The organism is Paenibacillus sinensis, from assembly GCF_019904155.1.
Lineage (GTDB): Bacteria > Bacillota > Bacilli > Paenibacillales > Paenibacillaceae > Paenibacillus_AQ > Paenibacillus_AQ sinensis.
Map to the genome: position 1 here is coordinate 115,344 of NZ_JAHCMB010000061.1, position 50,498 is coordinate 165,841.

The following is a 50,498-nucleotide window of genomic DNA, read 5'->3' on the forward strand; positions in this document are numbered from 1 at the left end:
CGTCTACCCCCATACCAAGCCACAGCTGGATGGCATCCTTAAAGTAAGCGTCAATTGTGTTGTTGTTCTGATTGATGTCCGCAAGGTCATACAGATTTTTGTAGATACCACTTTCAATTGTGGAGAAATCGGTGCCGCCGTTGTGATGGAACAGGCCGTTCGGGTCGCTGCCATATTTGGCAAGCAGTGTACCGTTATCGTAGAGAGCGCCGTTCTCCGCGAAGCTGGCGTCCGTCGATGAAGCCGGGCTGGTGTGATTCGGGGCGAAGTCGATGATCACCTTCAAATTATGCGAATGCGCTGTATCGATCAGGGTTTGAAAATCGCTGAAGCTGCCGAAGGCCGTATTGGTCTTCTTGAAATCGCGGGCCCAATAACCGTGGTATGCGGTGTTGTTAACGCCGGAATAGTTGATGACGGAGGTGATGTTCTCGACCGGCTGGGAAATCCAGATGGCCGTAACCCCCATGTCGGTCAGATAACCGTCATTGATCTTGTTGGTGATTCCTTTCCAGTCCCCTCCGAAGTAGAGCTTCAAATTGGAATGATCGCTGCTAAATGCCGATCCTGTCGGGTTGTTAGAAGAATCTCCATCTGAGAAACGGTCGGTTACGATTTGATAAATAACATCCGTGCTGTAGTCCAGCTTGTTGCTTACGCTGGTATCCGGAGACGCCCATGCAGGCAGTGCGGCAACCAGAGCCATACTAATGGATAATGTTACAGCTGACAAGACTTTTGAATACGATTTCATTCATGACTCTCCTCTCAAAATGAACTTCTCGAGCGAAGCAAACGATTGCATGAATCTGCGAACTTCGCCGTCCTGTGAATACCGGCACATCATTGCCAATTACCGATCATCCGGGATCCTCCAAGCCGCCATGTTGTTGCTGCATTCCATGAAAAAGTTAACTTACAGCTTTCTTACACCATTCGAAAGAAACCGGTTTCCTTCTACAAAATACCATCTATTCTTTATACAAGTCAATACCTAATTTTGGGAGAATAAAGAAAAACACGCCGCCTTTACGGCAGCGCGTCCTTCAGCTTTTCTCCGGCTTCGCGCAGAGAATCGAATGTCCCCGCATCACTCCACCATTCCTTGAGCACATCATAGCTTAGCTTGCGGTCTGCGGCATACAGGTTGTTGACATCGGTAATCTCCAGCTCGCCCCGTTTGGAGGGTGTGATTCGCCGGATGATATCGAATACAGCTTCGTCATACATGTAAATGCCGGTCACGCAGTATTCGCTCTTCGGCTGCTTCGGTTTCTCTTCGATTCGGGAAATCCAGCCGGCATCCGTAGTGTCAAAGACCGGAACGCCATACCTGCGGGCGTCATCCACCGGCTTGAGCAGCACTTTGGCGGTGCCCTCGGGCTGGCGCAAATAGCCCTCCACATATGGTGCGAGATCTTCGGTGAACAGATTATCACCGAGCAGAACGATGAACCGTTCCCCGGATGAGATAAAGCCTTTCGCCAGCTCAAGAGCCTCGGCGATTCCGCCGGCCGCTTCCTGAATTTTATATGTTAGGGACACGCCGAAAGCGGTGCCGCTCCCCAGAAAATCCGTGTACATCCCGGCGGACTGCTTGCTGATGACCAGCAGAATGTCGGTGATCCCCGCCTTGCGCAGCCGGTCAATCCCGTAGCATATCATCGGATATCTGCCGACCGGAAGCAAATGCTTGTTCATGAGCCGGGTCAGCGGATAAAGCCGCGTTCCGGTTCCGCCTGCCAAGATGACTCCTTTCATAAGCCATTCCTCCCTATCTATGATGTGATGCCGGGAACGACCGGCGCGCCGTTAGATGAACAGCGCAGGGTCCACTCCCCACTTGTCGATATACCGTCTGCGGCCCTGCTCGATCAGTTCCTGCCAGCCGCCGCTGTAGACCTCCCGGAAGCTTGCGCTTCCTTCGTGATGCACGAGACAATCCCCGGCAATCAGGAGCCGGTAGCTCTGAAGCCGTACGCGCAGGCAGAAATCATCATCTTCAAAATGTCCCGGGGAAAACCTCTCATCCAGAAGTCCCACCCGGTCCAGCACTTCTCTCTTGAACAGCAGGCACAATCCGACCAGCCGGCGTGTCTCCCGCCATTTGGACGGGTCGGGCCGATTCGCCTCCTCCGCCGCGGCAAAGAATCCGGCTCTGTCGCTATAGCAGACATCCACCCGCTGCCTTCCGCTTGCGTAATTCGTTACCGGTCCGACCATGCCGACGTCTGCTGCGCTGTACAGTGCAGTTTTTAAATTGGACAGCCAGCCCTTCGCGACCATGACATCATTATTCAGCAGCAGCAGCTCGTCGCCGGAAGCGATAAGCAGCCCCCGGTTGCACGCCGCCGGAAATCCGGCGTTGAACGGCAGGGACAAAAAGGGAATCCGCTCCTCCCGGCAGTATTCCGCCGTCCCGTCTACCGAGGCGTTATCCACAACAATCAGTTCATAAGGCTCCGCCGTATAGAAGCGGATTGATTCCACACAGGCTTTCAAGAGGCCCAGTCCGTTATAGGTCGGGATAATTATGCTGGTGGTCATGGCTGATTCCTCCATGCGGCCAGCCGGCTTCGGAAGCCAGGGCCTCCCGCCTCGCGGAATTTTCGTACCCCGCCCCGGGCGAGAACTTCGGCCAGCGCCTCGGCGTGATCGCCGAGAATCATCTGCTCCACGGCATTTCCCGCTCCCGTATTGCTTCTTCGCACCCGGTTGCGTCCGATTACGTTGACAGAGGCGGCATTCTTCACGATCAATTCGTTCAGCACGGCCGCTGCCTGCGCCTTGGGCGGAACTGTCAATGTCTTTGGTCCGATGACGGTCAGCGCCCGGCGGGATAGCGCATGCGGAACGGCCGTCATGGAGGAAGCCCCCAAATCCTGCCGCCCGATCGCAAGATTGAGGAACAGCTTGCAGCGGGTGACCGGATCAGTATGTCCGAATGAGGGAAGCAGCGGATTCAAATCGTTGAGCGCCACGTCGGCTCCTTCATCGACGGCGGTAACGAAAGGAGCCAACGCCGGAGCAGGAATCGCCATATCCCCATCCAGGAATAACAGAATGTCACCCCGGCTGAGTCTGGCGCCAATCGCGCGCCCTACATCATGCCCAGCCGAATCGGGATAATGGACCACTATCGCACCGGTCGATTGGCGGGCCCGCCGATAACTCTCGTCGGTGCACCCGTTCAGTACGACGATCAATTCCTCCGGCAGCAGTCTTTCGGCTTCACGAAGCACAGCCGGGAGAGTCGCTTCCTCATTCTGTGCCGAGACGATGACCGACAGCGTTCCCCGGCGAGCGGGGGGACGCCAGCGTGCGCCGGGGGCGGGGCGCGCTGCTGTCATGGTCCCGGACTTCAACCTGGTTCTCTCATGCGCTGCGCGAGAGAGAACCGGCGCATGTATAACCGCCGCTTTTGGAGCCTTACGTTTTCTTCCGGTCCTGGGCGTTCCAGCGCTGCCGCTCCTGTGATCTCTTAGGCGGCGTTCCGCCGCATGCGATCTTCGCATCGTATTCATCTTCTGTCACCTCACCATCTCCCGCCGACGTCTGCCATCCGGATAGCCGGCTCGCTCTCCAAGCCGCTCGAGCAAAATCGCAGCCGCCTGTAAATGATCCGAGACAATGATGTCTGCCAGCGGATCGCGGCCGCCTTTTCTGCGGCGTATGGCATTCATCCGCCCAACCGGGACCAGGTGCACCGCCTCTACCCGAAGTCCTTCCAGCACCGCCCGGGCCTGAGCTGCCGGCGGACAGGACAGCATGCCCGTGCCAAGCGTCTCAAGCGCTCTTCGGCTCAACGCATGCGGTACAGTCGTCATGGAGCAGCCGTGGAGATCGGGACGTCCGAGCAGAAGATTGAGCGCATGCTTGGAAAGAACAACAGGATGAGGACGCCGCTTCTTTAGCGCTCCTGAATAGCGGTTCAACGCAATATCAATGCCGTGGCCGACCGCTTTGACGAACGGAGACAGCCGTTTGGCGGATATGACGATATCTCCGTCCGTGAAGAGCAGAATGTCGCCTTTCGCTGCTTCCGCTCCTACACTGCGTCCGACATCATGTCCCAGCGGCTCCAGGTATACAAGCACTCGCGCGCCGGAAGCTGCTGCGATATCCGCCGTATGGTCAGAGGAGCCGTTGACGACGACAATCACCTCGCAGCGCGGGGCGACTCTTTGCGCCTCAGTGACGACCTTGGCGATTGTGCTCTCCTCGTTCATAGCCGGGATAATGACCGATACCAGGGACTCCTTGCCGTCCGGCGCATCCGGCAGGTGTCCGGCAGGAACGGGAATATGCGGGGACTTGCTCTTGACTGCGCGTCTAGCTCCGGATTGTCCGGGTCTGCGGCTCAAGGTGCGGAGAGCGGGCGATTTTGCCGGCGTACGACGGATCGGTGCAGCTTTGTGTCTCGGACTTCGCGTTCGCTTGGCTGATTTCATGCTCATCACTTCCTCCCCTGCAGAGCATTCCCCGGGCGGGGTTCATCACAGTGTATGCCACCGGACGGACGGGGCAACGGCTGATGTCTACCTGTACACCTAACTCCGCCGAATGCTTCGGCGTGCGCCCGCTTCCACATCGTGAGCCGTAACCGGGCCGCAAGCACAGCAAAGCGCAGCCTCGCGGCTGCGCTTGAGTTGAATTGCATTATCGTGAATCGGGTGAACATCTTCCGATCCGCAAGTTTAATCATACAGCCGATCGATCGGGGCCGGCTTCGCTGCGGGAGAACCGATGGCGATCCAGGAGAGGACGCCGAAGAAATGCGACGTATCCTTGAGCCGGGTGACATGGATAATGGCGTCGGCGTCCCCCCTGCTTTTTAATGAAGCATGGAAGAACGGCTGATTGGTCATAGCAACCAGGACATATCCCGAATGGCCGAACGGCTCATCGAAGGTTACCGACACATCCACTTCGTCGGAACCGGCTGCGAACATAAAGGCCGACATACCGAACTGCTGAAGGGTAGTGCGGTCTCCGGCGCCCCGTACCGGATTAAAGGACAAGTGCTGGGGAGTTACCGCTCCCCGCATGAGATGCTCCTGGCCGACCGAAGCGGTCGCCAGATGGCAGCTCTGCACGATCTCTTCATCCAGATGGCGGGACTGGATCGCGGAGGGCGCGATCTTCGTGCCGTCTACCGCTTCTTCCCGCAGCTCCGATGAGCCAACCGAGCCGTCCGCCAGCCGGTCGCCGCCGATGCTCTTCGGCACCAGCTTGCTGCCGGAAATCGATTCATCCGGCAGCAGCTCCGGCGACCGGACCTCGGCGGACAGATGCTCCAGCCGGATGCCTCCTGCCGCCAGATGACGGCTGTCGACAGCGCCATCTGCCAGATGACTTCCCAAGACCGAATCCGGAGCCAGATGCTCGCTGCCGACCGCCCCCTCTGCCAAATGATAATTCTGGACGCTGCCTTCTTCCAGATGGCGGGACTGGATGGCGCGGGTAGCGATTTTCGTGCCGTCTACCGCTTCTTCCTGGAGCTGATCTCCGCCTACCGAATCCGGGGCCAGATGCGAATGCTCCACGCTGCCCTCTTCCAGATGGCGGGACTGGATCGCGAAGGACGCGATTTTCGTGCCGTCTACCGCTTCTTCCTGAAGCTGTGTTCCGCCTACCGAATCCGCCGCCAGATGCGCATGCTCTACGCTGCCTTCTTCCAGATGGCGGGACTGGATCGCATGGACGGTGATCTTCGTACCGTCCACTGCTTCCACCTGAAGCTGGTCACTGCCTACCGAATTCGCAGCCAGATGCGCATGCTCTACGCTGCCTTCTTCCAGATGGCGGGACTGGATCGCGAAGGACGCGATTTTCGTGCCATCTACCGCTTCTTCCTGAAGCTGTTCGCTCCCTACCGAATCTGCCGCCAAATGCACTTGCTGCACAGTGCTTTCTTCCAGATGGCGGGACTGGATCGCGAAGGACGCGATTTTCGTGCCGTCTACCGCTTCCTCCTGAAGCTGTGTTCCGCCTACCGAGCTGTCAGCCAACTGCTCCCAACCAATGCTCTTGGGAGCGAGCTTGCTGCCCGGAATGGAGTAATCGGGAAGGAGATCGGACGAACGGACCTCGGCGGACAGATGCTGAAGCTTCACGCCGCCTGCCGTGAGGTGTCGGCTCTCCACCGAGCTGTCAGTCAAATGTTCCGCGTACACGGAGCCTGCGGCCAATTGTTCGCTGCCTACTGAGCTTTGAGCCAGATGCGCATGCTCCACGCTGCCTTCTTCCAGGTGACGGGACTGGATCGCTTGGGCGGTAATCTTCGTACCGTCCACCGCATTCTCTTGCAGCTGGTCGCTGCCTACTGAGCCGTGAGCCAGGTGTGCATTCTGCACACTGCCTTCGTCCAGATGGTGGGACTGGATCGCTTGGGCGGTGATCTTCGCACCGTCCACCGCATTCTCTTGCAGTTGGTCGCTGCCTACTGAGCCGTGAGCCAGATGCGCATGCTCCACGCTGCCTTCTTCCAGGTGGCGAGACTGGATCGCAAAGGAAGCAATCTTCGTGCCGTCTACTGCTTCCTCCTGAAGCTGGTCGCTGCCTACTGAGCCGTGAGCCAGGTGCGCATGCTCTACACTGCCTTCTTCCAGATGGTGGGACTGGATGGCACTGGAAGCGATTTTCGTACCGTCCACCGCTTCCTCCTGAAGCTGTTCGCTGCCTACTGAGCCGTGAGCCAGGTGCGCATGCTGCACACTGCCCTCATCCAGGTGGCGAGACTGGATCGCAAAGGAGGCAATCTTCGTGCCATCCACCGCATCTTCCTGGAGCTGTTCAGTGCCCACAGAGTCCGCTGCCAGATGCGCATGCTGCACACTGCCTTCGTCCAGATGGTGGGACTGGATCGCTTGGGTGGTAATCTTCGTACCGTCCACCGCATTCTCTTGCAGTTGGTCGCTGCCTACTGAGCTTTGAGCCAGATGCGCATGCTCTACGCTGCCCTCATCCAGGTGGCGGGACTGGATCGCTTGGGTGGTGATCTTCGTACCGTCCACCGCATTCTCTTGCAGTTGGTCGCTGCCTACTGAGCTTTGAGCCAGATGCGCATGCAGCACACTGCCTTCTTCCAGGTGGCGAGACTGGATTGCAAAGGAGGCAATCTTCGTGCCATCCACCGCATCTTCCTGGAGCTGTTCAGTGCCCACAGAGTCCGCTGCCAGATGCGCATGCTGCACACTGCCTTCGTCCAGATGGTGGGACTGGATCGCTTGGGTGGTAATCTTCGTACCGTCCACCGCATTCTCTTGCAGTTGGTCGCTGCCTACTGAGCTTTGAGCCAGGTGCGCATGCTCTACACTGCCTTCTCCCAGATGGTGGGACTGGATGGCACTGGAAGCGATCTTCGTGCCGTCCACCGCTTCCTCCTGAAGCTGTTCGCTGCCCACCGAATCCGCTGACAGATGCGCATGTTCCACGCTGCCTTCTTCCAGGTGGCGGGACTGGATGGAACTGGAAGCGATCTTCGTGCCGTCCACCGCTTCCTCCTGGATCTGCTCGCATCCTACCGAACCCGCCGACAAATGCACTTGCTGCACGATGCCTTCTTCCAGGTGGCGGGACTCGATTGCGAAGGAGGCGATCTTCATGCCGTCTACCGCATTTTCTTGAAGCTGTTCGCCCCCTACCGACCCTGCTGACAGGTGCACAGTCTCCACGCTGCCCTCATCCAGATGGCGGGATTGGATGGCGAAGGACGCAATTTTTGCTCCATCCACCGACTCTTCCTGCAGCTGTTCACTGCCCACCGATTCCGCGGCCAGATGCGCATGCTGCACACTTCCTTCTTCCAGATGGCGGGATTGGATGGCGAAGGACGCAATTTTTGCTCCATCCACCGATTCTTCCTGCAGCTGTTCACTGCCCACCGAGTCCGCGGCCAGATGCGCATGCTGCACACTGCCTTCTTCCAGATGGCGGGACTGAATCGCGAAGGATGCGATTTTTGCTCCATCCACCGCCTCCTCCTGAAGCTGCTCGCTGCCCACCGAATCCGCAGTCAGATGCGCATGCTGCACACTGCCTTCTTCCAGATGGCGGGACTGGATGGCACGGGAAGTTATCTTCGTGCCGTCTACCGCCCCCTCTTGAAGCTGTGCACCGCCGACCGACTTCGGTGCCAAATGCGGGTATTCTACGCTGCCCGCTGCCAGATGGCGGGATTGGACGGCATATGGGGAGATTTTCGTGCCGTCCACCGCTTCTTTCCGCAGCTGGTCGCCCCCCACCGAATTCGATGCCAGCTGCGCATTTCCTACGCTGTCCGCGACCAGATGGCGGGATTCGATCGCGTTGGGGGAAATCTTCGTCCCGTCCACCGCTTCCTCCTGAAGCTGAACGCCCCCCACCGAGTCAGGCGCCAAATGTGCATTTCTAACGCTATCCGCCGCCAGATGGCGGGATTGGACCGCATGGGCAGCGATCTTCGCTCCGCCAACCGCTTCTTCCTGAAGCTGGGCGCCGCCCACTGAATTCGGCGCCAAATGCGTGTTCACCACGCTGCCGGCTGCCAGATGACGGGACTGAATCGCATTGACGGCGATCTTCGTGCCGTCTGCCGCTCCTTGCTGAAGCTGCTGCCGACCGACTGCGCCTTCCGCCAGCCGGTCACCCTCGATGCTTCCGGGAGCCAGCTTGCTGCCAGGGAGCGAGTCATCCGGCAGCAGCTCGGAAGAACGGACTTCCTCCGCCAGATGCTCCAGCCGGATACCCTCAGCCGCAAGCTGGCGGCTGCCGACCGATCCGTCGGCCAAGTGTTCGGCCGAAACGGCGCCCTCCGCCAGATGCGGCGAGCCGACTGCGGAAGGACGGATATGCTCACCGCCGACAGCGCAAGCGCTGAGATGACCGCCCTGCACAGCCTCGGGAGCAAGTGCCTCAGCTCCGACAGCCCCTTCGCTCAGATGCTCTGGCAGGATGGAGCCGACCGCCAGCTTGCCGGATTCAATGCTGCCGGATTGCAGATGAACAGCAGCGACGGAGCCCGGCTGGAGATGGGCGCTGCCCACAGCCAGTGGACGAATATGCTCGCTTCCAATAGCGCCCGGACCGAAATGTTCGGGCCGCAGCGCCCCCGCGGCTATGGCGTTGCCTCCGACCGCGCCCGCCGCCAGATGTCCGCCCTGCACCGAGCCTGCCGCCAGCTTGCCGGAATCCACGCTGCCATCGGCCAGCTTGGTGGTAGTAACGGCGAAGTCTCCCAGTTTGTCGCTCGTCACGCTTTCAGGAGACAGCTTCAGTGAGGTGACGACATGGTCGGCCAAATGATGGGGCTGAATCGCTCCGGGAGCCACATGAACGTCCTTGACTGCTCCCGCCGCCAGCTTCTCCTCCGTAACGGAACCGGGCTGCAGCGCAAGCGGGGCGACGCTGTTCTTCCGCAGATGCCTTGTATCAACCGCACCGTCGGCCAGACGTGCGGCATCGACCGCCGATTCCCTGATTGTCCGCGCGCTTACGCTGGAGTCGGCCAGATGCTTCTCCTCCACAGCGCAGAACGCGATATGCTCACCTCTCACCGCTCCCGGAGCAATAGCGGAGCTGTCAACTGCCTTCTCGCCCAGCTTGGCGGCCGTAACGCTGCCGTCGGCCAACTTGCCGGCCGTAATGCTCCTCGGCCGCAAATGGGCGGTCTCCAGCGTTTCGGCAGCGATTTCCGCGCCGGTAATCGTGCCGGAAGCCAGGTGGCGGGACTGCACTGATCCTTCCTTCAACTGCTCCGATCCTACCGATCCATGACGAAGCTGTTCCTCGCCTACTGCATCCGCCTGAAGATGGATGGCCCCTACCGACTGCGGCGACAGGTGCGAAGCCCGCACAGCCGATTTGGCGAGATGGCGGGTGGCGACGGCTTCATCCGCCAATTTGTGGCCAAGCACGCTTTGATCGGCGATTTTGGACGAGGTTACCGACTGCTCAACCAGTTGAGCTGTTCCGACAGCGCCTTCGGCCAGCTTGGCGTAGGTGATGCTGTGATCGGCAAGATGACGGCCGATAACCGTACCGCCGGCGATATGAGAGCCGCTCACCGCATCCTGCGCCAAATGGCGGCCCTCCACCGCCTCGTCGGCAAGCTCGCGTGAGCCGACCGCTCCTGCCTCCAAATGCCGGCTGCTCACGCTTCCGAACTGAAGGTGACTGGCTTCGATCAGCCGTCCGGCCAGCTGTTCCGGCCCAATGGCTCCGATTGCCAGATGCTTCGCCTCAACGACGCCTGATCCCAGATGGGTGCTGTTCACGGCGCCTTCCGCCAGCTTCTCGCCCGTAACGGAGCCATTCTCCAGGATGTCGCCGCCGACCGCCGCATCGGACAGCTTGGAGCGGTCGATCAGGCCGTTCTCCAGATGGCGGGCCGATATGGCGCCGCTGCCGATTTTGTCGCCGGTGACCGCTCCGTCTTCCAGCAGTTCGGATGTAATTACGCAATCGGCAAGATGGCGGCCTTCGATCGACCGGTCCGCGAGATGGGCAGCTCCGATTATCCGGTCCGCCAGCTTCTCAGGTCCGATGCTGCCTTCCTTCAGCTTCTCGCCTCCGATCGAGTGATCCAGCAGTTTGGAGCCGGATACGCTGCCGTCGGCCAAATGTTCGCCCGTTACCGAGCCTGCGGAAAGTTTGGCCGAAGTAATCGCCTTGTCCGCGAGATGAATGCCTTGTACGGCATAATCCTGGAGCCAGAGCGAGCCGATGCTGCCGTGCTTCAGCTTCGAACCGTCGATGCTCCGGGGAGCGATCTTCGGTGCGGTTACCGCACCATCCGACAGGTCGTCGGTATAGACTCTCCGTTTGATCCGTTCCGTTGGACTGAAGTAAGAGCTATCCGCCTGCAGATCGTGCATGACAGCCTCGGCAGGTTCTCTATCCGGCATAGCGTCTGCCGGTATTCCGGGGAGGACGCCGTCCGGAGCATTTCTGTCCGCCGGGTCGGCCTCCGTCTCCGCCGCTGCCGCAGCATGAAGCAGGAGTTCTTCTATCCCCTCTTCCTCTTCCAGAACCGGCTTGGCTTCCACCGCCGATTCGGCGGCGGTTAATGCGCTTTTGAGCATCGGCTTCGGTTCCAGAATACTAAGTTCCGTAATGTCCGGGTTATCCACAAAATAATGAATTTTTCTCGCCTTGACCGGCGGTTTTTTCCTGGATCTGCTCACAAGCAGTCCCTCCCTCCGCTGTGTTATCGCCTATGCATCATATGCGGACGCCCGTGCAGGTGACACCGGACATTCCCGGAAGATGGGAACCGATATAGACTTATTCAGTGCAGACGCATCCAACATCCAAATATTCCGGCAGCAACCCCTAACGCTCTCAGGGTCCGCATGCTTTGATGAATGCTTGTTATCGCCAAAAATAAAATCCTTGAGTCTTCAGGATCACAGGCCGACGGCATTAATGAACGAAATAATGAACGAACACAATTATTCGCAAAACAGGCAGCCGCCCCCCTCATTCGTCCATGCCTGCGGGCGGATTCGGCATATGCTGGGAAGTATAACGGTGACAGACCTCCGGGAGGGTTAGACGTATGGAGCATAGACTCGTCGGTATTCTGCTGAATGCGGCTGCACACGATGGAATTCCCCGGGGCCGAACCGGCTGGGAGTCCCTGGATCTCTATGAGAAAGGCGCAGCGGCTTATGGGCTGAAGGCATGCTTTTTGAAGCTGTCCGAGCTGGACCCCGCTTCCGGGCGCTGCCTTGCTTATATCCGTACTGCCCGCAGGTTCGTCAAGACCGCCGTCCCGATCCCCGGGGTCATTCATAATCGGGCCATTTACCCGCCGGGAAGCACGGCGACCGAAAGATTGTCCGCACGGGGCGTACGGGTCTTTAACCTTCACACACGCTATCCCAAGGACGAAATCCACCGCCTGCTGATAAACGACCCCGGTCTGGTTCCCCATCTCCCCGATACGGAATCCGGAATCGAAGGACTGCGGAGCATGCTGGAGCGGCATTCGGATTTGATTCTCAAGCCGCGGAGGGGAAGCGTCGGCAGAGGAATCATGCGGCTGAGAAGGGATGACGGCGGCTGGATCTGGGAATTCCTTTCGAAAGGCCGCGTGGAATATGTGCGGCTTCCCTCACTGGAAGTGCCGCAAGCCCTGCTGCTTCGTATCCATGAAGGCTCCTATCTCGTTCAGGAGCGGCTGCCTCTGGCCGAAGCGGAGAAACGACCGTTCGATCTGCGCGTAACCGTCCAGCGCGGCTTTGGCGGAGAATGGGCGGTTACGGGCCTCTTCGCCAAGCTGGCTCCGCCCGGCAGCTTCGTCTCCAACATCGCCCGGGGCGGGGAAGCGGAGGAAGCGGTGTCCGTGCTGGAGCGGGTCTTCTCGCCCCGCGAAGCCGCCCATTACCGCATGGGAGCCGCCAATCTGGCGCTGAGGGTGGTGCGCACCCTGGAGCGGAGCCTGCCGGGTCTTGCCGATGTCGGCCTCGATATCGGGATTACCCGGGACGGCAGACTGTACTTCATCGAATGCAACGGGCGCGACCAGCGGTACGGCTTCTACAAGGCCGGATTAAGCGGCGCCTGGAAGGACAGTTACCGTCGGCCAATGGCGTATGCGCGTTATTTGCTGGATCAGGGAAGCAAGGAATAACGTTATTGATTTGTCTCCTATTCTATGTCAATATAATGCAGAGCGGCCCGGCTTCGCTTATGAGAAGCACGGGCCGCTGCATGATGGAAGGGAGACAAGGCATGCTTAAACGACTCCTGCGCCTGATGACCGAGCTGTCCTCGCACCGGTGGCTGTCCCGCATGATGGGCGCTTTTTCCCACAGCAGATTCAGCCGCCTTCTGATCCCGGTCTTTATTCGCACTTATCAGATCCCTGCTGCCCAGGCGGAGAAGAACCCCTCTGAATATGCCTCGCTTAACGAATTCTTCAGCCGGAGGCTGAAGCCGGGCATGCGGCCTGTAACCGAAGAGCCGGATGCCGTAGCCAGTCCCGTCGACGCGCTGATCACGGCCATGGGGCCAATTGAATTGGGAACCCTGCTTAACGTTAAGGGACAGGACTACAAGCTGGAGGAGCTGCTGAATCACTCGCCGCATCAGGAACTGTACAAGAAGGGCTATTTTTTCGTGCTGTATCTTAGTCCGACAGACTATCACCGCATTCATTCCCCTGTAACCGGAAAGCTGACGGAGAGCGATTATATCCGCGGCAGATGCTACCCTGTCAATGAATTCGGCATGAGGAACATGAAGAGCGTATTGTGCCGCAACGAGCGGCTGATCAGCTATATGGCCCACAACGCCGGAGAAATCGCCGTCGCCAAGGTGGGCGCAATGAATGTCAGCAGCATCAAATATACGGACGAGAACCGGCGTTCCTTTGAGATCGGCGACGATCTCGCTTACTTCGAATTCGGATCAACTGTCGTGCTGCTGACAGAGAGCGGGATTTTCACCCCCCGTCCCGGGCTCGAAAATGGCGCCAAGGTCAAGATGGGAGAACTGCTGGGTTTCCTGCGGCGTCCCGAATAATCTTATTGTGAGGGCATACGACGAAGCCCCTTCGCTTTCCTGCGGGAGAGCGGAGGGGCTTTTTTAGCATGGGGATCGTCAGTAATCCTGTATTCCTTGGTTAGCATTTGACATCATTCGAATGTATACGCTTGAAAGTGCAATCTCGCCTCATTATGAAAAATGCCGTGCAGCCTCACGCTCCAGCAGCTCTCTGCCGAGTCCGGGGTATGCCAGCTCTTGCGAGGTCACGCACAGGCCGGCGGAGACGGCAGCGATCCTCATGCACTCCAGCGGAGAGCGCCCCTGCAGAAACCCATACAGAAATCCGGCGAAAAAGCTGTCACCCGCTCCGTTCGCATCCACCAGCTTATATTCATCGATGATCGGCATCTCGATCCATTCTTCCTCGGAGGTCAGGCAGGTCGCTCCCCGTTTGCCGTGCGTGCAGACAACTAACCGCTTGCCCGCCGCAACAAGCGAGGACATCACCGTCCGGTAGTCGCTCAGGTTATCCGAGCTCATAAAGACATAATCCGCCGCCTCGATATAATCCTTGTGGTACGGATTCTCGCCATCATAATCGTGAAGATCCGTCCAGATCGGCTTGCCCGATTGCAGGCACATTTCAATGAGAGTCTTCGTATAGGCGATAATGTTCAGCACGATCAGATCGCTGCCCTCAATCAGCTTCTCCAGGCGGGGCAGATCAAGCGGAGGCCGGGAAGAGGACTGTGTAATGAAGATCGAAATTCTGCCGCCGTTCTTGTCCATCAGATTGATATGCCTTTCAGTTCCCGCCGGATCAGGGTCCCACACAAAATCGACGTCCGCCGCGCCCAGCGTCTCGACAATGCGTCTGCCGCATTCGTCCTCGCCGATGATGGAATGGAGCGTAACGGGAACCTCAAGCCGGGTCAGCGGAAGCGCCTTTCCCGCGCCGGTCGAGCCGATCGTCTCATGAAACGGGGCATAATGAATCGTCTGGGGCTTGGGCTCCGGCAGCGCATCCAGCTTCACGATGGAATCATAAGTGGTTCCGCCCAGAATTAAAACCTTAGGCATCTTTATTCCTCCAGTCTATCTGATAATATGTTCGTTGAAATCATTATAGTTCATTATTCGTCTAATTCAATATGTATTTTATATTTATCTAATGTAATGATTGTTTGACTGATGCTCTCCTTTTGTCTTACTATAGGTTAGAGGAATATCAAATCTATACATATGCCTGATCAAAACAGGAGTTACGGGAGGGTTATGAAAGTGGAGTCAACCTTGCAGCTTACCGTTAACCGGCCGATGGAGTTTCTGTACGCGCTGTTCGCCGCGGGTACGGGCAAGCATTTTACAGATATGATCCGTTCCTATGATCTGGAGCCAGGCGATGACATCAAGAACGCGCTCCGGAATATGGATGCGGCGCTTTCCCGCTATCTAAGGCAGGAGCTGGAATATTTCTACGATTTGAGCGGAGTCGGCTATATTCTGTACAAGACGATCGCGGCGCGTCCGGAGCTGGAAGACATCCCCGAACTGTTGGAAACCTTCCGCGCGAAGTCCGCACGGGAATTTCTCTTTGAAATCCTGCAGAGCGTCTGCAAAAATACACTTCCGCCCAAGGAAGATCCAGCTTACCGGGAGCTGCCGGAGAACCGAGAAGGGCAGCTGGCTCTGCTGAAGCGGACGCCCTTTCAGGATGCGGAACGGAAGCGGCGGGTAACGGAAGCGGCGGAGAACCCGGAGGAGATCAAGATGCGGTTCGAACTCCTGCTCTCCCGGTTCTATGCAGCGGCATACGCACCTCTGGAAGACGGCATCATCCGGCTGATCGAGCACGGGCGGGAGAATTATGAGCGTTCCCTTAGCGAGAATCCCGCCGTTTTCAAGCAAAAATATATCTCACTGGAGAATGTGAAAAATACCGATAATATAGAGAACGTGGAAACGGCGGGAGACGTACAGAAACAGACAGAACGCTGTTATGTGCACCTCAGCTTCTTCAAATACGCCGGCTGTCACGCCTATTCCTCATATGGCAGCGGGGAGGACGACTGGTTCGTGCTTGGCTTGTATTCCGACCGGCTGTTCCAGGAATCCCGGCTGCTGGAGAAGCAGGCCGCCTTCTTCAAGGTGCTGGCCGATCCGAAGCGGATCGCCATTCTCCGGCTGCTGAAGGAGCGTCCCTGGTTCGGACAGGAGCTTGCGGAGAAGCTGGATATTTCGCCGCCGACCGTCTCCTACCATATGGGCTTTCTTCAGCAGATTGGCGCAGTCAGCTTCGTCCGGACTGACAACCGGTTCTACTACTCGCTGAACACTTCCCGTCTGATTGCGCCGGTTCGGCAGTTCATTGACGGGTTTGAGGAAGAGTAAGGCGGGGGCGGTCGCCATGCAAGGCGCGGATTCTTTTTCACGAAAAAGAGCCTCTTCCATCGTTCCAGCAGCCGCCGTTTACTCGCTGATCTTGCCCTGGTTGGCGACTTCGGCGGCCTTCGCCTGAATCTTCTCCTGTTCGCCGAGATAGAAGCGCCGGATCGGATTCACTTCCTCATCAAGCTCATACACGAGGGGAACGCCGGTAGGAATATTCAGCGACAGCAGCGCCGTTTCATCGATATCCTCCATGTATTTGATCAGCGCGCGCAGCGTGTTGCCGTGCGCGGAGATCAGCACCCGTTCCTTCTTCATCACGAGCGGGACGATCCGCTGATTCCAGAACTCCCCGACCCGGTGCACCGTATCCTCCAGGCTTTCGCCGCGGGGGATGTCGCCCGGACGGACGTCCTTGTAGCGGATGTCGTTTCTGGCGTATCTCGGATCATCCGGCTCCAGCAGCGGCGGACGGACCGACAGGCTGCGGCGCCAGAGCTGCAGCTGTTCCTCGCCGAACTTCTCGGCGGTCTCACTCTTGCTCAGTCCTTGAAGCGCCCCGTAATGGCGCTCATTCAGCTTCCAGGATTTCTGCACCGGAATCCAGAGGAGGTCCAGCTCCTCCAGAATGTAATTCAGCGTCTTGATCGACCGCTTCAGCACCGAAGCGAACGCAAGGTCGAAGGTATACCCCGCTTGCTTAAGCGTTCTCCCCGCTTCCTCCGCCTCGTGGACCCCCTTCTCCGTCAGATCCGGGTCGCTCCAGCCGGTGAACAGATTCTGCTTGTTGTACTCACTCTCTCCGTGACGGACCAATACGATTTCGTACATATCTCCCACTCCTCTCCATTATTCTTCTTTACCTGTTGCACTCTCCTCTTTCTACTTAAAGCAATCCATAGGAGTCATAAACAGGCGAGGCCCATTTCGAGCCGCATTCCTTCCGCCCATTCTCTCTTCCCCTCATAATCGATCCCCCTACCCTAGCAAAAAAGAAAACCCGGCGGCCGCCTACTGTCCGGCAATTCAGCTCCTCCGTAATCTGCGCTCAGGTTCCGCAGTAGGTGCGGTAGGCACAGGAGGAAGGAGCCGGAGGCTCGGCATAGCGGTCCTGTTCGGACGTGTATGCATACGGATTCGCCAGCGCCTGAAGCAATCCTTCCATCACGCTGAGATCATCCCGTTGCACCGCGGCTTCCAGCGCTTCCTCCACGTTGTGGTTACGGGGGATGACGGCGGGATTGCTGCGGCGCATCAAATCCCGGGAAGCCTCTTTGCTCTCCTGCTGCCCGCTCAGCCGTTCCTCCCAGCGGGCCCGCCACTTGGCGAAATCATCGAAATCGAACAGAGTTGTCCCTTCCACTTGGTTCAGGGTCAAGGTGCGGAACGTGTTGGTATAGTCCGCCCGATGTGTATGCATCAGCTCAAGCAGATCCTCCGCAAGGGCTTCATCTCCTTCTCCCTCTCCAAACAATCCGAGCTTGCTCCGCATCCCGGCCAGCCAATTCCGGTTGTACCGCTCCATGTACTCCGCGATCGCCTCCTCCGCCATGGAGATAGCGGCATCCTCATTCTCGTGCAGCAGCGGGAGCAGTGCCTCCGCAAGTCTTGCCAGATTCCAGGCGGCGATCTCCGGCTGATTGCCATAGGCATAGCGTCCGTGCTGATCAATAGAACTGAACACAGTCCGGGGATCATAGGCATCCATAAAAGCACAGGGGCCGTAATCGATCGTCTCCCCGCTGATCGTCATATTATCGGTGTTCATCACGCCGTGGATGAAACCGGCAAGCTGCCATTTGGCGATCAGCGAAGCCTGCCGCCCGCATACTTCGCGAAGCAGTGTGAGATAGCGGTTCCCCTGCGTATCCGCCGCCGGATAGTGGCGCTCAAGCGCATAATCCGCCAAGGCGCGAAGAGCCTCTACGCCGCCCTTCCAGGCGGCGTATTGAAAGGTCCCGACCCGCAGGTGGCTGGCCGCCGTCCGGGTCAGGACCGCGCCCGGCAGCGCGGTCTCGCGGAAGACCGGCTCCCCGGTCGCCGCAACCGCCAGGCTGCGAGTGGTCGGGATGCCGAGGCCGTGCATCGCCTCGCTGATAATGTACTCGCGCAGCATCGGACCGAGCGCAGCCCGCCCGTCACCGCCGCGGGAATAAGGCGTGCGTCCGGAGCCTTTAAGCTGGATATCGATCCGCTCTCCGCCCGGAGTGAGCTGTTCACCGAGCAGCACAGCCCGGCCGTCGCCCAGCATGGTGAAGTGCCCGAATTGATGTCCCGCATACGCCTGGGCGATCGGACGTGCCCCCTCGGGAAGACGGTTCCCCGCAAAAATCTCCGCTCCTTCGCCGCCGCTCAAGGCTTCTGCATTCAGTCCCAGCGCTGTTGCCAGGGGAGCGTTCAGCACGATCAGCTTCGGCGCGGCGACAGGATCAGGACCTGTCTTGGAATACAAAGCATCAGGCAGACGCGCATAGCTGTTGTCCAAATTCCATCCCTTTTCGGTTCCCGGTTGATTTCCTGTCATCGGTGTCTCCTTTGAAATTAATCATTTCCATTCCGTCTAAAGATTGTCGTTAGTAGCGTTTATCTTCCTTCCGGTTTCTATACCCGGCCGTTGAAGGAACCGGACAGGCAGAAGGGCGCTTACGGGGACGGAAGGGTGTCCGGAAATGTTAAAAACCGGAGAAACAAGCAGCTTCTCCGGCAGGTCAAAAGGTTATTCTGGTTCAGTGTCATTGAAGAGTACCCGTTCAAACCGGCAGACTCCACCGATAACCGGAGGCCTCCGCCGCACGCCACTGCATCCGGTCTGCGGCAAATTCGCCGCTCCGCAAAGTCACTGAGCTAAAGGCGGAAATCAGCGGATTTCGGACGGGCTTTTTCCCGTATGCTGCTTGAACTGGCGGCTGAAGAAGAAAATATCACGGTATCCCAGCGCGTCGGCGACCTCCGTCACGTTCATGCCGGCGTATAGCAGCAGATGCTGGGCGCGCTCGATGCGGGCTCTTATAATGTAGGACTGGACCGAGGAGCCGATCAGCTCCTTGAATTTGATCGAGAAATACCTCGGCGACAAGCCCGCCCGTGCAGCCAGTTCCTCCACCCTGTGCGGTGTGCCCGGATTCTGGCTGATATAGTTCGCGACCTCGTGAATCACTTCGGCAAGCTGGTTGCTGACATTTCGCTCCACCGGCATAGCCATGTCGTCCCGAAGCAGGTTGATCATCAGCTGCTGCAGAATCAGCCTGCCCTCCTCTTCGGCAGCGAAGGTCTTGACCAGGAACAGCCGCACATAGCGAGCGAGCAGATGCTCGAACTCAACCGAATCGCTCAGCACCCGGTAAGGCTCCGGAATATCGGCAACCGGCTCATTAACATCAAAATGAATGTATGTAATGACAAGCGGCTTCTGCGGATTATGCGTAGCGCTTGTGTGATCACCCGGACGGAACAGGAAGCAGCTTCCTTTCCCCACTTTATATGCCGCCCCGTTGCGAGTTACCGTGCCTTCCCCGCTCCATACATAGAATAAGTCATAGTTGGGCAGCGGTTTCTCCCTTTTCTGCCATCTCCATCCCGGCTCGCAGACGATTTTGGCCAAAGCGGGGAGGATCACAAAAGCGGACGGCAGCACATGAAGCATCGTTTCTCCTCTCCCTTCAGACATTTCTTTTTATCATACATCTTCACGTTTCATTTTGCACATCTGCCCATGCCTCGGAGAGCCGCCGTACCCCTTCTGTCAGTCTTGACCCGTCCAGATGGGAAAAAGCAAAGCACGCCGCCGGCTCTGCCCTCTCCATCTGGTATCGCGCCGCGTCCCGGAAATCCGCCCCCCGCAGGAGAACCGCCTCCTTAAACCGGGCGAAGGCTTCTTCGTCGCGCAACCAGCGGGCGTATATATGCAGCCCCGCATCGCCGGGCAGCGGCTCGAACAGGCCGGCAGGCAGATCGGCCAGCAGCTCGCGCAGCAGGCGGCCGCGCTCGCCGAAGAGGCGGGACATCCGCCGGATATGCCGGGCGTAATGTCCGAGAGCCATGAAGCGGGCCAGGGCCCGCTGCTCCAGCAGCCCGGCGGGATGCGGCTCGTACAGGGCTTTCGCCCGGATGGCCGGGCCTGTCAGGGCAGGCGGGAGCACCGCGTATCCGATGCGCAGGCCGGCGAACATCGTGTTGGAGAACGAGCCGACATACACGACTCGCTCTCCCCGGTCGAGCGCCTTCAGCGGCTCGACCGGCCGGCCGGACCAGCGGAACTCGCTGTCATAATCGTCCTCGATGATGACAGCGCGCCGGGCGGCGGCCCATTCCAACAGCCTGCGGCGGCGGTCCAGCGGCAGCACGGCGCCCGTCGGGTACTGCCGGCTTGGCGTGACGAAGAGCAGCCGGGCATCCCAGTCCTCCGGCACGAGGCCGCTTAGGTCCACCCGGCCGGGAAGCGGTATGCCGCCCGCCGCCGTCACGGCGCGGCGGATGCCGTGAAAGCCGGGGTCCTCGACCACGGCCCGGCCTCCCTCGTCCAGCAGCAGCTGCGTCAGCAGGACGAGGGCCTGCATGGACCCGCTGAAAATGATGATGTGCTCCGCATCAGTCCGGATTCCGCGGGTCAACCGCAGATGGGCGGCGATTGCCCGCCGCAGCCCCTCGTCTCCCTGCGGAGGCGCGGAGAGGCCAAGGGCGCCGCCGGCCCGCCCCGACGCATGCGACAGCGCGCTGCGCCACTCCGCATACGGGAACACCTCCATCGGCATTCCGGCGCTGCGGAAGCTGATGAAGGGGGCCGGCGCCGGCTCATCCCCCGCCGGGGGGCTGTCCGGCAACCGCCGGGCCCAGGCGGACAGCGGCAACTCCGGCACCGGAGCCTCAGCCCGGGCTCCGCGCAGCGGACCGGGCTCTTGCGGCGCACCGTTGTCGCTGGCAAGGGCAGCATTCTCGCCCGGTGACCGAGGCGCTGCGGAGCGTCGCCCTTTGGCCGCAGCGCCCGGGGCGTGCGCCGGGTTCTCGCCGCGCTCTTCCTCCCGCGCCGCCCATTCTCTGCCCGCCGCGCTGCCGGCCGCACCGCCCGGGGCGTGCGCCGGGTTCTCGCAGCGCTCTTCCTCCCACGCCGCCCATTCTCTGCCTGCCGCGCTGCCGGCCGCATCGCCCGGGGCGTGCGCCGGGTTCTCGCAGCGCTCTTCCTCCCGCGCCGCCCATTCTCTGCCCGCCGCGCTGGCGGCCGCAGCTCCCGGGGCATGCGCCGGGTTCTCGCCGCGCTCTTCCTCCCGCGCCGCCCAGTCTTCGCCCGCCGCGCTGCCAGCCGCAGCGCCCGGTACGCCGCGCTCCTCCCATAGCCCTTCGGCCTTGCACCCGAGTCCGCCGCCCGTATCCGCCTCCGGCTCTGCGCCGAAGCCTTCCTCCGACACAAAGGTGCCTCTTCCCGTCTCGCCCCGCACATACCCGTCCGCAGCAAGCATATCGTAGACCTGCGCCACCGATCCCCGGGACAGCCCGTACCGCTCCGCAAGCCTGCGGGTAGCGGGAAGCCGTGTACCGCCCGGAAGCCCGCCGTTCAGGATAGCGACCCGAAGCGCGTGATACAGCGCCAGATACTTGTACCGGTGCTCGGCCAAATACCGCTCCAAATCCAATACCGGATTCGCTTCCATTTTTCCCACCCCTAGTACCCGCGATTTCCAATTAAAATTGGACTAATAAAAATACTATAAATAGGACCTTTTTAAATGTCAATTTTCCGGTATGATCTTGAGTATTCCATTTCGTCCTATACGCCTATCGTAAATTCACAGTCAAAGGAGCATTACTAATGAGAAGAAAAGAATTTAAGGTCGAATCGGAGGAAGAGCTGGAGACGTTCCTGGACAGCATGAGCTTCGGCTTTCTCGGTGTGATCGACGGGGAGGGGCGGCCGCGTGTGACACCGCTGAATTTTGTATATACGGGAGGAAATCTGTACTTTCACGGCAGCCGGGCCGGGGGCAAAATGGAGGCGATCGCCAACCAGCCCCAGGTCTGCTTCACCGTGGCGGACGAGTTTGCGCTCATTCCCTCGTATTTTACCGACCCTGAAATGGCTTGTCCGGCGTCCGCTTTCTTCAAAAGCGTAACGGTCTTCGGCCGGGCCGAAATCGTGGAGGATTTGAACGAGAAAGCTCTTGCGCTCGGCTGTTTCATGAAGAAGCTGCAGCCGGAGGGCGGATACGAGCCTATTGGAGCGGATCATCCGAAATACCGGCCTCAGCTCAAGGCCGTCGCCGTCGTGCGGATTGTGCCGGATGAAATCACCGCCAAATTCAAATTCGGCCAGAATATGAAGGAGGATGACAGGAGCGCCGTCATCAGCGGTCTTGAAGCGAGAGACGGCGAACGGGACGCCGAGACGATCGAGATGATGAAGCGCTACTGCCCATATCATGCCGGGCTAGATACTGAAGAAGTCTGACGAAGAATTGAACAGAGATCACCCGGAAGGATGGGGGTCTCTTTTTTGTCTGTATTCCCTCCGTCGAAAAGCGCAAAAATTGTCTCCATTTTTTTTGGAAATCCTCCTTTTCACAAGTGACTCTTCCGTAAGGCAGATGATATAATGTTAGGCAATGTTAGAGCGTTCACTCACATCAGGCTGCTAAGATTTCAAGATAACCGGAAGGATGAAACCGATGAATCCACAGGCTGGACAATTGAATGAGAGCATCAAGGCCGGGAACAGGCATGTGTACGATATGCTGTCCTCTCTCGGCAGAGAAATCTATTTTCCCAAGGTTGGCATTCTGAGCCAATCTGCTGAAGCAACTGCAAATGCCAAAAAATACAACGCCACGATCGGCATCGCCACCGAGAACGGAGGCCCGATGCATCTGGGCGTTATTCAGGATAAACTTTCCGCTTATTCGCCGAAGGATCTGTACGGCTACGCTCCTCCTGCAGGCAAGCCCGAGCTGCGCACTGTATGGCGGGAGAAGATGCTTCGCGAGAATCCGTCGCTCGAAGGCAAAGCATACGGAAATCCGATTGCCACCAACGCACTGACCCACGGCCTTAGCATCGTCGCCGATCTGTTCGCCGGACCGGATGACGCCATCGTCTATCCCGACAAGAACTGGGAGAACTACGAGCTGACCTTCGGTGTCCGCCGGGGTGCGGAGCTAGTGAATTATCCGCTGTTCACTGAAGATATGACCTTCAACAGCGACGGGCTGCTGGAAGCGCTCCTTGCTCAGAAGGGGAAGGGCAAAGCCGTTGTGCTGCTGAACTTCCCGAACAATCCGACGGGCTATACGCCGGGTCTCAATGAAGGTAACGCGATTGTGGACGCGATCGTCCGTGCGGCTGAGGAAGGCGTCAACATCGTGGCGGTATGCGACGACGCCTATTTCGGCCTCTTCTTCGAGGATTCGCTTAAGGAATCGCTCTTTGGCAAGCTCGCGAACGTTCATCCGCGCGTGCTGGCCGTCAAGATTGACGGTGCGACCAAGGAGGAATTCGTCTGGGGCTTCCGCGTCGGCTTCATTACCTACGCTTCGGACAGCCCGGAAGTCCTGGCCGCCCTGGAGCAGAAGACGCTTGGCATCATCCGCGCGACTATTTCCAGCGGCTCACATCCGTCCCAGACCTTTGTGCTGGACGCTCTGAAGGCTCCGGAATTCGAAGCCCAGAAGGAAGAGAAGTTCCGGATTATGAAGGGACGCGCGAACAAGGTCAAGGCGCTGCTCGACAGCGGCAAATACGGTGATGAAGCCTGGACGTATTACCCGTTCAACTCCGGTTATTTCATGTGCCTGAAGCTGAAGACCGTGAATGCGGAAGAGCTTCGGCAGCATCTTATCCACCAATACGGCCTCGGCACGATTGCGTTAGGCGACACCGATCTGCGCATCGCCTTCTCCTGCATTGCCGAAGAGGACCTGGAGGATCTGTTCGACCTCGTGTACGCCGGTGTACGCGATTTGGAGAAAGCCTGATCCGCACAATTGCAAACCAAGCCGCCGCTATTGCGGCGGCTCTTTTTAACTTCAGATCAGATTGATCCGATATATAAAATGTTGTCCCGTTCCCATAACCCATTCTTCAACGAAGGAGTCGATTTCACTTATGTCAACTATAGCCTTTATTCTTGTACTGATCGTTGCCGCCGAGCATCTTTACATCATGGTACTGGAGATGTTTATGTTCGGAACTCCCGCCTTCAAGCGCACTTTTCGCACGCCCGACTCCCTGATCCGGGACCGCAACGTGAAAGTGATGATGGCCAACCAGGGATTGTATAACGGCTTTCTCGTGGCAGGGCTGCTGTGGGGGCTGTTCTTCGCAGGCGATTCCGGCAGAGCGATCCAGCTGTTCTTTGTCTGCTGCGTTATCGTCGCCGCCTGGTTCGGCGGATTCACCGCCCAGCGCAGTATTATCGTGAAACAGGGACTGCCGGCCATGCTCGCGCTATTATTCTTGCTGCTGTCCTAGGGCGGATTCTCCCGGGCACATATGTTTTTTCCCGCTTCCTCCGGCATTGGCCCATACCCCTCCGCACAGAGGCACATACAATACGATGTACTCCAGTACAACAACCTCTCACCGAAAGGGGAATGAACATGAGCGAAGAAGCAAGAGGCGGATATGGTTACAGTCCTTTCACCAGCACTGGCGCTATCCTGGTTCTCTTCATCCTGTTGGTTATCATCAGCCGTTCTCTGTTCGTCTAATCGACCACAGACTCTATCACCGGAAGGGCGCCTTCAAGCTCCCTTCCTCACCATGTTCACGGCTGACAATCCTCAGACCTGATGAGTAGCGGCCGTCAAAGAACTTTCGAGAGTCCAATGCAAAGAGGCCCTGGCAAGCCGTTAGGCTAGCGGGCCTCTTTTTTTATAATCTCATTGAACCCTAACCGGCAACTCTTCTGCCCTAGAAAATCCATAACAGCAGCGCGGCAACTGCCCCAATAATCGCAAGTCCGATCAGCAAATCCGATACCTGTCTGAAAAGGCCGGGAACGCCTTCCCGGTGAAGCTTGTGTGCATTGACATCATGATTGGCTTTATAACCTCCGGGATCAGTCGAATTTGCAGGAGGACCCGGATTAAAAAAGTCGGTCATGGCAATCAGCTCCTTTTCCTCTTTTCTTCATTATACACCGGATGAATCCAAATGACCTCGGATTTTATAACGATTCCCATACGGTGAAAAAGAGTCCTGGCCGGTGCGCGGCACTCGGGCTGCCAAGCTTCGGCCTCATGAATGAATCCTCCGCTGTGCTCAGCCCAGCTTCACTGCGAAGGCCTCGTATGCCCGCAGCGCGAGTTCGGCGAAGTCCGCCGATTGGCGGTCGTAGTTCGCGATGATGATCTCATCGCTCGCACCCAGCTCCGGCAGCGCCACCGTCACGGCCTCGCCGCCGAAGTTGGCGGCGACGAGCCAGGTTTCTCCCTCGTAACGACGCAGGTACATGAACATCTGCTCCGGCACATCCTTCACCAGCTCGAACTCGCCCCAGACGACAATCGGGTGGCTCTGGCGCAGCGCGATCAGCTTGCGGTAGCAATGGAAGACGGAATCCGGGTCTGCCAGATTGTCCTTGACGTTGATCTCCGCATAGTTCGGATTCACATGCAGCCACGGCTCGCCGGTCGTGAAACCTCCGCCCGGCGTATCGTCCCACTGCATCGGCGTTCGGGCATTGTCGCGGCCCTTGGCGTTGATCGAAGCCAGGATGTCCTCCTTGCTATAGCCGGCTTCCAGCCGCTCGCGGTACATATTGATGCTCTCGATATCCTGCACCTCGGTAATGTCCGTGACCGGATAATTCGTCATGCCGATCTCCTCACCCTGATAAATGTAGGGCGTGCCCTTCATCAGGTGCAGAAGAATGGCGAACATTTTGGCGCTTTCCTTGCGGAAGGTCTGGTCGTCGCCCCAGCGGGAGACAATTCGCGGCAGGTCGTGGTTGTTCCAGAACAGGCTGTTCCAGCCCTCACTGCCCAGCTCGGTCTGCCACTTCGTCAGCACCGACTTCAGCTCGCCTACGGAGAGCGGCTTCAGGTCCCACTTGTCCTTGCCCTCCTGCTGGTCCAGGCCCACATGCTCGAACTGGAACACCATCGACAGCTCCTTGCGCGCGGGATCGGAATACAGCTTGGCGATTTCCGGCGTCGCGCCCCAGGTCTCGCCGACGGTCAACACATCATGCTTGCCGAACGTCTCGCGGTGCATTTCCTGCAAATATTCGTGCAGCTTCGGACCGTTGCCGGTGATTTCCCGGTCGGGAATTTTGCCGACCAGATCGATGACGTCCATGCGGAAGCCTCCGACGCCCTTGTCCAGCCAGAAATTCATCAGATCCCAGACCTCTTGCCGAACCTTCCCGTTCTCCCAGTTCAGATCAGGCTGGCGGCGGCTGAACAGATGCAGGAAATACTGGCCGCTCGCCTCGTCCAGCTCCCAGGCTGGGCCGCTGAATGTCGATCTCAGTCCGTTCGGCACATCGCCGTCCACCGGGTCCCGCCAGACATAGTAATCCCGGTACGGATTATCCTTGCCTTTGAGGGCTTCGATGAACCACGGATGCTCGTCGGAGGTATGGTTGACCACCAGATCCATGATGATGCGGATGCTCCGCCGCTTGGCCTGCTCGATCAGCTCGTCCATATCCGCCATCGTGCCGAACTCGTCCATGATATCCCGGTAATCGCTGATGTCATACCCGTTGTCGTCGTTGGGCGACTTGTAGACGGGACTAAGCCAAATTGCCGTAATGCCAAGCTGCTCCAGATAATCCAGGCGGTTGATGATTCCACGCAGATCGCCGATCCCGTCCCCGTCGCTATCCTGAAAGGACCTCGGATAGACCTGATAAATCACCGCTGTCTGCCACCATTTTGAATTCACATTCTCACTCCTGTTCCCCATATTTGACGACCAGCATCGTCCAGATGTCCAGTCTCGGCAGGACAATCCGCGCCGCTATGCCCTGTTCGTGCTTGGTAAGCGTATAGTCGGGATACACAATCTCCCCATTCGCATCATCCGGGCTAGCCGTATAAATCGCCTCGGCCGGATGCTCCAAAAGCACAGTGCAAACGATACCATTTTGCGGTTCGGGCCTGCTCCGCTTGCCGTCTTCCCAGTAATCATCCTCCAGACCAACCAGATTGAGCAGATGGACGATCAAATAACCCGGCTTCCGCTTCACCACCGTCCAGACGGACCCTGTATCGCCGTTTGGAGCGAACGCATGGCTGCCTTCGAACACAATCTCCGTGTTGACTCCCGCTGTATAAGTGTACGAGACATCCTCCAGAGCGGGATGATGCAGCAGCGCGCCGAACCTTACAATGAAATCATAATATCTTCTGACTTCCAATGCAAACGTTTGTCGCATCGGGGCGTAGTCCGGATAGTACGGTTTGGTTAACATCGCGTTGTCCTCGCCCAGCAGCAGATGGTAGCCGCCGCTTGAGAAGATGGTTGCCATTGTCAGTACAGCTCCGTTCTCGGCCCATTCGGGATCGTTGCCGGCCTCCGGATAGAACGACGGCAAGTACGCGGACAGAATGACCGGTTTCTCCGGGTTCAGCAGCCGGGCGTTGTCGATCAGCCCTTTCAGCTCCCGCAGATGAATGACTGGCGGCCAGACTTCGATGTAGATCGCTTCCTGGTCCGAGGAAGCAGTCTTGCTCACTGGATAATTTCCGACATTGTTAAAAATCAGCCCGGCCGACGGATCGATCTCCGTCACCGCCGCCTTGGTCCGGTCAATCAGCGCCGGATAACACTCGCCCAGATCAACGGTTTCTTCCCGGCCGTCTATGCGGCGGACCGCTTTTTTGGGAAAGCCGTACTGGTCCATGTGGATGCCGTCGAAGCCGGCTTCTACCACCCGCGCGAACTGCTCGACGATGTGGTCGGTCCAGGGCGAGCCGGGCGTAATGTCCATAATATAGAACAGGTCGATCAGTTGAAACGGATCGCCGCTGCGCTGGTACAATCCCCATTCCGGACGCTGCTGCAGAAAATCCTTCAATCCGGCGTATACCGCGCCGTATGCCATTGCCGCCATGCCTTTGCCCTGAACGGCGGCCAGCTTCTCCTTCACCACCCGGTAGGACATCTCCCGACCCATCGGATCGGTAAATTCGTCCGTCGGCGGAATGAGATCGTCGTGCCTGTACATCCAATCGTAGAACTGAATGACGTTCAGATGGAACTTGTTCATGCTCTCCACATCGCGCAAATCTCCCGCTTCACCGCTGCGGAAATCGCTCAGGAAGCCATAGCGCGGCGCCCGCCGCCAATGATCGGCGATGTCGTAAGCGGTGGAAGCGGCGCCCAGGGCTACCCCTTCATGCAGCACTGTCACACGGACGCCGTACCCCGCCCACTCCGTCTCCTCCAGATACAGGGGGGCCGGCAGCTTCAGCCGTTGTCCACCCGCAGTTAGAACGCTCAGTGTATTGCTGGCTGCCGTCCGCTCCAGCTTGCTGAACTCGATCCGCAATTCCAGAACCGCGTTCTGCGCGGTCTCCAGCTCGATCAGCAGGCTTCCCGGCTGCCCGGGTCTATACTGGGCGCGGTCCGGGTACACCTCCAGATGAGTCAGCGCCGCACCAGCCGGCGGGATTGCTCCATTCTCCGGGTTCAGGCCGTCGCCCGGCTTCATTCCGTTCTCCGGATTTATGTCCTTCTCCCGGTATGCCGGGTTCTCTGAATCCTTCGTATTCTTCGTATTCTCAGTATTCGCCATCTTCTCCACCCCGTTTTCTTCATCATGTCCATTCAGCAGACCGGGGTATGACCGAAAGAATCATACCCCGGTTCTGCCTATAGGATTCCGCAGCCTGCCCGGCCTGCGGATAAATCCATTATTTCTTGCTGCTTGTCGCCAGCCAGGCGTCAAGCTGCTTCTGGGCCTCGGCGATAACCTTGTCGGCGCCGGCCGCTTTTTGCTTATCCAGCAGTTTCTGCAAATTCTCTTCCGGATCAAGCTGCCCGGATTTCAACCCGTCCACGAACGCCTTGTTGGCATTGTCGATGGAGATCAGCTCGTTCTTGACCGGTTCAGGGTCAAAGACAAAACCGAAGATACGCGAAGGATTGGAGATCACCTTTTTGTTGAACGCCTCGTAGTTCAAATACTTCTTCGGATCTTCCCCGACCCGGGTATAGTTCAGCATCTGGTTGCCGATCTGCCACATAATATCATGGTAATAACCGATATTGTCCGTCGTCTTGCCTTCCGGCAGGGCCACCTGGCCGTCCTTCAGTACATAATGGGTGCCTTCAATGCCGAAGTTAAACAGCGTGAGCAGGTTCTTGTCCTTGAAGAACAGGTTCAACAGCATCATCGCGCGCTCCGGGTCCTCCGAGGTTTTGGAGATCGCTTGCATGGTCGCCGTCATTTTGCCGGTCTGAAGCCGGTCGATGCTCAGCGGGATTTGCAGCATTTCGCGGTTCGCCTTGATGGTACCGTTCGGTGACAGCGCCGCCTTGCCGATTTCCATATCAGCTACGATGTCCATGTCGCCAACAAAGGCGAAGGCTTTGCCCGTCTGGAGCTTCTTCCACGCATCCAGACCCGGGGTCAGCGCGTCCTTGTTGATATATCCGGCCTTGTACCATTTGTTCGTCATTTTGGCCAGTTCCATGTAGCGCGGCGTGGTGAATGAATTGATGACCGTATAGTCGTCGGCCGGCGTGCCTACCGTGTTGATGGCGGCAATGCTAACGATGGAATCCAGACTGCTGGAGGAGTAATACGCCTCCAGCGGGAAGCTCGGCGCCACAAGCGGCGTGATGCCCGGCTCCTTCTCCTTGATCGTCTGGAGCATCGGCTCCAGCGCCTCCACCTTGCCGGACTTGAATCCGCTGAGGTCAAAGTTATACTTGTCCACTAGCTCCTTGTTCAGATACACGCCCTGGGCGCCGCCCAGCTCCTGATGGGTGTGAATGCCGTACAGCTTGCCGCCGCGCTTGGCCGGATCATGGTAATTCTTCTCGACGGCCTCGATATCGGGACCGTATTTGGCGAGCAGGTCATCCAGCGGAAGCAGCGCTCCCTTGGTCACCTGCTGCTGGAAGCCGAGCCAGTCCGCCGTGAACAGCAGATCGAATTTGTCGCCGGAGGCCATCATCAGATTGGTCTTGTCGCTCCAGGCGCCCCAGTCAATCGGCTCCAGCTTGACGGTCATATTCATTTCCGGGTACGTCTTCTTCAAATAATCGTTGATGGCCGACTGCACCAGCCCATTGTCTTTCTGGGGAGCGTCGGGGAACACCATCACGACTTCGTAAGGCTTCAGGCCGGTTGCGCCGGAGGCCGCCGAGCCTTCCGGCTGCGACGAGGCCGAGGCGCCGCCGTTGTTATTGTTATTGCCGCCGCATCCGGCGGTCAGAGCCGCGGTCAACATCAACGATGCCAGCACGGCCGAACTTTTTCCAATCCATTTCATGTCATGAACCTCCCCGGTATACTCTTGCCTGTCTGTTGCGTTGCAATGCTATACTAATCCGGCCATGGCCGGGATCAGCCTTTCACGGCCCCCACCGTAAGTCCCTTTACAAAATACTTTTGCAGGAAAGGGAAGACCAGCACGAGCGGTCCGATCGCAATCATGGCCATCGCCATCCGGATCGATTCCAGCGGCGTCGTCACCTGCGCCGTGTTGCTGTACGCCTTGTTCGCGATTGTCTGGAGGAACGAAGCATTCATCAGCGTTTTGTTCAGCAAATATTGCAGCGAGAAGAGCTTCTCATTCTGGATGAAGACCAGGCTGGTGAACCAGTCGTTCCAGTATGAGACTGTGATGAACAGCCCAATGGTGGCCATAACCGGCAGCGACAGCGGCAGAATAATGCTGAAGTAAGTCCGGAATTCGCCGGCGCCGTCGATCTGGGACGAGTCAATCAGGGACGGCGGGATGCTGTTGGTGAAGAAAGTCCGCATGATGATGACGTTAAAGCCGCCGATGAGGCCGGGAATAATCAGCGCGAGCAGTGTATCCTGCACATGCAGAAACCGCGTGTAGACGAGATACCAGGGCAGCAGCCCGCCGGAGAACAGCATCGTAACCAGAATGTAGAAGCTGAGCGCGCCCCGCAAGGGGAATTCGCGCCGTGACAGTGAGTAGGCCATCGCCGAGGTCACGAACAGGCTGACGATGACGCCGACGACCGTGACGAAGATGGATACGCCGTAGGCACGGACGATTTTCTCGGCATCCTGAATGAGATACTGGTAAGCCACCAGGCTGATTTTGCCGGGCCAGAAGCTGTAGCCGTGCACCGTCACCCAATCCTCGTCGGACAGCGAGATCATCAGCACCAGCCAGAACGGAATAAGGCAGGCCAGGCTGAACAGGGTGAGGACAATGAGAATAAGCGGATGGGTCCTTTTCTTGATCATGATAAATCTCCTCCCGGGAATAAAGCGCTTTCTATACTAGAACAACGCATTTTCTTTGCTGAACCTGCGGACGATCAGATTGACGGATATGACAAGGAGGAATCCGACCACCGATTGCAGCAGACCCGCGGAGGAGGCAAGCCCGGTATCGCCGGTCACCATCAGCGCGTTGTATACGTAAGTGTCAATGACATCTGTCGTCTCTTTCAGCATGCCGGAAGCCATGGTCGCCTGATAGAACAGACCGAAATCCGCGTTGAAAATGCGGCCGATGGCCAGCAGGGTCATGATGATAATAACCGGAGAAATCAGCGGGATCGTGATCTTGGTCATCTGCTTCCACCGGCCGGCGCCATCGATGACAGCCGCTTCATAGTATTCGGAGTCGATGCCGACAATGGCCGCGAGGTAGACAACCGCGGAGTAGCCGACGTTTTTCCAGGCGTTGACAATAGTCAGGATGAACGGCCACTGCTGCGCTTCGGCGTACCAGTTGACCGCGTCCTTGCCGAGCGGCTCCAGAATGAATTTGTTCACGAAGCCCAGCTCCGGGTTCAGGAAGCCGTATACGATGTAGCCGACGATAACCATGGAGATGAAGTTTGGCAGGATAACCGTGCTCTGAAAAAACTTGGACGCGATCTTGTTCTTCACCTCGTTGAGCAGAATCGCCAGCAGCACCGCCAGCGTCGTGTTGATCAGCAGAAAGCTGATGTTGTACAGCAGCGTGTGCTTGATGATCATCCAGGCATCGTTCGAGGCGAACAGAAACTTGAAATTGTCCAGTCCCACCCAAGCGCTGCCCCAGATGCCATCCGTATAGTTGAGATCCTTGAACGCCAGGAAAATGCCGAACATCGGCAGATAGTTGTTGATGAACATCAACAGGATACCCGGCAGCGCCAGAACGATCAGCGCCCTGTACTTCCAGAACCTTCCCCCTTTTCTCTTGCTGCGCACCGCGGACGGCGACGTCTTCAGCGCTTCTACTGAAGCCATATACCCACCTTCTTCGTTTCGTTATGGCTTCATTATAAAGAGCGGGAGACGCCGGTCCCGCCGTTTTTGTAACCTCAGTCCATTCGTTTTGTGACTTTCCGGTATTCCTGGGGATTGACGTCGAACTGCTTGCGGAACATTTTGGTAAAATGGGAAAAATTGCTGTATCCGACCTGCTGCGCGACGGCGCTGACCGTCATGACCGTCGTGTCCAGCAGGTCGCGGGCCCGGTTCATTTTGGCGGTGATGAGGAAGTCGATCAGGTTCTGGCCAGTCTCCTTCTTGAACAGGCGAGACAGATAAGCCGGGTTGAGGCCGACATGATCGGCGATGCTCTCCCGCGAAATCTCTTCCTCCACGTTCTGCTGGATATAGCGGATGGAGCGCTGGATCACGCCGTCCGTCTCCTCCGGCTCGAACGCCGTCTCCATCACCGCCGCAGCCAACCCCTCCGCCCAGTGCATGTACTGGCGCAGGCCGCGCACCCGGGCCGAAGCCCAGGCGGAGAAGCCCGGAACATCGCTGGCGCTGATCCCCTTGACCTGAAGAAAATGATAAATGATCTGAAGCGTATCCTGATGCAGCGACTCCAGATGCTGACCGTGCAGACTGGCGCGCTCCTCCATCCGCTCAACCAGATCGTGGATATAGCGGGTCACCGTCTCCCGCTCTCCGTTCATCATGGGGGCAACCAGGCCCGACAGATGAATCTCCTCCGGCAGCCCGGCCGCGGCCGTCTCCTGCGGCCGGGGAACATGCAGCAGCACAGGCGGCGTGCGGGTAATCGTGTCACGTTCCATGGCCCTCAGACTCTCGCACAGCCCCGGAAGCGCTTGCAGCGTCCGGAAGCCGCCGATGTAGCAGGTGACAGAGCAGTAGAAGTAATCCCGGCACGCTTCATAAAAACGGTTCCCGGCCTCCGTCAGCTCCCGGACGCTGCAGGATGCCGGAGGCGCCGCTTCTCCGCCCTTCGCCGGACTTTCGCCGTAGAGCAGGACGAACAGGACGCCGCTCTTGTCGGTCACGACCTCGCCCTGGCGGCCCTCCAGCCAGACCTCCTCCGCAGCTTTCTTGACAGCGTAGTCCATAATTTCCTGGTCCCGCGATTCCAGCGGCTTGCCCCATTCCTGGGCGCTGATCAGAATCGGCAGCACCCGGCTGCCTTGCCCAAGGCCGACTCCCGCCTCCGCCAGCTCCCGTTCGAGGAAATCGCCGAAGCCCAGAATACGGCGCGACAGCAGGTCCTGCCAGAAGCGCTCGATCCGGCGCGGCTGCTCTTTTTGCCATAGGGAGCGGTACTTGCGGTACATCTCGTTGTAGGATTGCTGCTCCTCCTTCTCCCTGATCGCCTGGAGCATGCCCGTCACGGCCGCCGACAGCTCCTCCCCGTCGACGGGCTTCAGCAAATAGTCGAAGCTCCCGAGGCTGACGGCTTTCTTGGCGTAGGCGAACTCGGTGTGGCAGGTGAGAAACAGCGATTCCGTGTGCGGCGAATGCTCCCTGACCCAGCCGACCAGCGACAGGCCGTCCTCGTCCGGCATTTCAATGTCGCAGATCAGAATGTCGATCCGCTCCCGGGTCAAAATCGTCCGGGCCTCATCGGCTCCGTTGGCCGAATACACCTTCCCGATGCCAAGTAAGCTCCAATCACGGCCATGCACGATGCCCTCCACCGCGAACTGCTCGTCATCCACAACCAGCATTTGATTCATGGTTATTCTCCTTCCGTATATTCCAGCGGTAGCGTCAATCTCACGCGGAAGCCCGTGGGCTCCACCCGGCTGAACCCGATGGACGCTCTCTCGCGGTATCGCATCGCAATCCGTTTCTTCACATTCCAGATACCGATATGCCGGTCCTCCGAAGCCGGCTGATAATCCGGCGCATTCAGCACCCGCAATTGCTCGTCGTCGGCGCCCTTGCCATTGTCCGCCACTTCGATGACCATCCATCCGGGTCGGTCTTCGTCAGAATAGGCGGCAATGGACAGCCGGAACACTTCTCCCTTGAGACTGATGCCGTGAATCATCGCGTTCTCCACAAAGGGCTGGACCGTCAGCGACGGGATGCTGGCATGCCGGATGTCTTCGGACAGATCGATTTGAAATTCAAAAGACTGCTGGTAGCGCATCTTCTGAATCTCCAGATAGTTGCGGATATGCTCAAGCTCCTGCTCCAGCGTAATGCTGCTGTCCTTGGCCTGAAGCATGAACCGGAAATACTGCACCAGATGGCGGACCGTCTTCTTCACCAGCTCGTAGCGCTGCAAATCGGCAAGCTGGAAGATGATGTTCAGCGTATTGAGGAAAAAATGCGGGTTAATCTGCGTCTGCAAATGCTTCATCTCCGCCTTCTGTGCGTTCAGCCGCTCCTCGTACACATCGATCTTCAGGTCTTGGATCTCGACCGCCATGCTGTTGAATGCCTGGTTCAGCGCCTGGAACTCCACCAGATTGGAGTCGGGCAGCTTGGTCTCCATCGCTCCGTCCCGGATGCGGTGAATGCCGCCGAGCAAATTCAGGATCGGGCGGATGACCATCCGCCGGAAATAATACAGATAGATCAGCAGAATGAGCAGAATGAGAAAGGGCAGCACATAGATGACGACCTGAAACACGTTCAATCCCCGCAGCAGCTCCGAGTAAGGGATGACCACCGCCAGATTGATGCCAAGCGCGGCCGACTGGCTGGAGACAACAACCAGCTTCCGGCCCCCTTCTGAGAAGGAAAAAGAGGAATTCTGGTTCAGCTTCTCGCGGGGCAGCCGGAAATCCGCACCCATCGTGGACGATGCGCCAGTCAGCACCTTGCCGTCGTTGTCGACGATCAGCACGTCGCCGCCGGACTGCAGGTTGAGATTGCCAAGCGGCGAGCGCAGCGAGTCCATCCGGATCAACGCGCCGATATAGGCGGGATTGCTCAGTTCGTTGCCGACTGTCCGGTTCAGATAGTAATCGCCGCCGATCTTCACAATCGACCACTTATATTGCAGCCGTTTCAGCCGGTCGGTATTGCCGACCGCCCCGGTAATCCAGGCGCGCACCTGATCCATGTATGCCTCGTTCGTGCCCAGCACATTGGAGAGGGTCAAGGTATCATTGGGACCGGAGTACAGGTAGAACATGTCGACGGTGTGATAATAAGCCTGGTAGGACTGATTTCTCTGCATAATGCCCATACGGGCAAAATAATACTCGGAGTCCGTCAGGCCCGGCCTGCCGAATTTCTGAAAATTCTCGTCATGGTCAACGATGTCGACCAGATTGATCGTGATGTCCTGCAAGCTGCTCTCCATCATCTTCAGATTGGAGTTGACCAGATTCTGATAGGACCTTGACACCTGCGTCAGCACGACATCCTTGGCGTAGTACCCCGCCGCGAACAGCACCGCCAGCAGAGGAATCGTTATGGCGGCGAAGAGCTGAATCAGCCGCAGCCCCAGCGTATTTTTTTTGGATCTCATGTAGCCGTCCTTTCCGCCGCCTGAACTGAATGCCGCGAGCCGCAGGCAGAATGGTATATGATTCGACAATCCGTATTATATACATAAATCCGCGCGGTCGAACAGACGGATAAAGTTCTGCCGATGAAAGAGCGTCTGAGGCCAAGCTCAAAAAAAGGCCTCTTTCCACCCGGATTCGGGAGAAAGAAGCCTTTATGAAAGTTCTGCTAAAACGGCCTTCTGAAATAAAACACCGCTTAATTGCCTGAAAAGAGCCATAAACCTTGGAGACCTTGCCAGTAAAAGCGGGGACTAATTTCAGAAAGCGCCTATAAAAGTCCATGCCTATAGCTGCTGAGCTGGTCAGAGCTTAGGAGATAGTCAGAGCTCGGGAGCTGGTCAGAGCTCGGAGTTGGTCCAAGCAAGGGACAGCTTGCGGGATCGTGCCAGAAGGCCAGACCCGTCCCATCTTTATGGCCGCTCTGGGGGGCGGAGTATACACCGCCCCATTTCTGCCGCTCTACGCCACCGACCCGGGACTGGGCGCCTACAGCTCGTCTTCCTCCGGATTCCGCAGCTTCCGGTCTAGTCGCGAGCGGCTGAACAGAACCATCGCAAGCCCTGCAGCCAGCGTTATCAGGGAACGCAGCAGCAGCTCCGTTCCTGCGGCTGCGAGCGGCAGCCAGAGCACCAGCGCTATGACGAGCTGCAGCCGGAAGACGAAGGCAACCGTGCTGCGGCTCCGGCTGCTCCCCGGCAGCGGATATACCGACAGCCAGAACGACTCCCCATGAAGCTTCGACAAGGCTGATAGCTGTATGCCGATCACGAACAGGAAGAACAGATACAGGCCGTTCCCCAGCATACCGCTCCGGGTCCAGCCGATCAGGACCAGACCGAGAATGCCAATTCGCAGCACGATGCTTAAAATATCGCCGCGGGCGAAGCTCTTGGTCAGCAGATAGCGGTATGCGCTCTCTCTGCTCCACGGCAAGCTGCTTCCCCACCGGGACAACCAGCTCCGTGCATAGACCCGCTGCTGACGACCCGGCACCTCAACGAACCAGCCCAGCACCATAATCGCTCTCCCGCTCTGCGTCTTCTCCAGCGCGATCAGCCGCTCCCAAGGAACGGCATGCCGCGCAGGAACTGCGAGCGAAGCCAGATAGGCTGCGGACAGCAGGAAGGAGAAGCCGAGTCCCTTATGAAGCGGCTGCCACAGCCAGGCTGCGGCAATCAGCCCGCAGACGCCCCAGCGCAGCAGCCGGTATCCCGCCGATGCCGCTCTGGACGTCATTCTCAGCTCCCGCCAGCAGCCGTATGAAGCCAGCAGCTTGACGCCAAGCAGCACCAGCAAGGTGGCGAGCAGCGATTTGGGTGTGTCTTCGGTGCGTATGTACAGCGGCCATAGCAACAGCAGGATCAACACGAGCCGTATGATCTTCCACACCGTTCCCCTGATCCATGCGGGCCGGAAATACTCCGCCATCCGGTGCTCCTGAGGCAGCAGAAAGATGGAGTCCGCCGGCTGAAGATAGGTGCGGAAGCTGCTGTGAACCGCAGCGGGTACAAGGATGACCAGCATAATCCAGCGGATGGGAATGCCGTCCGGCAGATCCCGCAGCAGCGCGGTGTACCAGGCGGAGAAGGCGATGATGATGAACATGAGCACGAACGCCACGCCGCTCTGGATGATGTAGCCGACATAGGGAAGAATGGCCCCGGCGGCCCGGCGCCGGCGTTCTCCCTGAAGCTGGCGGAGATCCATGCTATTTCCCTCCCTGCACCAGATCATAGAACAGCTGCTCCAGCGGCAGACCCGGTCTGCCGGCGGCTGCTCCGATATCTGCGAGGGTGCCCTCGGCGATCACCCTGCCCTGGTGCAGCACGATAAACCGGTCGCAATAATTCTCGATGGTGGACAAAATATGAGAGCTGAGCAGAATGGATGCCCCTGAATTCCGGATTTCCAGCATGAAATCGAGCAGCGAGCGGATGCCCAGCGGATCAAGCCCCAGAAAAGGCTCGTCGATGACATAAAGCGCAGGGCTCGCCACGAACGCGCACATGATCATCACCTTCTGCTTCATGCCCTTGGACAAATGCCCGGACAGCGTATCCATCTTGTCTTCCATGCGGAACAGCTCCGAGAGCCGCTTGCTGCGCGTTTCATAGTCGGCGCGGTTCACGCCGTATGACCTCGCGGTGAACTCCACATGTTCCCGGACGGTCATTTCCTCATACAGAAGCGGGGATTCCGGGACAAAGGACAAGGCGCCGTGATACGCCTCCGGGTCCTGCTCACGCTTCTTCCCCTGAACGGCGATTTCGCCCTTATGCGGCGTCATCAGACCGAGTATATGCTTCATCGTCGTGCTCTTGCCTGCACCGTTCAGGCCGATCAGCCCGACCATTTCCCCCGGCTTAACCCGGAGGGAAATATCATGCAGCACCGGCTTGTTCAGGCTGTAGCCGCCGGTCAGCCCGGAAATCTGAAGGACGGGAGCTTCGCTCATTGGCCGTCACCTCCCGACCGTTTGTCCTTCAGCCATTTCGGCGCTCCCTTATTCTTGCGGTTGCGCTCGCGCTCCGCGCTCCGGGCCGCCTTGCCCGGCGCCGGAGCAGCCTTGGCCCCGCGCCCGCCCGGGGCCGTTCTCGCTCCGGACGCCGCGTCTCTGGCGCCCGGCTCCCGCCGCTGGCCGCCGGCTTCGCGTCCGGCCGGCCGTGCCGATGCGCCGCCCGTTCCGGCGGCGGCGCGGGAAGAGATGCCGGCGGTCCGTACCGCCGGCCCCGCGCTGCGCGGCTTGCCGGGGCGTGGCCCGGCGCCGCCGCGCAGCTCCTCCGGCGGCAGAATCTTGCCGCCGTACAGCGCGCGTTCGGCGACCTCGATGCCGAGCTCGCGGGCGAACTTGCGCATGATGAACGTCTGCTGCGCCGTGACGATCGACACCGACAGGCCGCTGCGGCCCATGCGGCCTGTGCGGCCCGCGCGATGCACATAATGCTCCGCGTCGAAGGCCGGATCGAAGCTCACGACGAGGGTGAGGTTCTCGATGTCAAGGCCCCGCGCCGCCACGTCGCTCGCCACGAGCACGCGGAACTTGCCCTCGCGGAAACGGCCCAGCACGGTGCTGCGCGTCACCTTGTCGGCGTCGCCGTACAGCGCACCGGCGGTAATCCCGAGGTAGTTCAGCTTCGCTTCGACCTCGGCGATCACCTCCGCCGTATTGGCGAATACAATAGCCCGAGGCGCATTGTAATGCCGCAGCACCCGCCGCAGCACATCGACCTTGTCCCGCTCCTCGGAGACAATATAGAGATGCTCCAGCGTCCGCGCGGTCTTCGCTTCCGGGTCGATGCCGATCTCGGCCGGGTCCCTCATGACCTTGGACGCCAGCGCCCGCGTCTCCGGTCCGACAGTGGCCGACAGCATCGCCAGCTGCCGGCTGCGCAGGGCGCTCGCGATAATCTTCTCGGCTTCGCCCGCTCCGCCGACCTTGAAGAGCTGGTCGGCCTCGTCGATCACGATGGTGCTTACCTCATGCATCTTCAGCTTGCGCAGTCCGATCAGCTCCAGAACGCGCCCCGGCGTTCCGGCAACCAGCTGCGGATGCTCCCGCAGCCGTTCGACCTGCCGGCCGATTGCGGCGCCGCCGATCAGCCCCATCGCGCGGATGCCGCGACCCTCGCCATAGCGCTCCGCCTCACGTATAATCTGCATCGCCAGCTCCTGCGTGGGAGCGAGCACCAGCTTCTGCACCGCCCGGCGCTCCGGGTCGATTCCCTGAAGCAGGGGCAGGAGATAAGCCAGCGTCTTACCGGTGCCGGTCTGGGAGACCGCGAGCACATCACGTCCTTCGAGCAGGAGCGGAATGGTCTCGGCCTGCACCTCGGATGGCTCGGTGATGCCGAATTCCGACAGACGGGCCGCCAGATCCTCCTGGATGCCGATTGCCGCAAAAGAAGCTTTATTCATAGGGATATTCATCCTTTTCACTGTAGTTATTCCTTCATTATATGCCAAAAAGGCCTATCCACCAAATGGAAGGCCTGATGCCTGATAAGAAGGCTGATGTCTATTTCCGGTTCAGCATATTGTAGGTCAGTCTATCGGCCAGACGCGGAGCCAGACCATATAGACGGATGCCGATCGCCGCCAGGCGGGGCAGGTCCAATTCTTCCTTGCCCTTCTCCATCAGCTTGATGATCCGTTCAGACACATACTGGGCCGGCATCATGAAGCTGCCTACATTCTTCACATAGCTGCCCGAGGGGTCGGCAACCTTGAAGAAATTCGTCTCAATCGGTCCCGGATTGACTGAAGAGATGACAATTCCACTGTGGCGCAGCTCCTGCCTCAGCGCATTGGTGAATCCGATCACCGCATGCTTCGACGCGCTGTAGGCTGCGGAACGCGAAGTGCCGATCTTGCCGGCCATCGAAGCGACGTTGACGATATGGCCGCTGCGGCGCTCCAGCATATGCGGCACGACCGCCTTCGTACAGCGGACAACGCCCATATAATTGACGTTCATCATGTCGTCAAATTCCTGAACCGGCATCCCGGTGAAATCCTCGAACTTGCCGTAACCGGCATTGTTGAGCAGGATATCGATTGTGCCGTACTTCTCATAAATCTTCGCGAATGTGTCCTCCACATCGCGGGATTGGCTGACATCGCATACATGGAGGCCGTAGGGCCCCGTTATTCCGGCCGCCGCTTCTTTCAGCTTCTCCTCCGAACGCGCCAGAAGAACCGGAACAGCTCCCCGCCGGCCGAGCAGCTGCGCGGTCAGTGCACCGATGCCGCTCGAAGCGCCGGTAATGACTGCGATCTTACCTTTAAGCTCCATTGCGAGCTTTCAGCTCCTGTCTCTTATAGGATGATATTCCTATCAACCATATTAAGAGATCATCACCTGAATATCCAGTTCGCCGATGCCGTCCATCAGCAGGGGAATGCTTAGCGCCTTGCGCGGGAGGAAAGCCACCAGATTCTCCGACTTCATCACCTGCGGCGGCGTAATATCCACAGCCACTCCCTGGCTAGAGAGAATGGTGCTTGCGTTGCCGCTGATCATGTTCCCAAGCTCGGATATGGCGCTCTGCCCCATTTCATCCATTTCGGCAATCGGATAGCCGCCCATCATTGCAGACACCATGCGCAGCGCCACTTGTTCCGCAATGCCGAAGACGATATCGCCGCTAAGCTGCCCTGTCATCCCGACTTTAATCCATATATGATTATCGATCAGTTCAATCTCTTTGATTCCCAGATTCCCGGTAGACGGCGACACTTGAATCACCTGTTCAATAACGACACGCGCAGACTCCAAAAATGGATTTATGACTTCCGCCTTCATACTAGTGCTGTGTCCCCCTTTTCCGGTTTGATTTCATGTTACCAAAGTCCCATGTCCAATAAACCATATTATATCTCATTTATCGGCAAAATTCACCAAAAATTAAGGCCTCTGGTCATAATTAATTTGCGGGGTGAGCGGCGTCATTGCCCTGTTCTCCTTAATCTCCTATAATTTAATCAAATGCCGACATATGGCGTAAGATATATACATAAATACAGGTCAACACAGGTTGGCAAAAGGGGGCATCCGCATGAACATCAGCCAACTGGAGACGCTAATCATGATTTCCAAGACGATGAGCTTCCGCAAGGCGGGAGAACTACTGAATCTAACCCAGCCAGCGGTCTCAGCGCAAATCAAGAGCCTTGAAGAGGAGTTCAAGACCCAGCTGGTGGACCGTAACCAGCCGGTCACGCTGACGGATAAAGGCAAGGTATTCCTTGCCCATGCGGAGCAAATCGTCAACATTGTCGACGATCTCAAGCACAGGCTTGCCGATCTGGACGAAACGCCGCAGGGGCATATTATACTCGGTACGACAACATCCATCGCCATACAGATTCTGCCGCGCATTCTTTCCTATTTCCAGGACCAATTTCCCCTTATCAAGACATCGATCCAGTCCATGTCCTCCACACAGATCTACCAGCATGTCGAGAACGGCCTTGTCGACGTAGGCATCGGGTATCTGATTGGCAACAGCCCGGGAATGACAACCTCGGTTCTCTACTACGATACCTTCGAGCTTGTCGTCTCTCCGAGACATCCGCTGGCGGCGCAGACCGGTATGTCCAGAGTCGAGGTTCTCGGCCAGACGCCGCTTATTCTGCTCTCTCCCGATACTGTAGGCCGCATGTTCGCCGAGGAAATCTTTGCGAAGCACGGCATCCAGAGCCATGTGATCATGGAGCTGACGAGCAGCGAGGAGGTCAAACGGATGGTGGAGCTTGATCTGGGGGCAGGTATCATCTCCAAACAGTCCGTGGCGGCAGAAGTCCGCACCGGAGCGCTCAAGATTATCCCGATCATGGAGCTTGAAGTTACGCATCCCGTCGGAGTCATAACCAAATCGGGCAAATATGTAGGATCGGCGATGAGGCAGTTCCTGAGCGACTTGAAGGGGATGCCGGAGACTCATTTTCTCGGTTCGGAATAACACTCTGACAGTCAACCCATTCTGGCCAAAAGGAGATGCATAAATATGAAATTCGACCTGCACACCCATCATTTCCGCTGCGGCCACGCTGACGGAAACATCCGGGATTATATTGAAGCCGGCATCCAAAGAGGCCTTAAAGTCATAGGCATTTCGGATCACACGCCGTACTTCGGACATCCGGAAGACCGTGCTTTTCCCCATATTGCCATGGCGAAATCGGAATTCGCGAATTATGTGGAAGAGGTCTTGTCGCTGAAGAAGGAATATGACGGGGTTATCGACGTTCTGCTTGGCATTGAATCCGACTTTTTCCCCGAGCATGTGGAAGCCTACCGCCAAGTGCTGAGCTCCTATCCGTTCGATTATATTATCGGGTCGGTGCACAGCACGGGCGGGGTCAGCATTTTTAACAAGAACCGATGGAAGCATCTCGGGACCAAGGAACAAATCGCCGTCAAGACCGAATACTATCGTCTGATCGGGGAATCCGCCCGCAGCGGCATGTTCCAGATTCTGGGCCATATCGACGCCATGAAGGGCAACTATCCCGGCTTCTCCGATATCCCCGCCCCAGCTCCGCTGGACGAATGCCTGAAGATCGTCGGAGACTCCGGCGTTGCCATCGAAATCAATACATCCGGCAAAACCAAGCTGAGCGGTGGATGGTACCCGGCCGACGATATTCTGGAGCGGGCGCTGCGGTACGGCGTGCCGGTTACCTTCGGCTCGGATGCGCACAAGCCTTCACGCGTCGGGGATGAGCTTGAGCAGGTTGCCGCCCGGCTTAAGGAGATCGGCTTCACGTCCTGGGTGTATTTCAAAGAGCGGAGACAGATCGAAGTCCCCCTGTAGGCATGTCGTTCCTGGCAAAAATCAAACAGCGGCAACCAAGACGGGGTGTCTTCGGCTGCCGCTGTTTTTTTGTGCTGATTAGTGGTACCGTTCACCGCGCTGTCTGTAACGGCAAGTGTTCTCCACTATAAAAAAGGCCACCAAGATGGCAGCCCGTAATTCGAATTGTGCCTTTCTTCTAGCTGGGATCCAAATTCCAAAAATCGACTCCGTTTGGCTTTACCCGGATCAGTAGCTCATCAACGCTAATGCCTCTTCGTGTTCTGGCTCAAGTTCCAACAACCTTTGTAAGTACATCTTTGCATCTTCAACTAAGTCTAACTCGAAACAGCAAATGGCTAGACAATAAAATACAGTTGATACGATCTCATCCTGCTCTTCGTGTACCGTAATCTCTAAATAATATTTGGAGCGTTCGTACATGTCCATCTCGAATAGTATCAATCCGATATCGAGCGTCAGATCGTATCGCTGCTCCATGACGTAGTACGATGACCACATCAGTTCAACACCTCTAAGCAAATCCTGCTTTTCTTCTTCATTGGATTCTAGCAGCAGGCTGGAAATCCGCGTCGTGCTCTGAATGAAAAATTCCGCATCATAGCCGCTCAAACGCCAAAAACTTAAGATTTGTTCCAACCCCATGCTGTCTAGGTTGCGATCCACCCAGCATTTCATACTAAAAAAATCATCAGGACCAAAGCGTTCAATACAACGACGGTAAGCCAATCGCAGGTTGTGATAATCAATTGGCTTATCCAGATGGAGAATACAGCCTACATTAATATTTTTATAATGATGCGGAGAGAATAACGACGCAGCTCCTTTTTGTTCATAGACATACTTAATCGCATGGTAGTTTGCCGTTAAGGAAAAGCTTCCATGTAAGATCAACTCGGGTGGTTCTGCAAACTTCCAGCTATCCAGCAAGTGATCTCCTTTGTCTGCTGTTATCAATAGAAATCCCGACTGGGATAACCGATTCAAATGCTCTAAACAAGCGATACCAGCAGTAGGAAATAAAATATGCGAGTCTTCTAGCTGTTCCTGATAAATGGAAATTACATTGCGGTAAGGATAGGTTTCTTGTTCGTACTCGGATGCTCGTCGATGCTCATAGCGTAAAGTGATTTGATCTAACCATTCTGCGGGTTTAAGTGAATCATGATCTTCGGACTGTTCAACATAAACATCCGTTTCATAAACTTTCCCATCGCCAATGTAAATCAAATCTTGCGGTATGCTATCGAAGAAGTAGTTGGCAACAAGGATTAACGGTTGTTTTAAATCTCCTTCACTAATCGTTGTGCCTGATACAATGAGGTTCAGCACGGAATCATGTACAGCATCAAATTGCGCAAAGTCCAATAATCCTTCGGCAATAAACTTTTGAAACGCGGGATGCCCCTTCCATGCCATCACATTGTTCATTGCTAAATCCGTCATGATATAGCGGAACGAAGGCAGCGAGATCCCGGTGTATTCTATTAACTGACACAGTTCGTTTAACAAATGGAAAGCAAGACGTCCCGCTCCTGCTCCAAGCTCCACAATATACACTGGCTCAGAGTCATTACCCCTATTCACTCGATCTTTAAGAAACCCAAAAATCATGTCTGCATATGCAGCAGCGATCATGGGATTACTCGTTATATATTGGGGAACTTGGTCATTATTCCAAGCCTTCGTTCCCTTCTCTTCATAATATTGTCGTTGGACTTTCCAGATCGGTGCTTCACTAAAACGGAAACGTTGATTATGATTGCTTGTCATTTAGGCCTGTCTGAAAAATACTTTGTCTTCGTTATATTTGGCCTTGCCCTCATTAATGATATACGTTTCATAAATTTCTCTGTGGACAGGATCTTCAACGATACAAACTTCGATTTTCGTTACTTCGTCCCTATGCATTCTGATCGGAGATACGGAATCCTCAAAATGTTTTCTTATTCTCGGTCTTAGCTTTCTAGCTTTTCCGACGAACAACAATTCGTCTTTATCGTTGTAGAACATGAAAATCCCACCTAACTCTCTAGTGATCAGGTGAAATTCGGTGAAGCTATAAATGTTACTTTCCTGAGGATTAACCTGTTTGGTAATGGTGACATTTGGGGTGGGAATGATGATATTGATCATAATAGTTTACTTCCTTTGCCTGGATTAGTTGTATACTGTGCTCGTACTCTGAGCTTACTACATCATAACATTATACCCAACTTTATATCTCCGTAATTAAAATCCATGCCCGTAAAAATTTCGCAAAAAAAACTTGCCCCTACTTATGATACGGTTCACCGTGTTGTTGTATTGCTGAATATCAGTGATTATTGTTCACCCTAAACTGCTTGTAGAAGGCACGAATATCCTGAGCCAGAAGCTCGGGTTCTTCCATAGCGGTAAAATGTCCTCCACGGGGTAGCGAAGTCCAGCGAGTTACATTTAGGTTGCTCACAGCCCATTCCTTAGGTGGCAATAAGATGTCTGCCGGGAATAGAGCGATGCCTGTCGGTACTTCGATATAGCCCAATGGAGGTAAAGAATGAGAATTTTCATAATACATCCGTGTTGATGAACCTATCGTGCCCGTAACCCAGTACAACATAATGTGGGTGATTAGTTCATCCTCGCTGAATCTATCCTGGAGGTTACCCTGACAATCGCTCCATGAACGATATTTTTCAATGATCCAGCCAGCCAAACCTGCCGGTGAATCGGTAAGTCCATAGGCTAAGGTTTGCGGGCGTGTCGATTGAAGGGACATATAGCCTCCTTCCTGCGCAATCCATTCCGAAGCGTTGTTCTTGTATCGCAATTCTTCTCCCGAAAGCTCTGCCTGATCAGATGAAGTCATGAGATTTCTTATAATGCCGACGTCGGTCAGGTGGATTCCACATAACAGTTCGGGATGGTTTGATGCCAGATATCTTGTAACACCAGACCCAATATCCCCGCCTGCAGCAGCAAATTTATTGTAGCCTAATTCTTCTGTCATTAGCTTAGCCCACATTTCCGAGACGTGAAAATTGTTGACGCCAGAATGTTTGGGATGGCCAGAAAACCCAAAGCCAGGCAATGAAGGAACAATTACATCAAAAGAGTCCTCAGGGTTACCACCGTGGCTGGCTGGATCCGTAAGCAGGGGGATGATCTTTTCATAACGAAGATAACTGTCGGGCCATCCATGGGTAAGAATGATGGGAAGAGGATTGGGTCCTTTACCACGCTCATGTACGAAGTGTACGTCTATGCCGTCGATATTGCAGCAAAATTGGGACAAGCGGTTCAACCTGGCTTCTTGGACGCGCCAATCATAATGGTCCTTCCAATACGCAACGAGCGACTTTAAATAACTTAATTCGGTGCCTCTTTCCCACCCCGCGTCTTCTATTTGATCCGGCCAACGAGTGTGATGCAGTCTATATTTCAGATCGTCAAGGATCTCATCAGAAACATGAATATGAAAGCGTTCAACAGGCATTGTGTTCTCCCTCCTTGTTATATCGCTATTATATCCCTCGCATTTGTCCGGTACACTGGCGTAAATGAAGTATTTAACTATAAGATTTGATAGGTGATTGCTATGGCGCAGGATTATGATAGCGCTTTATTATTTTATCGTATTATTCTTCACATGCACCAAGATTTTACAATGATAAGCTTAATCATGTATGCCTTATGACACTTTAGGAGGTAATATAGTGAGCAAGTACGACGAAGCCATGAAGCTGCTGGAAGAACAAGTGGGTAACAAGGACGGCCTGATCTCTCTGTCCACCATCGCGCTGGAACCAGGAGCCAATGGCAAAAGCCGTCCCGCCGCCCGCATTGTGGACGCCTACTATGAGGACGGCGCGTTCTACACCGTCACTTACGCGACCACAGGCAAGATGCAGCAGATCGCCCAAAACCCCGAAGTCGCCGTTTGTATCATCGTCGAAAACTTTACGGCCGATGGTATCGGTGAAAACCTGGGCTGGGTATGTGACGAGAAAAACGCGGAGATGATGACAAAGCTGCGTACCATATTCGCCGAGTGGTATTACGAAGCCAATAACGACGAAGACCCTAACACATGCCTGCTGCGCATTCGCCTGACAAAGGGCCTGTGGAATGACGCCCATAAAGGGATCAGAAATGAGATTGATTTTGTCAATAAGACGGCAAATTAAGTGGTCTATGTGGTTTCGCCGAGTTGTTCCGCTAAACCGATTAGCAGTCCTTCGGTTCCACGAATGTAGCAGAGCCGGTACGAGTCCTCGTACTGAACCACTTCGCCAACGAGCTGAGCACCGTGCTTAATGAGTCTGGATACCATTTCGTCAATGTCTTCAACAGCGAACATCACACGCAGATAACCGAGGGCGTTCACAGGAGCAGTCCGGTGATCTGATATCGTAGGTGGGTCGACAAATCGCGAAAGTTCAAGCCGGCTGTGGCCATCCGGGGTAACCATCATAGCAATCTCTACGTTCTGAGAACCCAGTCCGGTTACGCGACCAGCCCATTCACCTTCGACAACTGCCCGCCCTTCGAGCTTCAATCCAATCTCCTCAAAGAAAGAGATTGCGTCATTAAGGGATTCTACAACGATGCCGACATTGTCCATTCTTAGTAATTTGTTCTCGGCCATAGGTTCATCTCCTTATGTGCACTTTATACGTTAACAATTCGGAGTTACGATGTGATCTCCTGCTGATTCCTACGCATGAAAAATGAGCTTCCTTGAAAATATGATTAGTATGAAATAACATACTATTGTGCAGATTGTACATCATAAGGAGAGATTAAGGATGCAGCAAGGATGAGCGAATTCTTTCAATTGATGAAGGATGTCAGATTCAGAAGAACCATGCGAATGATTTTTAAGTTTGCTTGGGATTTCTGGTGGCTGGGCAGGCAAAAGCATTTTATTCCGAGACGGCGCTTGGAAGCCAGAACAAAAGCATTATATCGAAAACAGGCAGCTTATTTTACGCAGACTGCAATGGATATGGGCGGATTAATTATTAAGCTGGGTCAGCATGTGAGTGCGCAAGTGGATATTTTGCCGAAGGAAGTCATTGATGAATTGTCCAAGCTGCAGGATTCCGTAGCGTCAGTGGATTTTACCGAGATCAAACATAGGCTGGAGAGTGAACTCAGCGCATCCATTAACGAGATTTTTGCCGAGTTTAGTGCAACTCCTATCGCTGCGGCTTCCTTGGGACAGGTACATCGGGCGACCTTGCGAACAGGTGAAGAAGTCGCAGTGAAAGTGATGCGTCCCGGGGTCGAGGACATTATCGCCATTGATTGGAAATCCATACAAGTTGCTATTCGATTATTGAAGCGCCAGACGAAGATTGCAGACTTCATGGACCTCGATGCCGTGTATGATGAGTTCTACGAAACCGTTATGGCAGAGCTCGATTATCAAAAAGAGGGACGAAATGCTGAAGAATTTCAGATGCAGATGATCCATCGGGATGATATCGTTGTTCCAGGCATTCATTGGTCCTATACAACTTCAAAAGTTTTAACCATGGAGTTTTTGGAGGGCGTAAAAATCAACGATTTTGCCAAGCTTGATGCTTGGGGCGTTGATCGGACTAAATTAGCGAAGGCATTGCTGGAAATTTTCATAGAGCAGATTCTGGTGGAAGGTTTCTTTCACGCAGACCCGCACCCGGGAAATGTCCTCGTGCAGCCTGACGGCACAATAGCATTAATCGATTTTGGGATGGTCGGACGAATTGGTGATGATATGAAGGCGCAGATGATAGCACTTGTAATGGCTGTGTATTTAAAGGATGCTCACGGCGCAATTGATGCCCTTAATCGTTTGAGTTTTTTAAGACGGAATGTAGACTTAGAGGTGTTTTCAAGGAATCTTACGTTATTATTCGAACAAATTAACGGTGATACGTTTGACCTGAGTTTTGTGACGTCAGGTGACAATTCGGAAGAGTTACGTCATTTCCTCTATTCTCAGCCCTTTCAGTTACCTGCAAACACCACATTTTTGGGAAAAGCAATGGTCACGGTTTATGGACTTTGTCTAGGACTGGACCCTGAGCTTGATTTGATTGGGACCGCTAAGCCTTACGTCGAAGAGGTTATGCGTGGCGATCTGCGAGGAAGTGCCGTCTCCACTGTTGTCAATGAAGGCAAGAATCTTCTAAAAGGAATCATTCCTACGACAAAGAAATTTATTTCTGTAGTCGATAAAATGGATGGCGGAAATTTACGGGTAAAGTTATCGAGCTCCTTTGAGAAAAAATTAATAGATACGCAAAATAAGAATACAGGACGGATTGTTGCCACAATCATTGGGGCGGTATTGTTTCTGACTGCTGCAAACCTGTGGAATGAAGTGAATCATATTGTTTCTTATGTGCTCGGCATCCTGGGGCTGCTCATTATGCTCGGCCAACTCAAAGCGAGAGAAAGCCGCCGTGAAGCAAGACATGCCAGACAGATGCAGGCTATGCGTGAACAGAGCAGATTAGAAAAGTCGAAGTTTAAATCCCGTTGATGTGTCATTCGATTCGAGAGTCGGAGGCATGTACTCCCATATCAATGTCATTTTGACTTAAAAATTTTAACAAATCATTATTTAGCTGTACAATTTCGTTGTTTGCATTTATCGCATAATCCGGTAACATCATGTCCTTCACCATCTTAGTCCGCAGCCATAGCATAAAGAACAAATCCAAAATCAAGTTTGGTAATTTAATCACCATTTTAAGGTTAGGTGGATCAATAGCAACGCCGGCTTTTTGTATTGCCCTTAAATACGCTTTTAAAATAACTGTTATTTTATGTGCCGTTTTTCTGGTTCTGGCTGTTTGTGCATCAATGATCTTATCGTCAGCATGCAAAACGCCAAGCAAGGCAATGTCCGCTACTGAATGTGTGATCAGATACGCTTTCATATCCTTATTCATTTTGTAGGGGAGCTTTGCTGTTTTAAATAATTGGGCGAGGTTTTCTACACGTTCGGTCACTACACCGCTAATTTCTCCAAACGTAGTAGCCACCAGAATCTTTGGCGGAAATCTAGCCTCCAATATTCCATCTTTAATCTGTCCGCCAACGCCGGGGAAGGCTGGTAACAGTCTATCCCCTACAATATCCAGCCATGAAGAAAATCCAATTGAATTATTNTTGTAACAATATTTTGACTTTGATTGTCTTTTAGCGCCAACAACGCTGATTCGGATCGATCATAACGGACGGTAACGAAAATATAATCATAAACATCATCATTTTCAAGCTTATCAATGACATTTACTTTTATAGATTTGACCTTATCCTTTTTCTTATATTTAAGTCCATTTTCTTTCAATGAATGAAATCGATTAGAACGTGCTAACATAGTAACGTCAAGCCCTGCTTCAATGAATTTAATTGCGTATATGCTCCCTATAACACCTGCACCAAAAATTAAAA

42 protein-coding genes (1 of these 42 only partly in view) are annotated in these 50,498 nt (G+C 56.0%); 12 read left to right on the forward strand and 30 right to left on the reverse strand.

The window, feature by feature from the left end; all coding sequences use genetic code 11:
- The 6 genes from KIH86_RS08245 to KIH86_RS08270 form a co-directional block, all read right to left on the reverse strand.
- On the reverse strand, positions 1-754 hold the 5' portion of the coding sequence (locus KIH86_RS08245; protein ID WP_223083087.1) for an alpha-amylase family glycosyl hydrolase. It extends 1,388 nt beyond the left edge of the window; the window shows 754 of its 2,142 coding nt (coding positions 1-754); the start codon lies at positions 752-754; the stop codon falls past the left edge of the window.
- A gap of 275 nt (positions 755-1,029) precedes the next feature.
- Entirely contained in the window at positions 1,030-1,761 is a 732-nt protein-coding gene (locus tag KIH86_RS08250) for a sugar phosphate nucleotidyltransferase (protein WP_223083088.1), read from the reverse strand.
- A 51-nt stretch (positions 1,762-1,812) separates the two neighbouring features.
- Positions 1,813-2,547 carry a glycosyltransferase family 2 protein gene (locus KIH86_RS08255; protein ID WP_223083089.1) on the reverse strand — a complete coding sequence of 245 codons (735 nt, stop codon included), beginning with the start codon at positions 2,545-2,547 and terminating at the stop codon, positions 1,813-1,815.
- The gene (locus KIH86_RS08260; RefSeq protein WP_223083090.1) at positions 2,544-3,350 is read right to left on the reverse strand and encodes a glycosyltransferase family 2 protein; all 807 of its coding nucleotides are present in this window, start codon (positions 3,348-3,350) and stop codon (positions 2,544-2,546) included. The genes KIH86_RS08255 and KIH86_RS08260 overlap by 4 nt, the downstream gene beginning before the upstream one ends.
- A 180-nt stretch (positions 3,351-3,530) precedes the next feature.
- Positions 3,531-4,457, reverse strand: coding sequence for a glycosyltransferase family 2 protein (locus KIH86_RS08265; protein WP_235775318.1), 927 nt, complete (start codon positions 4,455-4,457; stop codon positions 3,531-3,533).
- 240 nt (positions 4,458-4,697) lie between these two features.
- Positions 4,698-11,165 (reverse strand): WIAG-tail domain, encoded by a 6,468-nt coding sequence (locus KIH86_RS08270; protein WP_223110376.1) that lies wholly within the window; start codon positions 11,163-11,165, stop codon positions 4,698-4,700.
- 374 nt (positions 11,166-11,539) lie between these two features.
- Here KIH86_RS08270 and KIH86_RS08275 point away from each other — a divergent pair, with 374 nt between their 5' ends.
- Together KIH86_RS08275 and asd are read left to right on the forward strand one after the other, a co-directional pair.
- Positions 11,540-12,616 carry a YheC/YheD family endospore coat-associated protein gene (locus KIH86_RS08275; RefSeq protein WP_223083092.1) on the forward strand — a complete coding sequence of 359 codons (1,077 nt, stop codon included), beginning with the start codon at positions 11,540-11,542 and terminating at the stop codon, positions 12,614-12,616.
- 101 nt (positions 12,617-12,717) lie between these two features.
- Positions 12,718-13,509, forward strand: coding sequence for an archaetidylserine decarboxylase (gene asd / locus KIH86_RS08280; protein WP_223083093.1), 792 nt, complete (start codon positions 12,718-12,720; stop codon positions 13,507-13,509).
- 153 nt (positions 13,510-13,662) lie between these two features.
- Here asd and KIH86_RS08285 read toward each other — a convergent pair whose 3' ends face one another.
- Positions 13,663-14,553, reverse strand: a complete 891-nt coding sequence (locus KIH86_RS08285; RefSeq protein ID WP_223083094.1) for a carbohydrate kinase family protein — start codon at positions 14,551-14,553, stop codon at positions 13,663-13,665.
- A 201-nt stretch (positions 14,554-14,754) separates the two neighbouring features.
- Between KIH86_RS08285 and KIH86_RS08290 the strand changes: the two genes are divergently transcribed.
- Positions 14,755-15,864 carry an ArsR/SmtB family transcription factor gene (locus KIH86_RS08290; protein ID WP_223083095.1) on the forward strand — a complete coding sequence of 370 codons (1,110 nt, stop codon included), beginning with the start codon at positions 14,755-14,757 and terminating at the stop codon, positions 15,862-15,864.
- A 78-nt stretch (positions 15,865-15,942) separates the two neighbouring features.
- Here the strand turns inward: KIH86_RS08290 and gpmA are convergent, their stop codons facing one another.
- Both gpmA and KIH86_RS08300 read right to left on the reverse strand, forming a co-directional pair.
- The gene (gpmA, locus tag KIH86_RS08295; protein ID WP_223083096.1) at positions 15,943-16,692 is read right to left on the reverse strand and encodes a 2,3-diphosphoglycerate-dependent phosphoglycerate mutase; all 750 of its coding nucleotides are present in this window, start codon (positions 16,690-16,692) and stop codon (positions 15,943-15,945) included.
- Between the two features lie 217 nt (positions 16,693-16,909).
- A complete protein-coding gene (locus KIH86_RS08300) occupies positions 16,910-18,385 on the reverse strand; it encodes a protein adenylyltransferase SelO (RefSeq protein ID WP_223083097.1) in 1,476 nt (491 codons plus the stop codon).
- Between the two features lie 90 nt (positions 18,386-18,475).
- Here KIH86_RS08300 and KIH86_RS08305 point away from each other — a divergent pair, with 90 nt between their 5' ends.
- Positions 18,476-18,709 carry a hypothetical protein gene (locus KIH86_RS08305; RefSeq protein WP_223110378.1) on the forward strand — a complete coding sequence of 78 codons (234 nt, stop codon included), beginning with the start codon at positions 18,476-18,478 and terminating at the stop codon, positions 18,707-18,709.
- Positions 18,710-18,718: 9 nt separating this feature from the next.
- Here the strand turns inward: KIH86_RS08305 and KIH86_RS08310 are convergent, their stop codons facing one another.
- Together KIH86_RS08310 and KIH86_RS29480 are read right to left on the reverse strand one after the other, a co-directional pair.
- The gene (locus tag KIH86_RS08310) at positions 18,719-19,504 is read right to left on the reverse strand and encodes a helix-turn-helix domain-containing protein (RefSeq protein ID WP_223083098.1); all 786 of its coding nucleotides are present in this window, start codon (positions 19,502-19,504) and stop codon (positions 18,719-18,721) included.
- Between the two features lie 43 nt (positions 19,505-19,547).
- Positions 19,548-21,506, reverse strand: a complete 1,959-nt coding sequence (locus KIH86_RS29480) for an aminotransferase-like domain-containing protein (RefSeq protein WP_235775319.1) — start codon at positions 21,504-21,506, stop codon at positions 19,548-19,550.
- A 158-nt stretch (positions 21,507-21,664) separates the two neighbouring features.
- Between KIH86_RS29480 and KIH86_RS08325 the strand changes: the two genes are divergently transcribed.
- From KIH86_RS08325 to KIH86_RS08340, 4 genes are all read left to right on the forward strand, one after another.
- Entirely contained in the window at positions 21,665-22,300 is a 636-nt protein-coding gene (locus tag KIH86_RS08325) for a pyridoxamine 5'-phosphate oxidase family protein (RefSeq protein ID WP_223083099.1), read from the forward strand.
- 217 nt (positions 22,301-22,517) lie between these two features.
- Positions 22,518-23,819 (forward strand): aminotransferase class I/II-fold pyridoxal phosphate-dependent enzyme, encoded by a 1,302-nt coding sequence (locus KIH86_RS08330; protein ID WP_223083100.1) that lies wholly within the window; start codon positions 22,518-22,520, stop codon positions 23,817-23,819.
- Between the two features lie 130 nt (positions 23,820-23,949).
- Entirely contained in the window at positions 23,950-24,315 is a 366-nt protein-coding gene (locus tag KIH86_RS08335) for a DUF1304 domain-containing protein (RefSeq protein WP_223083101.1), read from the forward strand.
- A gap of 128 nt (positions 24,316-24,443) precedes the next feature.
- Positions 24,444-24,554, forward strand: coding sequence for a YjcZ family sporulation protein (locus tag KIH86_RS08340; protein WP_223083102.1), 111 nt, complete (start codon positions 24,444-24,446; stop codon positions 24,552-24,554).
- Between the two features lie 202 nt (positions 24,555-24,756).
- Here KIH86_RS08340 and KIH86_RS08345 read toward each other — a convergent pair whose 3' ends face one another.
- From KIH86_RS08345 to KIH86_RS08405, 13 genes are all read right to left on the reverse strand, one after another.
- Complete coding sequence (locus KIH86_RS08345) at positions 24,757-24,948, reverse strand: hypothetical protein (RefSeq protein ID WP_223083103.1); 192 nt, start codon at positions 24,946-24,948, stop codon at positions 24,757-24,759.
- A 159-nt stretch (positions 24,949-25,107) separates the two neighbouring features.
- Positions 25,108-26,757, reverse strand: coding sequence for a glycoside hydrolase family 13 protein (locus KIH86_RS08350; protein WP_223083104.1), 1,650 nt, complete (start codon positions 26,755-26,757; stop codon positions 25,108-25,110).
- The gene (locus KIH86_RS08355; RefSeq protein WP_223083105.1) at positions 26,741-28,591 is read right to left on the reverse strand and encodes a glycoside hydrolase family 66 protein; all 1,851 of its coding nucleotides are present in this window, start codon (positions 28,589-28,591) and stop codon (positions 26,741-26,743) included. The genes KIH86_RS08350 and KIH86_RS08355 overlap by 17 nt, the downstream gene beginning before the upstream one ends.
- A gap of 118 nt (positions 28,592-28,709) precedes the next feature.
- A complete protein-coding gene (locus KIH86_RS08360; protein ID WP_223083106.1) occupies positions 28,710-30,296 on the reverse strand; it encodes an ABC transporter substrate-binding protein in 1,587 nt (528 codons plus the stop codon).
- A gap of 74 nt (positions 30,297-30,370) precedes the next feature.
- On the reverse strand, positions 30,371-31,249 hold the full coding sequence (locus KIH86_RS08365) for a carbohydrate ABC transporter permease (RefSeq protein ID WP_038698274.1): 879 nt from the start codon (positions 31,247-31,249) through the stop codon (positions 30,371-30,373).
- 36 nt (positions 31,250-31,285) lie between these two features.
- Positions 31,286-32,248, reverse strand: a complete 963-nt coding sequence (locus KIH86_RS08370) for an ABC transporter permease (protein WP_223083107.1) — start codon at positions 32,246-32,248, stop codon at positions 31,286-31,288.
- Between the two features lie 74 nt (positions 32,249-32,322).
- The gene (locus KIH86_RS08375) at positions 32,323-33,960 is read right to left on the reverse strand and encodes a helix-turn-helix domain-containing protein (protein WP_223083108.1); all 1,638 of its coding nucleotides are present in this window, start codon (positions 33,958-33,960) and stop codon (positions 32,323-32,325) included.
- A gap of 2 nt (positions 33,961-33,962) precedes the next feature.
- Complete coding sequence (locus KIH86_RS08380; protein ID WP_223083109.1) at positions 33,963-35,711, reverse strand: sensor histidine kinase; 1,749 nt, start codon at positions 35,709-35,711, stop codon at positions 33,963-33,965.
- Between the two features lie 526 nt (positions 35,712-36,237).
- Positions 36,238-37,458: an ABC transporter permease gene (locus KIH86_RS08385; protein WP_223083110.1), complete on the reverse strand. Its 1,221-nt coding sequence runs from the start codon at positions 37,456-37,458 to the stop codon at positions 36,238-36,240.
- A gap of 1 nt (position 37,459) precedes the next feature.
- Positions 37,460-38,206 carry an ABC transporter ATP-binding protein gene (locus tag KIH86_RS08390; RefSeq protein ID WP_223083111.1) on the reverse strand — a complete coding sequence of 249 codons (747 nt, stop codon included), beginning with the start codon at positions 38,204-38,206 and terminating at the stop codon, positions 37,460-37,462.
- A complete protein-coding gene (locus KIH86_RS08395; protein WP_223083112.1) occupies positions 38,203-39,666 on the reverse strand; it encodes a DEAD/DEAH box helicase in 1,464 nt (487 codons plus the stop codon). The genes KIH86_RS08390 and KIH86_RS08395 overlap by 4 nt, the downstream gene beginning before the upstream one ends.
- 100 nt (positions 39,667-39,766) lie before the next feature.
- A complete protein-coding gene (locus KIH86_RS08400; RefSeq protein ID WP_223083113.1) occupies positions 39,767-40,543 on the reverse strand; it encodes an SDR family NAD(P)-dependent oxidoreductase in 777 nt (258 codons plus the stop codon).
- Between the two features lie 51 nt (positions 40,544-40,594).
- Positions 40,595-41,053 (reverse strand): chemotaxis protein CheX, encoded by a 459-nt coding sequence (locus tag KIH86_RS08405; protein WP_038698287.1) that lies wholly within the window; start codon positions 41,051-41,053, stop codon positions 40,595-40,597.
- Positions 41,054-41,306: 253 nt separating this feature from the next.
- Between KIH86_RS08405 and KIH86_RS08410 the strand changes: the two genes are divergently transcribed.
- Both KIH86_RS08410 and KIH86_RS08415 read left to right on the forward strand, forming a co-directional pair.
- Complete coding sequence (locus tag KIH86_RS08410; protein ID WP_223083114.1) at positions 41,307-42,212, forward strand: LysR family transcriptional regulator; 906 nt, start codon at positions 41,307-41,309, stop codon at positions 42,210-42,212.
- 45 nt (positions 42,213-42,257) lie between these two features.
- A complete protein-coding gene (locus tag KIH86_RS08415; protein ID WP_223083115.1) occupies positions 42,258-43,067 on the forward strand; it encodes a histidinol-phosphatase in 810 nt (269 codons plus the stop codon).
- 228 nt (positions 43,068-43,295) lie between these two features.
- Here the strand turns inward: KIH86_RS08415 and KIH86_RS08420 are convergent, their stop codons facing one another.
- From KIH86_RS08420 to KIH86_RS08430, 3 genes are all read right to left on the reverse strand, one after another.
- On the reverse strand, positions 43,296-44,840 hold the full coding sequence (locus KIH86_RS08420) for a tetratricopeptide repeat protein (protein WP_223083116.1): 1,545 nt from the start codon (positions 44,838-44,840) through the stop codon (positions 43,296-43,298).
- Positions 44,841-45,203 (reverse strand): nucleotide excision repair endonuclease, encoded by a 363-nt coding sequence (locus KIH86_RS08425; protein WP_223083117.1) that lies wholly within the window; start codon positions 45,201-45,203, stop codon positions 44,841-44,843.
- A 181-nt stretch (positions 45,204-45,384) separates the two neighbouring features.
- Positions 45,385-46,545, reverse strand: a complete 1,161-nt coding sequence (locus KIH86_RS08430) for an epoxide hydrolase family protein (RefSeq protein ID WP_223083118.1) — start codon at positions 46,543-46,545, stop codon at positions 45,385-45,387.
- Between the two features lie 220 nt (positions 46,546-46,765).
- Between KIH86_RS08430 and KIH86_RS08435 the strand changes: the two genes are divergently transcribed.
- Positions 46,766-47,236, forward strand: a complete 471-nt coding sequence (locus tag KIH86_RS08435; protein ID WP_223083119.1) for a pyridoxamine 5'-phosphate oxidase family protein — start codon at positions 46,766-46,768, stop codon at positions 47,234-47,236.
- 5 nt (positions 47,237-47,241) lie between these two features.
- On the opposite strand, the gene KIH86_RS08440 is transcribed toward KIH86_RS08435, so the two are convergent.
- Positions 47,242-47,697 (reverse strand): VOC family protein, encoded by a 456-nt coding sequence (locus tag KIH86_RS08440; protein ID WP_223083120.1) that lies wholly within the window; start codon positions 47,695-47,697, stop codon positions 47,242-47,244.
- A 171-nt stretch (positions 47,698-47,868) separates the two neighbouring features.
- Here KIH86_RS08440 and KIH86_RS08445 point away from each other — a divergent pair, with 171 nt between their 5' ends.
- Entirely contained in the window at positions 47,869-49,581 is a 1,713-nt protein-coding gene (locus tag KIH86_RS08445; RefSeq protein ID WP_223083121.1) for an ABC1 kinase family protein, read from the forward strand.
- 4 nt (positions 49,582-49,585) lie between these two features.
- Here the strand turns inward: KIH86_RS08445 and KIH86_RS29485 are convergent, their stop codons facing one another.
- Positions 49,586-50,116 carry a hypothetical protein gene (locus tag KIH86_RS29485; RefSeq protein WP_235775321.1) on the reverse strand — a complete coding sequence of 177 codons (531 nt, stop codon included), beginning with the start codon at positions 50,114-50,116 and terminating at the stop codon, positions 49,586-49,588.
- Positions 50,117-50,172: 56 nt separating this feature from the next.
- Positions 50,173-50,493, reverse strand: a complete 321-nt coding sequence (locus KIH86_RS29490) for a ketopantoate reductase family protein (RefSeq protein WP_456094015.1) — start codon at positions 50,491-50,493, stop codon at positions 50,173-50,175.
- Positions 50,494-50,498: the final 5 nt, after the last annotated feature.

Excerpts from the sequence above, each read along its gene's own strand:
- KIH86_RS08250 (WP_223083088.1), bottom strand. The coding sequence starts at position 1,761 with ATGAAAGGAGTCATCTTGGCAGGCGGAACCGGAACGCGGCTTTATCCG.
- KIH86_RS08255 (WP_223083089.1), bottom strand. The coding sequence starts at position 2,547 with ATGACCACCAGCATAATTATCCCGACCTATAACGGACTGGGCCTCTTG.
- KIH86_RS08260 (WP_223083090.1), bottom strand. The coding sequence starts at position 3,350 with ATGACAGCAGCGCGCCCCGCCCCCGGCGCACGCTGGCGTCCCCCCGCT.
- KIH86_RS08265 (WP_235775318.1), bottom strand. The coding sequence starts at position 4,457 with ATGAGCATGAAATCAGCCAAGCGAACGCGAAGTCCGAGACACAAAGCT.
- KIH86_RS08275 (WP_223083092.1), top strand. The coding sequence starts at position 11,540 with ATGGAGCATAGACTCGTCGGTATTCTGCTGAATGCGGCTGCACACGAT.
- asd (WP_223083093.1), top strand. The coding sequence starts at position 12,718 with ATGCTTAAACGACTCCTGCGCCTGATGACCGAGCTGTCCTCGCACCGG.
- KIH86_RS08285 (WP_223083094.1), bottom strand. The coding sequence starts at position 14,553 with ATGCCTAAGGTTTTAATTCTGGGCGGAACCACTTATGATTCCATCGTG.
- gpmA (WP_223083096.1), bottom strand. The coding sequence starts at position 16,692 with ATGTACGAAATCGTATTGGTCCGTCACGGAGAGAGTGAGTACAACAAG.
- KIH86_RS08300 (WP_223083097.1), bottom strand. The coding sequence starts at position 18,385 with ATGACAGGAAATCAACCGGGAACCGAAAAGGGATGGAATTTGGACAAC.
- KIH86_RS08310 (WP_223083098.1), bottom strand. The coding sequence starts at position 19,504 with ATGCTTCATGTGCTGCCGTCCGCTTTTGTGATCCTCCCCGCTTTGGCC.
- KIH86_RS29480 (WP_235775319.1), bottom strand. The coding sequence starts at position 21,506 with ATGGAAGCGAATCCGGTATTGGATTTGGAGCGGTATTTGGCCGAGCAC.
- KIH86_RS08325 (WP_223083099.1), top strand. The coding sequence starts at position 21,665 with ATGAGAAGAAAAGAATTTAAGGTCGAATCGGAGGAAGAGCTGGAGACG.
- KIH86_RS08330 (WP_223083100.1), top strand. The coding sequence starts at position 22,518 with ATGAATCCACAGGCTGGACAATTGAATGAGAGCATCAAGGCCGGGAAC.
- KIH86_RS08335 (WP_223083101.1), top strand. The coding sequence starts at position 23,950 with ATGTCAACTATAGCCTTTATTCTTGTACTGATCGTTGCCGCCGAGCAT.
- KIH86_RS08340 (WP_223083102.1), top strand. The coding sequence starts at position 24,444 with ATGAGCGAAGAAGCAAGAGGCGGATATGGTTACAGTCCTTTCACCAGC.
- KIH86_RS08345 (WP_223083103.1), bottom strand. The coding sequence starts at position 24,948 with ATGACCGACTTTTTTAATCCGGGTCCTCCTGCAAATTCGACTGATCCC.
- KIH86_RS08350 (WP_223083104.1), bottom strand. The coding sequence starts at position 26,757 with ATGGGGAACAGGAGTGAGAATGTGAATTCAAAATGGTGGCAGACAGCG.
- KIH86_RS08355 (WP_223083105.1), bottom strand. The coding sequence starts at position 28,591 with ATGGCGAATACTGAGAATACGAAGAATACGAAGGATTCAGAGAACCCG.
- KIH86_RS08360 (WP_223083106.1), bottom strand. The coding sequence starts at position 30,296 with ATGAAATGGATTGGAAAAAGTTCGGCCGTGCTGGCATCGTTGATGTTG.
- KIH86_RS08365 (WP_038698274.1), bottom strand. The coding sequence starts at position 31,249 with ATGATCAAGAAAAGGACCCATCCGCTTATTCTCATTGTCCTCACCCTG.
- KIH86_RS08370 (WP_223083107.1), bottom strand. The coding sequence starts at position 32,248 with ATGGCTTCAGTAGAAGCGCTGAAGACGTCGCCGTCCGCGGTGCGCAGC.
- KIH86_RS08375 (WP_223083108.1), bottom strand. The coding sequence starts at position 33,960 with ATGAATCAAATGCTGGTTGTGGATGACGAGCAGTTCGCGGTGGAGGGC.
- KIH86_RS08380 (WP_223083109.1), bottom strand. The coding sequence starts at position 35,711 with ATGAGATCCAAAAAAAATACGCTGGGGCTGCGGCTGATTCAGCTCTTC.
- KIH86_RS08385 (WP_223083110.1), bottom strand. The coding sequence starts at position 37,458 with ATGGATCTCCGCCAGCTTCAGGGAGAACGCCGGCGCCGGGCCGCCGGG.
- KIH86_RS08390 (WP_223083111.1), bottom strand. The coding sequence starts at position 38,206 with ATGAGCGAAGCTCCCGTCCTTCAGATTTCCGGGCTGACCGGCGGCTAC.
- KIH86_RS08395 (WP_223083112.1), bottom strand. The coding sequence starts at position 39,666 with ATGAATAAAGCTTCTTTTGCGGCAATCGGCATCCAGGAGGATCTGGCG.
- KIH86_RS08400 (WP_223083113.1), bottom strand. The coding sequence starts at position 40,543 with ATGGAGCTTAAAGGTAAGATCGCAGTCATTACCGGCGCTTCGAGCGGC.
- KIH86_RS08405 (WP_038698287.1), bottom strand. The coding sequence starts at position 41,053 with ATGAAGGCGGAAGTCATAAATCCATTTTTGGAGTCTGCGCGTGTCGTT.
- KIH86_RS08410 (WP_223083114.1), top strand. The coding sequence starts at position 41,307 with ATGAACATCAGCCAACTGGAGACGCTAATCATGATTTCCAAGACGATG.
- KIH86_RS08415 (WP_223083115.1), top strand. The coding sequence starts at position 42,258 with ATGAAATTCGACCTGCACACCCATCATTTCCGCTGCGGCCACGCTGAC.
- KIH86_RS08420 (WP_223083116.1), bottom strand. The coding sequence starts at position 44,840 with ATGACAAGCAATCATAATCAACGTTTCCGTTTTAGTGAAGCACCGATC.
- KIH86_RS08425 (WP_223083117.1), bottom strand. The coding sequence starts at position 45,203 with ATGATCAATATCATCATTCCCACCCCAAATGTCACCATTACCAAACAG.
- KIH86_RS08430 (WP_223083118.1), bottom strand. The coding sequence starts at position 46,545 with ATGCCTGTTGAACGCTTTCATATTCATGTTTCTGATGAGATCCTTGAC.
- KIH86_RS08440 (WP_223083120.1), bottom strand. The coding sequence starts at position 47,697 with ATGGCCGAGAACAAATTACTAAGAATGGACAATGTCGGCATCGTTGTA.
- KIH86_RS08445 (WP_223083121.1), top strand. The coding sequence starts at position 47,869 with ATGAGCGAATTCTTTCAATTGATGAAGGATGTCAGATTCAGAAGAACC.